This is a genomic window from Nonomuraea sp. SYSU D8015, from assembly GCF_008065375.1.
GTDB lineage: Bacteria > Actinomycetota > Actinomycetes > Streptosporangiales > Streptosporangiaceae > Nonomuraea.
The window spans coordinates 173,015-230,685 of sequence record NZ_VJYI01000003.1 but is presented as its reverse complement, the minus strand read 5'-3'; the positions used below and the strand labels follow the sequence as shown (position 1 = coordinate 230,685).

Annotated in this window: 52 protein-coding genes and 1 pseudogene (2 of these 53 running past the window's edge); 34 read left to right on the top strand and 19 right to left on the bottom strand. The window is 71.7% G+C overall.

The window, feature by feature from the left end:
* A protein-coding gene (locus tag ID574_RS16510) for a glycoside hydrolase family 43 protein (RefSeq protein WP_188189782.1) crosses the window boundary here: on the top strand, nt 1-866 show its 3' portion. 688 nt of this gene lie to the left of the window's left edge; the window shows 866 of its 1,554 coding nt (coding positions 689-1,554); its start codon lies off the left edge, out of view; the stop codon is at nt 864-866.
* A gap of 40 nt (nt 867-906) precedes the next feature.
* On the opposite strand, the gene ID574_RS16505 is transcribed toward ID574_RS16510, so the two are convergent.
* Together ID574_RS16505 and ID574_RS16500 are read right to left on the bottom strand one after the other, a co-directional pair.
* On the bottom strand, nt 907-1,926 hold the full coding sequence (locus ID574_RS16505) for a LacI family DNA-binding transcriptional regulator (protein ID WP_188189781.1): 1,020 nt from the start codon (nt 1,924-1,926) through the stop codon (nt 907-909).
* A 213-nt stretch (nt 1,927-2,139) separates the two neighbouring features.
* Nucleotides 2,140-3,153 carry a LacI family DNA-binding transcriptional regulator gene (locus ID574_RS16500; RefSeq protein ID WP_223166755.1) on the bottom strand — a complete coding sequence of 338 codons (1,014 nt, stop codon included), beginning with the start codon at nt 3,151-3,153 and terminating at the stop codon, nt 2,140-2,142.
* Nucleotides 3,154-3,412: 259 nt separating this feature from the next.
* On the opposite strand from ID574_RS16500, the gene ID574_RS16495 reads away from it, so the two are divergent.
* The 5 genes and pseudogenes from ID574_RS16495 to ID574_RS16475 all read left to right on the top strand — a co-directional run.
* Nucleotides 3,413-4,714, top strand: a complete 1,302-nt coding sequence (locus ID574_RS16495; RefSeq protein WP_188189779.1) for an ABC transporter substrate-binding protein — start codon at nt 3,413-3,415, stop codon at nt 4,712-4,714.
* Complete coding sequence (locus ID574_RS16490; RefSeq protein ID WP_223166754.1) at nt 4,708-5,649, top strand: carbohydrate ABC transporter permease; 942 nt, start codon at nt 4,708-4,710, stop codon at nt 5,647-5,649. The genes ID574_RS16495 and ID574_RS16490 overlap by 7 nt, the downstream gene beginning before the upstream one ends.
* Nucleotides 5,646-6,473, top strand: a complete 828-nt coding sequence (locus ID574_RS16485; RefSeq protein ID WP_188189778.1) for a carbohydrate ABC transporter permease — start codon at nt 5,646-5,648, stop codon at nt 6,471-6,473. The genes ID574_RS16490 and ID574_RS16485 overlap by 4 nt, the downstream gene beginning before the upstream one ends.
* Before the next feature lie 13 nt (nt 6,474-6,486).
* Complete coding sequence (locus ID574_RS16480) at nt 6,487-9,045, top strand: glycoside hydrolase family 78 protein (protein WP_223166753.1); 2,559 nt, start codon at nt 6,487-6,489, stop codon at nt 9,043-9,045.
* A gap of 109 nt (nt 9,046-9,154) precedes the next feature.
* A pseudogene (locus ID574_RS16475) lies at nt 9,155-9,496 on the top strand (cellulose binding domain-containing protein); the annotation flags it as partial.
* On the opposite strand, the gene ID574_RS16470 reads toward ID574_RS16475, so the two are convergent.
* Entirely contained in the window at nt 9,474-10,352 is an 879-nt protein-coding gene (locus ID574_RS16470) for an MBL fold metallo-hydrolase (protein ID WP_188189776.1), read from the bottom strand. The pseudogene ID574_RS16475 and the gene ID574_RS16470 overlap by 23 nt on opposite strands.
* Before the next feature lie 118 nt (nt 10,353-10,470).
* Between ID574_RS16470 and ID574_RS16465 the strand changes: the two genes are divergently transcribed.
* From ID574_RS16465 to ID574_RS16455, 3 genes are all read left to right on the top strand, one after another.
* Entirely contained in the window at nt 10,471-10,896 is a 426-nt protein-coding gene (locus ID574_RS16465) for a MarR family winged helix-turn-helix transcriptional regulator (RefSeq protein ID WP_188189775.1), read from the top strand.
* Nucleotides 10,897-11,019: 123 nt separating this feature from the next.
* A complete protein-coding gene (locus tag ID574_RS16460) occupies nt 11,020-11,340 on the top strand; it encodes a tetratricopeptide repeat protein (RefSeq protein ID WP_223166848.1) in 321 nt (106 codons plus the stop codon).
* Nucleotides 11,341-11,412: 72 nt separating this feature from the next.
* Nucleotides 11,413-13,428 (top strand): ligand-binding sensor domain-containing protein, encoded by a 2,016-nt coding sequence (locus tag ID574_RS16455; protein WP_188189773.1) that lies wholly within the window; start codon nt 11,413-11,415, stop codon nt 13,426-13,428.
* Here ID574_RS16455 and ID574_RS16450 read toward each other — a convergent pair.
* The gene (locus ID574_RS16450; RefSeq protein WP_188189772.1) at nt 13,413-15,371 is read right to left on the bottom strand and encodes a hypothetical protein; all 1,959 of its coding nucleotides are present in this window, start codon (nt 15,369-15,371) and stop codon (nt 13,413-13,415) included. The two genes, ID574_RS16455 and ID574_RS16450, sit on opposite strands and share 16 nt — an antisense overlap.
* Before the next feature lie 114 nt (nt 15,372-15,485).
* On the opposite strand from ID574_RS16450, the gene ID574_RS16445 reads away from it, so the two are divergent.
* Nucleotides 15,486-16,037, top strand: a complete 552-nt coding sequence (locus ID574_RS16445; protein ID WP_188189771.1) for a GNAT family N-acetyltransferase — start codon at nt 15,486-15,488, stop codon at nt 16,035-16,037.
* Between the two features lie 83 nt (nt 16,038-16,120).
* Here ID574_RS16445 and ID574_RS16440 read toward each other — a convergent pair whose 3' ends face one another.
* From ID574_RS16440 to ID574_RS16425, 4 genes are all read right to left on the bottom strand, one after another.
* Entirely contained in the window at nt 16,121-17,110 is a 990-nt protein-coding gene (locus ID574_RS16440) for a glycoside hydrolase family 11 protein (RefSeq protein ID WP_188189770.1), read from the bottom strand.
* A gap of 229 nt (nt 17,111-17,339) precedes the next feature.
* Nucleotides 17,340-17,828, bottom strand: a complete 489-nt coding sequence (locus ID574_RS16435) for a phospholipase D family protein (RefSeq protein ID WP_188189769.1) — start codon at nt 17,826-17,828, stop codon at nt 17,340-17,342.
* A gap of 149 nt (nt 17,829-17,977) precedes the next feature.
* Entirely contained in the window at nt 17,978-18,607 is a 630-nt protein-coding gene (locus tag ID574_RS16430) for a response regulator (protein ID WP_188189768.1), read from the bottom strand.
* Nucleotides 18,608-18,638: 31 nt separating this feature from the next.
* Nucleotides 18,639-19,274 carry a sensor histidine kinase gene (locus ID574_RS16425; RefSeq protein WP_188189767.1) on the bottom strand — a complete coding sequence of 212 codons (636 nt, stop codon included), beginning with the start codon at nt 19,272-19,274 and terminating at the stop codon, nt 18,639-18,641.
* A 54-nt stretch (nt 19,275-19,328) separates the two neighbouring features.
* Between ID574_RS16425 and ID574_RS16420 the strand changes: the two genes are divergently transcribed.
* A complete protein-coding gene (locus ID574_RS16420) occupies nt 19,329-19,505 on the top strand; it encodes a hypothetical protein (RefSeq protein ID WP_188189766.1) in 177 nt (58 codons plus the stop codon).
* 149 nt (nt 19,506-19,654) lie between these two features.
* Complete coding sequence (locus ID574_RS16415) at nt 19,655-20,788, top strand: hypothetical protein (RefSeq protein ID WP_188189765.1); 1,134 nt, start codon at nt 19,655-19,657, stop codon at nt 20,786-20,788.
* On the opposite strand, the gene ID574_RS16410 is transcribed toward ID574_RS16415, so the two are convergent.
* The 8 genes from ID574_RS16410 to ID574_RS16375 all read right to left on the bottom strand — a co-directional run bounded on the left by ID574_RS16410 (nt 20,753) and on the right by ID574_RS16375 (nt 28,676).
* A complete protein-coding gene (locus ID574_RS16410; RefSeq protein WP_188189764.1) occupies nt 20,753-22,084 on the bottom strand; it encodes an alkaline phosphatase family protein in 1,332 nt (443 codons plus the stop codon). The genes ID574_RS16415 and ID574_RS16410 overlap by 36 nt on opposite strands.
* Entirely contained in the window at nt 22,084-23,193 is a 1,110-nt protein-coding gene (gene eboE / locus ID574_RS16405) for a metabolite traffic protein EboE (RefSeq protein ID WP_188189763.1), read from the bottom strand. The genes ID574_RS16410 and eboE overlap by 1 nt, the downstream gene beginning before the upstream one ends.
* 2 nt (nt 23,194-23,195) lie before the next feature.
* On the bottom strand, nt 23,196-24,041 hold the full coding sequence (locus tag ID574_RS16400) for a TatD family hydrolase (RefSeq protein WP_188189762.1): 846 nt from the start codon (nt 24,039-24,041) through the stop codon (nt 23,196-23,198).
* The gene (locus ID574_RS16395) at nt 24,042-24,548 is read right to left on the bottom strand and encodes an EboA domain-containing protein (protein WP_188189761.1); all 507 of its coding nucleotides are present in this window, start codon (nt 24,546-24,548) and stop codon (nt 24,042-24,044) included.
* Entirely contained in the window at nt 24,493-25,359 is an 867-nt protein-coding gene (locus ID574_RS16390) for a sugar phosphate isomerase/epimerase family protein (protein ID WP_188189760.1), read from the bottom strand. The genes ID574_RS16395 and ID574_RS16390 overlap by 56 nt, the downstream gene beginning before the upstream one ends.
* Nucleotides 25,356-26,234, bottom strand: coding sequence for an SCO3242 family prenyltransferase (locus tag ID574_RS16385; protein WP_188189759.1), 879 nt, complete (start codon nt 26,232-26,234; stop codon nt 25,356-25,358). Before ID574_RS16385 ends, ID574_RS16390 begins: the two co-directional genes overlap by 4 nt.
* Entirely contained in the window at nt 26,231-27,364 is a 1,134-nt protein-coding gene (locus ID574_RS16380) for an inositol-3-phosphate synthase (RefSeq protein WP_188189758.1), read from the bottom strand. The genes ID574_RS16385 and ID574_RS16380 overlap by 4 nt, the downstream gene beginning before the upstream one ends.
* Before the next feature lie 121 nt (nt 27,365-27,485).
* Complete coding sequence (locus tag ID574_RS16375) at nt 27,486-28,676, bottom strand: ROK family protein (RefSeq protein WP_188190264.1); 1,191 nt, start codon at nt 28,674-28,676, stop codon at nt 27,486-27,488.
* A gap of 124 nt (nt 28,677-28,800) precedes the next feature.
* On the opposite strand from ID574_RS16375, the gene ID574_RS16370 reads away from it, so the two are divergent.
* The 7 genes from ID574_RS16370 (at nt 28,801) to ID574_RS16340 (ending at nt 40,181) form a co-directional block, all read left to right on the top strand.
* Entirely contained in the window at nt 28,801-29,895 is a 1,095-nt protein-coding gene (locus ID574_RS16370) for a Gfo/Idh/MocA family protein (RefSeq protein ID WP_188189757.1), read from the top strand.
* Between the two features lie 2 nt (nt 29,896-29,897).
* Nucleotides 29,898-31,331, top strand: a complete 1,434-nt coding sequence (locus ID574_RS16365; RefSeq protein ID WP_188190263.1) for a sugar ABC transporter ATP-binding protein — start codon at nt 29,898-29,900, stop codon at nt 31,329-31,331.
* A complete protein-coding gene (locus ID574_RS16360) occupies nt 31,332-32,345 on the top strand; it encodes an ABC transporter permease (protein ID WP_188189756.1) in 1,014 nt (337 codons plus the stop codon).
* A 10-nt stretch (nt 32,346-32,355) separates the two neighbouring features.
* Nucleotides 32,356-33,306: an ABC transporter permease gene (locus tag ID574_RS16355; protein WP_188189755.1), complete on the top strand. Its 951-nt coding sequence runs from the start codon at nt 32,356-32,358 to the stop codon at nt 33,304-33,306.
* Nucleotides 33,293-34,501, top strand: coding sequence for an ABC transporter substrate-binding protein (locus ID574_RS16350; protein ID WP_188189754.1), 1,209 nt, complete (start codon nt 33,293-33,295; stop codon nt 34,499-34,501). The genes ID574_RS16355 and ID574_RS16350 overlap by 14 nt, the downstream gene beginning before the upstream one ends.
* Before the next feature lie 38 nt (nt 34,502-34,539).
* Nucleotides 34,540-35,373: a sugar phosphate isomerase/epimerase family protein gene (locus ID574_RS16345; RefSeq protein WP_188189753.1), complete on the top strand. Its 834-nt coding sequence runs from the start codon at nt 34,540-34,542 to the stop codon at nt 35,371-35,373.
* A gap of 218 nt (nt 35,374-35,591) precedes the next feature.
* The gene (locus ID574_RS16340; protein WP_223166752.1) at nt 35,592-40,181 is read left to right on the top strand and encodes a ThuA domain-containing protein; all 4,590 of its coding nucleotides are present in this window, start codon (nt 35,592-35,594) and stop codon (nt 40,179-40,181) included.
* A 95-nt stretch (nt 40,182-40,276) separates the two neighbouring features.
* On the opposite strand, the gene ID574_RS16335 is transcribed toward ID574_RS16340, so the two are convergent.
* Complete coding sequence (locus tag ID574_RS16335) at nt 40,277-40,699, bottom strand: isocitrate lyase/phosphoenolpyruvate mutase family protein (protein WP_262496011.1); 423 nt, start codon at nt 40,697-40,699, stop codon at nt 40,277-40,279.
* Between the two features lie 181 nt (nt 40,700-40,880).
* Between ID574_RS16335 and ID574_RS16330 the strand changes: the two genes are divergently transcribed.
* Entirely contained in the window at nt 40,881-41,372 is a 492-nt protein-coding gene (locus ID574_RS16330; RefSeq protein ID WP_188189751.1) for a hypothetical protein, read from the top strand.
* Nucleotides 41,344-42,198 carry an alpha/beta fold hydrolase gene (locus ID574_RS16325; protein ID WP_223166751.1) on the top strand — a complete coding sequence of 285 codons (855 nt, stop codon included), beginning with the start codon at nt 41,344-41,346 and terminating at the stop codon, nt 42,196-42,198. The genes ID574_RS16330 and ID574_RS16325 overlap by 29 nt, the downstream gene beginning before the upstream one ends.
* Nucleotides 42,199-42,226: 28 nt before the next feature.
* On the opposite strand, the gene ID574_RS16320 is transcribed toward ID574_RS16325, so the two are convergent.
* Nucleotides 42,227-43,501, bottom strand: coding sequence for an RNA polymerase sigma factor (locus ID574_RS16320; protein WP_188189750.1), 1,275 nt, complete (start codon nt 43,499-43,501; stop codon nt 42,227-42,229).
* A 4-nt stretch (nt 43,502-43,505) separates the two neighbouring features.
* A complete protein-coding gene (locus ID574_RS16315) occupies nt 43,506-43,862 on the bottom strand; it encodes a YciI family protein (protein WP_223166750.1) in 357 nt (118 codons plus the stop codon).
* 177 nt (nt 43,863-44,039) lie between these two features.
* On the opposite strand from ID574_RS16315, the gene ID574_RS16310 reads away from it, so the two are divergent.
* From ID574_RS16310 to ID574_RS16250, 13 genes are all read left to right on the top strand, one after another.
* The gene (locus ID574_RS16310; RefSeq protein WP_188189748.1) at nt 44,040-45,557 is read left to right on the top strand and encodes a serine/threonine-protein kinase; all 1,518 of its coding nucleotides are present in this window, start codon (nt 44,040-44,042) and stop codon (nt 45,555-45,557) included.
* A gap of 180 nt (nt 45,558-45,737) precedes the next feature.
* Complete coding sequence (locus ID574_RS16305) at nt 45,738-46,790, top strand: TerC/Alx family metal homeostasis membrane protein (protein WP_188189747.1); 1,053 nt, start codon at nt 45,738-45,740, stop codon at nt 46,788-46,790.
* Between the two features lie 100 nt (nt 46,791-46,890).
* The gene (locus ID574_RS16300) at nt 46,891-48,687 is read left to right on the top strand and encodes a glycosyltransferase (protein WP_223166749.1); all 1,797 of its coding nucleotides are present in this window, start codon (nt 46,891-46,893) and stop codon (nt 48,685-48,687) included.
* Nucleotides 48,688-48,816: 129 nt separating this feature from the next.
* Nucleotides 48,817-49,638, top strand: coding sequence for a S1 family peptidase (locus ID574_RS16295; RefSeq protein WP_223166846.1), 822 nt, complete (start codon nt 48,817-48,819; stop codon nt 49,636-49,638).
* Nucleotides 49,639-49,743: 105 nt separating this feature from the next.
* Complete coding sequence (locus ID574_RS16290; protein ID WP_188189745.1) at nt 49,744-50,160, top strand: AAA family ATPase; 417 nt, start codon at nt 49,744-49,746, stop codon at nt 50,158-50,160.
* Nucleotides 50,161-50,358: 198 nt separating this feature from the next.
* On the top strand, nt 50,359-50,562 hold the full coding sequence (locus tag ID574_RS16285; RefSeq protein WP_188189744.1) for a hypothetical protein: 204 nt from the start codon (nt 50,359-50,361) through the stop codon (nt 50,560-50,562).
* A 450-nt stretch (nt 50,563-51,012) separates the two neighbouring features.
* Nucleotides 51,013-51,276 carry a phosphopantetheine-binding protein gene (locus ID574_RS16280; RefSeq protein ID WP_188189743.1) on the top strand — a complete coding sequence of 88 codons (264 nt, stop codon included), beginning with the start codon at nt 51,013-51,015 and terminating at the stop codon, nt 51,274-51,276.
* The gene (locus tag ID574_RS16275; protein WP_188189742.1) at nt 51,273-52,448 is read left to right on the top strand and encodes a glycosyltransferase; all 1,176 of its coding nucleotides are present in this window, start codon (nt 51,273-51,275) and stop codon (nt 52,446-52,448) included. The genes ID574_RS16280 and ID574_RS16275 overlap by 4 nt, the downstream gene beginning before the upstream one ends.
* A 29-nt stretch (nt 52,449-52,477) precedes the next feature.
* Nucleotides 52,478-53,950: an amino acid adenylation domain-containing protein gene (locus ID574_RS16270; RefSeq protein ID WP_188189741.1), complete on the top strand. Its 1,473-nt coding sequence runs from the start codon at nt 52,478-52,480 to the stop codon at nt 53,948-53,950.
* Entirely contained in the window at nt 53,947-54,126 is a 180-nt protein-coding gene (locus ID574_RS16265) for an MbtH family protein (protein WP_188189740.1), read from the top strand. The genes ID574_RS16270 and ID574_RS16265 overlap by 4 nt, the downstream gene beginning before the upstream one ends.
* A 6-nt stretch (nt 54,127-54,132) precedes the next feature.
* Nucleotides 54,133-55,428, top strand: coding sequence for an FAD-dependent oxidoreductase (locus ID574_RS16260; RefSeq protein ID WP_223166748.1), 1,296 nt, complete (start codon nt 54,133-54,135; stop codon nt 55,426-55,428).
* Nucleotides 55,425-56,075 (top strand): DUF6875 domain-containing protein, encoded by a 651-nt coding sequence (locus ID574_RS16255; protein ID WP_188189739.1) that lies wholly within the window; start codon nt 55,425-55,427, stop codon nt 56,073-56,075. The genes ID574_RS16260 and ID574_RS16255 overlap by 4 nt, the downstream gene beginning before the upstream one ends.
* Nucleotides 56,072-57,671, top strand: the 5' portion of a protein-coding gene (locus ID574_RS16250) for a non-ribosomal peptide synthetase (protein ID WP_188189738.1). It continues 2,645 nt past the right edge of the window; the window shows 1,600 of its 4,245 coding nt (coding positions 1-1,600); its start codon is at nt 56,072-56,074; the stop codon falls past the right edge of the window. Before ID574_RS16255 ends, ID574_RS16250 begins: the two co-directional genes overlap by 4 nt.

Below are 57,671 nucleotides of genomic sequence, written 5' to 3'. Positions count from 1 at the left end.
ACCGGCATCGCGGCCCCGACGAGCCGATCCACAATGTCGGCCACGCCGACCTGGTGGAGACCCCCGACGGGGAGACGTGGGCGGTGACGCTCGGCGTGCGGCCGATCGAGGGCACCCACACGCTCGGCAGGGAGGTCTTCCTGGTGCCCGTCGCCTGGGGCGCCCACGGGCCGGTGTTCGCCCCGGAATCGGGCGGCGTGCGGCTGTCGGAGCGGCTGCCCTCGATCGCGTCCGGCCGGCCGGAGGGCGACGACGTCGCGGCGGCGGGCCGGGTGCACTTCGACGAGCCGGTGCTGGGGCTGGAGTGGAACAGCCTGCGCGGCCCGGTCGACGACCGCGTCAGGCCCTCGGCGAACGGGGGAGGGCTCGAGCTCGACCTGGTGCCCGAGCCGCTCAGCTCCACCGGCGTACCGGCCTTCATCGGACGCCGCCAGCAACACGTCCGCTTCCGCGCGCAGACCCGGATCAGCTTCACCGCGGCCCGTCCGGAGGAAGAGGCCGGCGTGGCCGTCTTCCAGAACCAGGACCACTACGCCACGCTCGCCCTCACCGCGGACCTCGACGGACGGCCGCAGGCGGTGCTGACGACCCGGGAGGCGGGCACCGACGCCCCCCTGGCCACGGCGCCGCTGTCGGCGGGCGAGGCGCTGCTGGCCGTCGAAGGAGACGAGGCCGGCTACACCTTCCGCCTGCAGGAGCCCGGCGCCGGCCGGTGGATCACCCTGGTCACCGTCGAGCGGTCCTTCTTCAGCACCGAGCGCGCGGGCGGGTTCGTGGGGGTCTACCTGGGCCTTTACGCCACCGGCAACGGCCGCGCGGGCGACGGGCACGCGCACGTCCACTGGTTCGAGTACCAGCCGGGCTAGCGCCGGGGCGTGCCGGCGGCTCCGGTCCGTGACGGGGCGGCTAGCGCTGCGGCCGGGGCGGCGCGGTGCTGCGCCGGACCACGAGCTCGGGAGGGATCCGTTCGCACATGGCCGGCTCTCCGCGCATCATCCGCAGCAACTGCTCGATGGAGCGTTGTCCGAGACCGACGAAGTCCTGGCGGACCGTGGTCAGCGCGGGCACGAGGTAGGCGGTGCCGGCGATGTCGTCGAATCCGACGAGCGAGACGTCCGCCGGCACCTTGACGCCGAGCTCGGCGAAGGCGGCCAGCACCCCCATGGCCATCTGGTCGTTGCCGGCGAAGATCGCCGTCGGGAGCTCGCCGGTCTTGCGGGTGACGAGATAGTGGGCCAGCCGGTAGCCGCTGTTGCCGGTGAAGTCGCCCTCGATCTCCTCGCCGCGGGCCTCCGGCGTGTCTTTCAGCGCGGCTCGCCAGCCCTCCACACGGGCCCGCGCGTCGAAGGCGCGCAACGCCCCGGTCAGATGGACGATGCGGCGATGCCCCAGCTCCAGCAGGTGGCGCACGGCCAGCCGCGCGCCGAGCTCCTGATCGAGCTCGACGAAGCCGAGGTCGGGGTTGGGGACGTTGCCGGACATGACCACCGTCATCGGCACGCCGGTGACGATGTCGGCCAGGGCGTCCACCACCACGGGCCGGTCGGCGATGACGGCGATGGCCTCGACCGACTGATCGGTGAGCCGCTGCAGCGTCTCGGCCAGATCGAGAGTGCTGCCGCCCTGCCAGCTGGCCAGATTGACCCAGTAGCCGGCCAGCTGCGCGGCGGTCTGCACGCCCCGCAGGATCCTGGGCAGCTCGAACAGCTCGGCCCCGGCCAGCACCACGCCGATCGTGGAGGAGCGGCGGCTCTTGAGCGCCCGGGCGACGCTGTTGCGGCGATAACCGAGCTTTTCGATGGCCGCCTCGACCCGGGCCCGGGTCTCCGGCCGGACGGAGGGGTGGCCGTTGAGGACGCGGGAGACGGTGACGTGTGACACGCCGGCTTCGCGCGCCACATCCACCATGCCTGGTGCCCGGTTCATGTCCTTCGTTCCCACGCCACCACCGCCGCGCGGTGCTGCATCGATGGTGCCACATCCGCCACGTGCGACGGTTTGATCATATCCGGGCTCCGGTATGTGCCCTGTGACGGGTTCGATCCGATGCCGGTCGGGTCTCGCCGCCCTTCGCGGCGCAACGCGGACTCCGGGCTCGGGGCCGAAGACGATCTCCCACTGTCCGTCCACGGCCCGAGGTCACCCGGCCGGCGGCGGGGCGGTGGAGCGGCGGGGCACCAGGGTCGGGGTGACCGAGAAACGGACCGCTGACGTGCGGCCCTGAATGCGCTCGAGAAGGAGCCGGCCGGCCGTTTTGCCCATGATGGCGCCGTCCTGGTCGACGCTGGTCAGGGAGATGTGCGCCAGAGCGGCCGCCCGCGCATTGTCGTAGCCGACCACCGAAATGTCGCCGGGCACGGTGAGCCCGGCCTCGTGGACGGCCGCGAGCGCCCCGAAGGCGGCCTGGTCCATGCCGGCGAAGATGGCGGTGGGCCGGGGTGTGCGCGCCAGGAGCTCCCGTGTGCCCGCGTACCCGCCCTCCTCGGTGTAGGAGGTGGCGGCGATGGCGATGTGCTCGGTCAGGCCGTGCTCGGTCATCAGTCGCTCGTATGTCTTCGCCCTGACGTGTTGCGGCAGGGTCAGCGGCCCGGCCCGGCCGCCGGCCGGGTCGGTGATGTGCGCGATGCGGCGGTGACCGAGCGCGATGAGATGCTCGACGACCAGCTCCGTGCCGGCCTCGTCGTCGTCGAGCACCACGTCGTAGACCGCCGAGCGCTCATGGCGGCCGAGCACCACGGTCGGCGTGGTCTTGGCCGTCTCCTCCAGCTGCGTCCGGGCCGTGACCGGGGCGATCATGAGGATGCCGTCGGCCTGCCGGTCGACCAGGGCGTCGATCGCGGCGCGTTCCCTCCGCAGGTCGGGGCCGCCGCTCTGGACGATGACGGCCTGGTAGCCCGCGCCGGAGATCTCCTCGGTGAGGCCGTCGAGGATGTCGGCGAAGAACGGGTTCCTGATGTGCGGCAGCAGCACGCCGATGGTGAAGGTCTGCCCGCGCATCGCCCGGGCCGCCGCCTGCGGGCGGTAGCCGAGCTCGTCGATGGCGGCCTGCACCTTCAGGCGCATCGCCTCGCTGACGCCATAGGCGTTGCGCAGCACCTTGGACACGGCCGTCGTGGAGACCTGGGCATGGCTGGCCACGTCTGTGATCGTCACCCGACGCCGTCCCTCGCGCGTGGCCATGTGCCGCCCTTCTCCCGTCTCGACGCGACTCGATTCTAGGGCGGACGAGCACGTGGACGGTGATGGGTAATGTTACCCATCACCGCGCTCATCAACCGGAGGCATCCCCTTACTACCAGGGTCACATTAGGGGACCGTTCCTCAAAACACCCCTTGACGTAGCACGGTGTAACGCCTACGTTAACTCGCATCGGGGGTTGTTAAAACGTTTCAATCAACCCGGAGGGGCGTTGTGAAGACCTCTCACCGCGCGCGGGGAACGGCCCTGGCCGTTGTCGCGACGGCGGCCCTGACCTCCTGCGGCTCGAGTTCCGGGCCCGCCGCCGACGGCACCGTCACGCTGTCGTTCCTGGTGGACAACAGCCAGGCGACCGTGGACACGGCAAAGGCGCTCACGGACGCGTTCATGCAGGCCAACCCAAAGATCAAGATCGAGACCGAGACGCGGCCCGGTGGCAGCGAGGGCGACAACATCGTCAAGACGAGGCTCTCCACCGGCGAGATGTCGGACGTGCTCTGGTACAACTCCGGCTCGCTGCTCCAGGCACTCAATCCGGCCCAGTCCCTCGTCGACCTCACCGGCGACCCGGTGCTGGCCAACGTGCAGAAGGACTTCCTGCCGGTGGTGAGCCAGTCCGGCAAGGCGTACGGCGTGCCGGCCGGCACGGCCATGGGCGGCGGCATCCTCTACAACCGCAAGGTCTACGAGAAGCTCGGCCTGGAGGTCCCGAAGACCTGGGACGCGTTCATGGCCAACAACGAGAAGATCAAGGCGGCCGGGATCACGCCCGTGATCTCGACGTTCAAGGACACCTGGACCTCGCAGCTGTTCGTGCTGGGCGACTTCTACAACGTCCAGGCCGCGGCGCCCACGTTCGCGCAGGACTACACCGCGGGCAAGGCCAAGTTCGCCACCACCCCCGCCGCCCTCGCCGGTTTCCAGCACCTGGCCGACGTGCACGCCAAGGGCTACCTCAACGAGGGTTTCGGCTCGGCCATCGCCGACCAGGGCCTGAAGATGCTGGTCGAGGGCAAGGGCGCGCACTACCCCATGCTCAGCGCCATGCTGCCGCCGATGGTCGCCTCGACGCCGCAGGCCGCGACCGACGTCGGCTTCTTCGGCGTCCCCGGCACCGACCCGGCCAAGAACGGCGCCACGATCTGGGAGCCGGCGGGCCTCTACATCCCCAAGTCCACCAAGAACCTGGAGGCGGCCAAGAAGTTCCTGGCCTTCGTCGCCTCGCCGGCCGCCGCCGAGGCGGTCAACAAGGTCGTCCAGCCGGCCGGGCCGTACCGGATCCAGGGCGCCAAGCTGCCCGACGACGCCATCCAGGTGGCCAAGGACCTGCAGGCGTACGTCGACGAGGGCAGGACCGCGCCGGCGCTGGAGTTCCTCTCGCCCGTCAAGGGCCCGTCGCTGGAGCAGATCACCGTCGCGGTCGGCTCCGGGCTGACCCCGCCCGCCGAGGGCGCCGCCCAGTACGACAAGGACGTGGAGAAGCAGGCCAAGCAGTTGGGGCTCGCGGGGTGGTGACGAAGCAGGCCGCGGGGCTCCGCACCGGGCCCGGCCAAGCCGGGAAGCAGCAGGGGCACGCCCGCGCCTCGCGCAAGAGGCAGCGCGCGGCCTACCCGTACACGCTCTACTTGCCGGCCGCCGTCGTCTATCTGGTGATCTTCCTGGTGCCGACGGTGATGGCCTTCTACTTCGCGCTGACCCGCTGGACGCTGTTCGACAGCACCTTCGTCGGCCTGGACAACTTCCGCGACTTCTTCGCCGAGCAGAACCTGCGCATCGGCTTCGTCAACACCCTCTTCTACGCCGTGGTCACCAGCGGGCTGAAGGTGGTGCTGGGGCTGCTGCTGGGCGTGCTGCTCACCTCGAAGCTGCGGCTGCGCGGCTTCCTGCGCTCGGTGGTGTTCTTCCCGGTGCTGGTCTCCACCGTGGCCGTCGGCATCACCTTCAGTGCGCTGCTGCGGCCCGACACCGGGCTGGTCAACAGATCGCTCGCGCTGTTCGGGATCGACGGCCCGGACTGGCTGGGCGACGCGAACACGGCGCTGCTGTCGGTGGCGCTGGTGGACGTCTGGAAGGGCGTGGGCTTCGCGACCGTCATCTACATCGCCGGCATCCTGTCCATCCCGCGCGACTACTACCAGGCCGTGGCCGTGGACGGCGGCGGCGCCTGGCACCGCTTCCGTCACGTCACGCTGCCGCTGAGCTGGCCGGCCACCTACTCGGTGATCATCCTGTCGTTCATCGGCGGGCTGCGCTCGTTCGACCTGATCTGGACGATGACCCGCGGCGGTCCCGGCTTCACCAGCGACACCATCGCCTCGATCATCTACAAGCAGTACCAGGCCGGCTTCTTCGGCCTGTCCACGGCGGGCAACGTCATCCTGTTCGTCGTCGTCACCGCCATCGTCGTCCCGCTCAACTACTTCCTCGGCAAGAGGCAGGTGGCCGTATGAGAGCACTCAAGCGGGTGGGCGCGGAGGGGATCGCGCTCGTCCTCGCCACCGTGATCTTCCTGGTGCCGTTCTCGTTCATGCTGCTGACCGCGGTGAAGGACGAGGTCCAGGCCGAGGACCTCGACTTCGCCTGGCCCTCCGAATGGCCCGTCGTCCAGAACTTCACCGAGGTCATCGAGGCGCGCGACTACGTGCTGCTGCGGGCCTTCGTCAACTCCACCGTCCTCACCGTCGCCTCGGTGGCGCTGATCGTGGTCTTCGCCGCGATGGCCGCGTTCGTCCTGCAACGCCGGGCCGGCAAGGTGAGCAAGCTCGCCGACTTCCTGGTGTTGTCCGGGCTGATCATCCCGCCCGCGATCGTCCCCACGATCTGGCTGCTGAAGGGGCTCGGCCTGTTCAAGACCATGCCGGGGCTGATCCTGGTCGAGGTCGCCTTCGGGCTGTCGTACGCGGTGCTGCTGTTCCGGGCGTTCATCGCGGCCATCCCGCGGGAGCTGGACGAGGCCGCCATGATCGACGGCTGCACCGGGCTCACGCTCTTCTTCCGCGTGATCTTCCCGCTGCTGCGGCCGGTCACCATCACCGTCATCCTCACCACGTCGGTGACCGTCTTCAACGACTTCGTCAACCCGCTGTACTTCCTGCCCGGCGACGAGAACGCCACCGTCCAGCTGACCCTCTACAACTTCCAGAGCCAGTACAGCACGCAGTGGAACCTGCTGTTCATGGACATCGTGCTGATCACGATCCCGCCGCTGCTGCTGTTCGTCTTCTTCAACCGCAAGATCGTCGCCGGCATGACCGCCGGCGCCATCAAGGGATGACTTAAGGAGCATCTTGCTGCACGTCACAGCTCCCACCTTCGAACACCACCGCGACCCCCTCGGCATCGGCGAACCCACGCCCCGCCTGTCCTGGACCGTCGCCACCGACCTCCCCGGCTGGCGGCAGCAGGCGTACGAGATCGAGCTCGGCGACGGCACGGCCACCGGCCGCGTCGAGTCCGGCGAGTCGGTGCTCGTGCCCTGGCCGGGCGCGCCACTCGGCTCGCGCGAGCGGCGCGGCGCGCGGGTGCGCGTGTACGGCGCCGACGGCACGGCAGGGGACTGGAGCCCCTGGTCGTACGTGGAGGCCGGGCTGCTGGAGCCGGCCGACTGGCGGGCCGGGGCCGCCGCGCCGCCGCCGGAGCTGCTCGGCGTGCCCGACGGCCCCGCGCTGCTGCTGCGCCGCGACTTCACCGTACGCGGCCCCGTCCAGCGGGCCCGCCTGTACGTCACCGCGCACGGCACGTACGAGATCGAGCTCAACGGCCGGGTGGTCGGCGAGGACGTGCTCGCCCCCGGCTGGAGCAGCTACGGCCACCGCCTGCGCTACCGCACCCACGACGTCACGGATCTGCTGGCCGAGGGCGGCAACGCCATCGGCGCCACCCTGGCCGACGGCTGGTACCGCGGCCGGCTCGGCTTCCTCGGCGGCAAGACGAACATCTACGGCGACCGCACCGCCCTCATCGCCCAGCTGGAGATCACCTACGCCGACGGCACCACCGACGTCGTGACCACCGACGACCAGTGGCGCTGCGCCCCCGGCCCGGTCACCGCGGCCGGCCTCTACGACGGCGAGAAACACGACGCCCGCCTGTTGCCGGCCGGCTGGTCGCGGCCCGGCTTCGACGCCGCCTCCTGGCTGCCCGCCGACGTCCTGTCCCACGACCCCGCCCTGCTCGTCGCGCCCACCGGCCCGCCCGTGCGCCGGACCGAGACGCTGGCCCCCGTGGAGATCCTCACCAGCCCCTCGGGGAAGACCATCCTCGACTTCGGCCAGAACATCGCCGGCCGCCTGCGGATCCGCGTGCAGGGCCCGGCCGGGCACACGGTGACCCTGCGCCACGCCGAGGTGCTGGAGAACGGCGAACTGGCCCTGCGCCCGCTGCGCGAGGCCGCCGCACTCGACGAGTACACGTTGCGCGGCGATCCCGAGCCGGAGGAGTGGGAGCCCCGCTTCACCACCCACGGCTTCCGCTACGCCCAGATCGACGGCTGGCCCGGCGAGCTCGACCCCGCCGACGTGCGGGCCGTCGTCTGCCACACCGACCTGCGCCCCATCGGCGCCTTCTCCTGCTCCGACCCGCTGCTGAACCGCCTGCACGACAACGTCATATGGAGCATGCGCGGCAACTTCGTCGACCTGCCCACCGACTGCCCCCAACGCGACGAGCGGCTCGGCTGGACCGGCGACCTCCAGGTCTTCGCCCCGGCCGCCGCCTTCCTGTACGACTGCACCGGCGCGCTGGCCTCCTGGCTCGCCGACCTCGCCGCCGAGCAGGCCGAGCACGGCTCGGTCCCGCCGTACGTGCCGTGGGTGGAGCTCATGTTCCCGCCCGAGCCGGCGGCGGCCTGGGGGGACGCCGCGGTGCTCGTCCCGTGGGTGCTCTACCAGCGCTCCGGCGACCTCGGCCTGTTGCGCACCCAGTATCCGAGCATGACGGCGTGGGTGGACCAGGTCGCCGCGCTGGCCGGCGAGGACCACCTGTGGGACCAGGGCTTCCAGTTCGGCGACTGGCTGGACCCGGCGGCGCCCCCGGACGACCCCGGGCGGGCGCGGACCGATCACGCGCTGGTGGCGACCGCGTATCACGCCTGGACGGCCCGCGTCGTGGCCGATGCGGCGGCGCTGCTCGGCCACGACGCCGACGCCGCCCGCTACGCGGAGCTCGCCGAGGCGGTGCGCGCGGCCTTCCGCCGCGAATTCGTCACCTCGTCGGGGCGGCTGGCCTGCGACACCCAGACCGCCTACGCCCTCGCCCTGTGCCTGGACCTGCTGGACGGGCCTGAGCAGCGGGAACGGGCCGGACGCCGCCTGGTCGAGCTGGTCACCGCCGACCACCACCGCATCGGCACCGGCTTCGTCGGCACCCCGCTCGTCTGCGACGCGTTGTGCTCGGTGGGTGCGTACGACACCGCGTACGCGCTGCTCATGCAGCGGAACTGCCCCTCGTGGCTGTACCCGGTGACGATGGGCGCCACCACCATCTGGGAGCGGTGGGACAGCATGCTGCCCGACGGCACGGTCAACCCCGGCGAAATGACCTCCTTCAACCACTACGCCCTCGGCGCGGTGGCCGACTTCCTGCACCGCACGGTCGCCGGCCTCGCCCCGGCCGCCCCCGGCTACCGTCGCCTGCGCATCGCGCCGCGGCCGGGCGGCGACCTCACGCACGCGTCGGCGAGCCTCGACACCCCGTACGGCCCGGCCTCGGTCTCCTGGACCAGAAAGGGCGGCACGCTCACCGTCACCGCCACCGTCCCCCCGGGCACCCTCGCCGAGGTCGACCTCCAGGGGGCCGTCCCGCAGGAGGTGGGCGCCGGCACGCACACGTTCACCACCGTCATCTGACCGGCGCCCAGCCGGCCGCCGGAAGCGAACGGGCAACACCTCGCCGGTCCGGAACACCGCGGCGGTCACCACCCAGCCGGGCACGTCCACCGGGGTCTGCACGGCCGTCCCCACCGTGCAGACCAAGTGGGCCACCGGGTACGTCATCCAGCCGCTGACCATCACCGACACCGGCACCTCCACGATCATCGGATGGACGGTCACCTTCACGCTGCCGGCCGGGCACACGCTCACCGGCTCGGACCGCGCCGACCATGCCGGAGGCCGGCGCGCGCCGGCGGGCGGGGGCACGGGAGGCGATGAGCCGGGCGGCGGTCGGCTGGGCCAAGCTGCTGGCGAGCGCCGTGGGGACAGGCGCAGGTCGGCGGTGATGGGCGCGGCCATCGCCCCGACGGCGAACCGCGGTATCACGGTCAGGTGGCGGGCGGTCAGGCGACGGGGACCCAGGTGAACCGGCCGTCGGGGCGGGGCTCGGCCCGTCCGAAGACCACGTCGGCGAAGTGGACGCCGTAGCCGATCGTGTCGGGGCGGCTCAGCTCTTCGACCAGGCGCCGGCGGTGCTCGGCGGATTCGGCGGGGTCGTGGTCGATCCCGCAGGACCATTCGGGGTGGGTGACCTGGATCGGCGCGTGCAGGGCGTCGCCGAAGGCGATGAGCCGCCGGTCGCCGCCGGTGATGGTGTAGGCGGTGTGGCCGACGGTGTGTCCCGGCGCGAACGAGGCCCGGACGCCGGGGAAGATCTCCTCGTCGTCCTCGATCGTGCGGACCCGGGGTGCGAGGACGGCGAGCCGCGGCTCGGCGGCGAGGTCGCGCCCCTCCCACTCCGGCGCCGCGACCAGATGGGCGGCGTGCGCGAAGGGCGGTGCGTCCTCGCCGGGCGCGTCGCTCCACGTCCACCCCAGGTGGTCGACGTGCAGGTGGGTGATGGCGACGGCCTCGATCTGCCCCGGCGTACGGCCCAGTCGCCGCAGGCCGTCCAGCAGGTCACCGCCGTACAGGCGCCCCAGCAGCGGGTTGGCGGGGTCCTCGGGGTGGGACTCGGGTCCGAACCCGGCGTCGATGAGCAGCGCCCGGTCACCCCGCTCGACCAGCAGCCCGCCGATCCCGGCGACCAGGAAGCCGTCCTCGTCGAGGTGGTCGCGGTGGTCCGCCCAGTCGGCGTCGGTGGCGGCGGGCAACCAGCCGCGCGGCTTGAGCCGGACCACCCCGTCCGGGACATAAGTGATCGTCAGGTCACCCAGCTGGAGCGAGCGGACGCGCGGCGCGCGGCTCAGCCGGGCGCGGTCGAAAACGGTCGTCGTGGTCATGGATCCTGCCTCGTTCCTCGTTCGCTCGGGGAGACGCCGCCGGTCGGCGGCACGAGGAGGACGTTACAACTAGAACTATTCTAATTGCAATCATTCGAGTTGTAGTAGACTGCCCGCCGTGAGCGACGAGCGCGAGACCCGGGCCCAGGCCGACCGCGAGCTCTGCGGCCTGGTCAACGGCCTGGCCAAGCAGATCGAGGCGCACGTCAGGGTCCGCGCGGCCACCCTCGGCCTGACCGCCTCGCAGGGCGTCGCGCTGCGCGAGCTGACCGGTCCCATGACCCTGCGCGAGCTCGCCGAACGGATGAGCTGCGAGCCCTCCAACGCCACCTTCGTCGCCGACCGCCTCGAGGAGCAGGGCTACCTCGAGCGCCACCCGCACCCCGGCAACCGGCGCGCCAAGCAGCTCGTCCTGACGCCCGCGGGCGCCGAGCTCCGCGAGCGCCTCCTGGAGCTGCTCGCCGAGGACTCCCCGCTGGCCCCGCTGTCCCACGACGAGCAGGACGCCCTGCAGCGCCTGCTCGTCCGCGCCGTCGTCCGCTGATCCGCCCCCGCCATGCGGCGCGCGACGCGGGGAATGGCCGGCGCCCGTCGCATGTTCGGACGCAGTGTGATTTGAAGCTTCAACTACATGGGGCTGTTCCGGGGAGGAGGGACGTTGATCGACGTGACGCATGGGGGCCTGGCCGAGGAGTACCGGCGGGGGCGCCTGTTCTTCGACGCCAAGGACTACATCGGCGCCGCCGGGATCCTGGCGGGTGTCGTGGCCGAGGCGCCGGACAACCTGGCCGCCCGGTTGCTGCTGGCCCGTGCCTACTACCACTCCGCCCAGCTCGGGAAGGCCGAGAAGGAGCTCCGGCGGGTCCTGGACCACGCGCCGGACGAGGGGTACGCATACCTGCTGCTCGCGCGTACCCTGCAGCGCCAGAACAGGCCTGGGGAAGCCGAGCCGTACCTGCGCCTGCACGCCGCGATGACGGGGTCGTGACGGCACATCCATTAGTTCCTGGGCCGTAATTCGCTATTGACGCCTAGCCGAGGAAGTTTTTAAGTTCCGGTCATGGCCTTAATTAAGCGCATGCTGGCGTGCGGCATGGCGGCCGCTCTCGCCGTACTCGGCGCCGCGCCGGCGGTCGCGGCGGCGCCCCACGTGGAGGACCTCGGCGTCCCCCTGGAGGACGTGCTGCTGATCGGCGGCGTGGTGGCGCCGGGACCCGGCGGCCGGACCGTGTTGTGGGGTGCGTCCTCGGGCGCCCCCGCCCACCTCAATGCCGTCGATCCCGTCACCGGCGGCGAGGTGGCCCGCCACGACCTGCCGGGCGCGGGCGGCTCCTGGGCCGTGGACGCCGCCCTGGACGGGAGCGTGTACGCCGGCACGTACGGCGACGGCCGCCTCTACCGCTGGACGGACCAGGGCGGCGTCCAGGACCTCGGCAGGCCTCTGCCCTCGGAGAACTTCATCTGGTCCGTGGCCGCCGGGGAGGGCGCCACCGTCTACGGCGGCACCTCGCCGGGCGGCCGGCTGTTCGCCTACGACCCGGCGAGTGGCGTGCGCGACTACGGCAGGCTCTCGCCCGCCCACGCCTATGTCCGCAGCGTCTCCTACGCCGGCGGCAAGGTCTACGCGGGCACCGAGGCTCCCGCCGCCGTTTTCGAGATCGACGCCGCCTCGGGCGCGGTCAGGCGGCTCCCCACGCCGGACGGCCTCGACCCGGCGGGCAAATGGGCCTACGACGTGAACGCGGCGGGCGGCTTCCTCTACGTCCGCTACGGCGGCGCGAGCCCGGGGCCGCTCCACGTCTGGGACATCGCCGCCGGCCGGTGGACCGACATGCTCGACGCCGCGCACGGCCTGGACGTCTCGCCGCCGGACGACGCGGGCGCTGTCTATCTGGTCAAGGGCGGTGAGCTGGTCCGCTACGACCCCCGGACCAAGGCCACCACGCAGACCGGGGTGCCCGTCACGGGCCGCGTGGCCAACACGCGCGGGATCGGCTGGGCCGAGCTGGGTCTGCCGGACTATCCGGGCAAGAGCGTCGTCGGGCTGCTCTGGCGCGGGTTGATGTTCCGGTACAACCCGCAGACCGGCGCGAAGTCGTTCCTCCAGACGGCGGTCAAGGGCGAGCCCATCGACGTGACCGCGCTCGCCGAGGGCCCTGACGGCCGCATGTACGCCGGCGGCTTCCTCAACGGCGGTTTCGCCGCCCTGGACCCGAAGACCGGCAAGAGGGAGGAGTTCCACACGTTCTCCCAGAGCGAGGACATGACCGCCCACGACGGCAAGCTGTACATCGGCGCTTATCCGGAGGCCAGGGTCTACGCCTACGACCCGCGGCTGCCGTGGAACAGCACCGAGTACTCGCCCAGCCCCGAGCCCGGCCCGGCGGCCAACCCCGCCCGGCTGTTCGACCTCGCCGCGGACAAGCAGATCAGGCCGCGGGCGCTGGCGTCGGCGGGGCGATACCTCGCCGCCGGCACGATGCCCGACCTGGGCGAGCTCGGCGGGGTGCTGGCCGTGTGGGATCCGCGGACGGGCACGCTCAAGCACGCCCAGCGCAACGTGGTCGAGGATCAGAGCATCGTCTCGCTGGCCTACCGCGACGGCGTGCTCTACGGCGGCACGTCGATCTACAGCGGCCAGTCGGCCACGCCGCCCACGCAGCCGGAGGCCAAGCTGTTCGCCTGGTCGGTGAAGGAGAGCCGGTTGCTGTGGGAGATCGTTCCCGCCCCGGGCAAGCCCGCCGTCCCGGCGCTGGCGTTCGACGACCGGGGGCGGCTGTGGGGGATCGCCGGTGGGGAGGTGTTCGCGGTCAGCACTGCCGCCCGCAAGGTGATCGAGCGCGTCACGCTGTCGGGCAGCACGAACGCGAGCGGGCAGCTCGCCTTCAACCGCCGCGACCGCACCCTGTACGGCGCGCACGCCGGCCAGTACGTCTTCTCCCTCGACCCGCGGACCGGGCGGCACGCCGTGCTGCGGCAGGGGCCCGTGCACCAGCTCGCGGTGCACGGGTCCGGGGACGTCTACTTCGCCGAGGGATCGCGCCTGCTCCGGCTGACCCGTCAGCAGACGCGGTAGGTGTAGAAGTTCTCGAAGCGCGACAGGTAGAGGTGGCCGTCGGGGCCGAGGACCAGGTTGGAGATCGGGCGGGCGATGAGCGTGAGCGCCATCGTCCCCGGATCGATCCGGTACGCCTTGCCCTGCACCTTGCCCCACAGGAAGCCCTTGTGGAAGACGAGGTGGGTGTCCAGCCATACCTGCGTGGCGCTGGACCAGGGGTAGGTCTGGTGCTTGACGGCCCGGACGGTGCGCCCGGTGGCCGGGTCCAGCTCGAACAGGGTGTCCGGGGTCAGCCCCCACAGCCGCCCGGCGTCGTCGAAGGCGATCGAGCCGAGCGCCAGGTCGCCGGGGACGGGGGTGGTCTGCCAGAGGAGCGAGTCCGTGGCGACGTCGTAGGCGAACGCCACGGCCTCGCCGCGCGGCGTGCTGGTGCCGCCGAAGGCCGAGGTGGCGCCGTAGACGATCCCGTCGCGGTAGGCCAGCCCGATGACGCTGTGGCCCGGGACGATGTCCCGCTTGACCACTGTGCGCCCGGTGGCGGGATCGAGCAGGCCGAGCGCACCGCCGTGGGTGCCGGCCTTGGGCACGGTGCCGAACGCCAGCCGGTCGCCCGCGGAGATCATCGCGAAGGGCCGGTCCTGCTCCTGGGCGCCGAGGTCGAGCAGGAGCCTCGGGGCGGTCCCGTCGAACTCGTAGATCCTGGCGCCCGGGTAGACGCCGAGGTAGAGCTTGCCCTGGTGGGTGACGATGCCCTCGCTCTGGCCGACGTTCGGCCAGTAGGCGGCCTCACCGGTGGCGGGGTCGTAGGCGGCCAGGCCGCCGGTGAAGAAGCCGCCCGCGTAGACGCGGCCGTCGGGGCCCGCGCCGAGTGAGCGGATGCTGACGGGCTGGCCGGTCAGGGTGCCGTCGAGCAGCCGGCCCTGCCCGGTCTTGCGGTCGAAGTGCCAGATGCGGCCGGTGGAGTTGGTGCCGACGAGCGTGTGGCCGAGCCAGCCGAGCGGGCGGACGGCGCCTTCGCCGTACCCGGTGAAGCCCAGTTCGGTGATCTTTCCGGTCGTGAGGTCATATGTGACGAGCTCGTCGTGCTGCACCAGGTAGAGGTGGCGGCCGTGCCTGCCGCCGCCGACGGTGAGGTTGTCCACGTCCTCCACGACGTCCTTCCACGCGCGCTTGCCCAGGTCGTACACGCCCATGGGGTTGGCGCCCGTGGAGGTGACGAAGCGGACCAGCAGGTAGCGGCCTGCCACGTCGACGTCGTAGGCGTAGCCGCTGCCCTCGACGGGCGGGTCGATCAGCCGCTCGAGCGTGCCGCCGGGGGAGAGCACCGCGACCTTCATGCTGCGCGCGCCGACGCCGGCGTACAGGGTGCCGTCCTCGGCCACGGCCAGGTCCCTGACGTACTGGTCGCCCGGGACCGGGCTGCCGAGGTCGGTGAAGCCGCCGGTGGCGGTGTCGTAGCGGAAGAGCTTGCCCGTGGGTGACGTGCCGCCGTAGACGGCCGAGCCGTCGGGGGCGGCGGCGACGGTCCAGATGAAGGTCTCGGTCGCGATGGGGATGCCGAGCTGCGTCACCTGGTCGGTGGACGGGCTGTAGCGGAAGAGGCGGCCCATCGCCCCTGCGGTGGCGTTGTAGCTGCCGACGTACACGGAGTGGTCCGGGGCGACGGTGACGGCCCAGGAGCCGAGCGCGAGAGGGAGCGGCCGCTCGCCGATCAGGCGGCCGTCGCGGGCGTCCCTGATCCCGAGCAGCGCCGGGCCGGAGGCGCTGGAGGTGACGGAGTAGACGCGCGGGCCCTGCGGATGGCGGGCGTCCAGCGCTGTGCCGGCGGTGGTGGCGCCGGTCAGCGGGAGCGTGCCGAGGTTGTGGAAGCCGCATCCGGTCGGCGGGGCTGCTGCGGATTCGGCCGGGGCCGGAGCTGAGAGGGATGAGGCAACGAGGAGCGCTGTCACGAAGATACGCACGTACGACCTCCCATAGCTACATAACGGCCTTGACCGTAATTCGCAGGACGGGTCCGTGGCAAGGGCCCGGCGGCGTCCGGCCGGGGCTCTTCGCGGTGTGTGGGATCTTGGAGCATGGCCTATCGCGTCCATCAATACGACCAACCCGGCATCACGCCCATATCCCCGCACATCATCGAGCTGTACCGGCGGTGCTACGCCGCCCCGCCTTGGTCGGAAACCCCTGAACAGCTCGACGGCTACCCCGCCAAGCTCGCCGCGGCCACCAAGCGGCCCGGGTTCACCGCCCTGACGGCGCGTGATGACAGCGGCCGGTTGGCCGGTGTCTGCTACGGCTGGCCCACGCCCGCCGACCTGACCGGCAGCCACATCTACGACGCCCTCGTCAAGACCTTCGGCCCGGACGCCACCGCCGCCCTCACCCGCGACGCCTTCGAGGTCGCCGAACTCTTCGTCCACCCCGAGCACCAGGGGCGAGGCATCGGCCGGCGCCTGCTCGCCGAGGCCACCGGTCACTGGCCCGCGGCCTGGCTCATCACCGATCCCCAGGCCCCTGCTGCCGCCCTCTACCGCAAACTCGGCTGGCGGGAGTTCGGCGCCCTGCCGGCCGACTTCTACCCGCAGCTCAGGTTGTCGGTGTTCGCCCGGGCCGACATGACGGCGTGAGGCTCCGGAAGCCGGGCAGCAGTGTGGCGCGGCGGCCCACGGGGCGCCGCGCCACAGGTGCGGGGGTTCGGGCGGTGCGGAAGTCAGCCGGCGCTGCAGGAGACGGTCGGCCAGGTCCAGTTGCCGTTGTGCTGGATCGTCACACCCCAGTTGTTGCCGTTGCCGTTGGGTCTGGCGGTCAGCACCTGGGAGCTTGGGTAACTCGCGCTGATGTTCCAGGTGGCGATGATCTGCGCCGGGGACGGCACGTTCATCGTCACGGTCCAGTTGCTGGAGCCGCTGACCGCGACGTTGAGGTTGTAGCGGTCGCTCCACTGCTGACCCGCGGACAGCGTCGCGGTGCAGCCGCCACCGCCGCCACCGCCGCCACCGCCGCCGGAGGAGCCGCCCACCGTGATATTGGAGTTTCCGCTGCTCTGATATCCCTCCGTCGCGAGAATCATGTAGTCATGGCTGCCCAGGTTCATTCCATGACGGGCCCATGCGTCGAAGTGGTTGCCCGAGGTTATGGTGCCGCCCGTTCTCTTCGACTGCCGCACGCTCCAGTACTGATTGAACGTTCTGGTCCCCTCGATGGAGGGGGCGTTGTACCGCGTCGTCTGGTAGATGTCGTACGTGCCGCCATCGCTGGTGACGGTGCCCTTGTACGTTCCCGTGGGCCGGTAGGTGCCCCAGTTGTCGACGATGTAGTACTCCACGAGCGGATTTCTCGTCCACCCGTAGAGGGTCAGATAGGCGTTGCCGGACGGATTGAAGCTGCCTGAATACGTCACCGTCCTGCGCCCGCCGGGGTTCCAGCCCTTGCCGGCCACGAAATTCCCGGTGTTGCGCCATGAGGTGCTGTAATTGCCGCCGGATCCCAGCTCCATCGACACGGTCCCGGGACTGTCGGTCCAGAACGAATAGAAGTAGCCGTTGTTGGTGCCCGTCTGGTTCGAGGTTATGGGCGCTGCGTTGGCGGTGCCGGGCACCATGGTGGTGGCCGCGACCAGCGCTACGACGCAGGCACGGCCGATGAGCAGCCCGATGCGGCCGCGTCCGCGGCTCTTCGGGCGGGCGGGGGCGTCGTCCATGTGCGTGCTTCCTCCTCGTGGAGTCTGGTGGCCAGACAGCGAGTGACGAAACTATCGGCGCAGTGGCGAAAGTATCGGCGTGCCTCTGTGATGCTGTCAACGCCTGCTGAAGGGTCACCTGGCTCTTGAGGAAGACGTTTGCCTGATAGGCAGCCATTTGCGGCGGACGGGCCCCGAAGAGCCTGATGAAAATTTCAGATTCCGCCCGAAACTTGCTGTCGTCAGGTCGTCAGCCCTGGGCGGTGGTGGCGGCGGTGCGCATCCGGTCGAAGTTGGCTACGTACTGCCGGTAGATGTCCTTGTCGTTCAGCTTCAAGAGGGTCTGGTCGTTGCGTCGCAGCGACGTCTCGTTGTAGTTGTGGCTGCCGGTGATGACCCACCGGGCGTCGCGGTCGCCGTCGAGGACGACCCGCACCTTGACGCCCCGCCGGTGCGCCTTGATCAGCTCGTCGGCGAACTCCGTCCCGGCGGTGCCCGACATGACGAAGTGCGCCACCTGGATGGCCGACCCCGCGGGCGTCTGCCGGACCAGGCCGCACAGCTCCCGCACGATGGCCACCGGGTCGCCGCCCACCGGCTCGCTGAACACCGCTCCGGTCGCGACCGGCTCGACCGGGGCGTCGGCGCACGTGGACGCCTGAGCCGTGGCCGTGCCCGTCATCGTGGCGGCGGCGATGACGGCGCCCGTCGTCAGCAAGGACAGGGTGGTGCTCGGCATGCGGTACTCCTCGACGTTTGCGGGCGGGACTGATCGGGGTTATGGAGAGGCCCGATACAGATCTTGAAGTCGAGGGTGGCGTGTGGCGGGACGGTCCGCTGAAGGCGGGCGGAACGATCCGTGAACATCCCTGTGACAAAGCCCTGCGATCAGGGTTCGGCTCTTCCGGTGGCCCAGGCCCACGCGGCGATGGCGACCCGGTTCCTGGTTCCGGTCTTGTTCTGGATGGACGCGATGTGGTTCTTCACGGTGCCGGGGGAGAGGAAGAGCGCGGCGGCGATCTCGGCGTTGGTCATGCCCTGGGCCACCATGGCCACGATCTGGTCTTCTCTCTCGGTCAGGACGACGTTCGGCGGCCGATGCGGCAGGCCGCGCCCGCGCAGCAGCCGGACGGTGAGCTGTGGGCTGATGAGCATGTCGCCGTTCATCGCGGCCCGGATGGCCTCGATGAGCAGAGTGGGGCCGGAGCGTTTCAGGATGAACCCGGCCGCGCCGTGGCTCAGCGCGGCGTGGACGTACTCGTCGAGCCCGAACGTGGTGACGACCACGACGTGAATCCCGGTGCCCGCCAGCGCGCGGGTCACCTCGATGCCGTCGGCGCCGGGCATGCGGATGTCGGCGAGCACGACGTCGGGTCGGATCGTCTTGGCGGTGTCGATCGCGGTGCGGCCGTCGGCGGCCTCGGCCACGACGGTCATGTCGGGCTGGGCGTCGAGGATCATGCGGAAGGCGCTGCGGATGCCTTCCTGGTCGTCGGCGATGAGGATTCGGGTGGCCACTCCGGCGATTGTGCCAGCGGCAGGCGGGCCGTCAGCGACCACCCGTCCGGTACGGCCCGCGTGACCAGCTCGCCGCTCTGTTCCGCCCGAGCGCGGCCAGGCCGGGCAGGCCGGACCCGCCACGACGGCGGCTTCGCGTGCGGATCACCCCGTCGTTGGTCATCGTGACCTCCAGGACGCCGGGCGAGGCGCTGACGCGCAGGTCGACGCGCGTGGCTCGCGGAGCGTGCCGACGGACGTTGGTCAGCCCCTCGACCACGATCCGGTAGGCCAGGGCCGCGGCCTCCACCGGGACCGTCGCGGCCGGGTCCATGCTCAGGCGAACCTGCGCAGGGCCGGCGGCGGAGAACCGCTCGGCCGCCGCGGCTATGCCGCCCAGGTCCCCGACGGGGCTGAGAGGCGGGTCGTCATGCAGCATGTCGAGCGTGCGGTCGAGCATCGACAGGGCCCGCTGGCCCGCGGCCTCGACGCGTTCGAGAGCCTGCAGCGGATCGCCCGCGACCCTGCCCGCCTGGGCGTGTGCCACCATCTCGCTGATGTCGTGGGCGACGAAGTCGTGCAGGTCCCTCGCCAGCCGCAGCCGCAGGGCGGTGCGGGTGCCGGCCACCGCGCGCTCCTGCCGTGCATCGAGAAAGCGCAGGTAGGCGCCCACGGCGGCGGCCAGCACCGCGCCGAGCCCCCAGAACGCGCACGCGCCACCGCCTCCAGCGGCGAAGCGGGCGTGAAGACGCGCAGCAGCCAGCTGGCCGATGCCACAGCCGCCGCCGGCGCGGAAGGCGCGGCCTGCCGGAGCGGCGCGTACCGGACGACCAGCCCGGCCGACACCATCAGCGCCACGCTCTCGACCATCCCCAGCACGTCCGCACCCCGCGCAGGCTGCGCGAGGCCGATGACGTGAGCCAGCGTGACGGCCAGGGACACGCCCGCGGCCGGCAGGGTCAGCGCGGGCAGGCGCGGCCTGAGCCGAGGCCGGAACAACCCGGCCGCGGCCACCGCGACAGCGATCGACACCGACACCAGGGCCACAGCCGCCATCACAGTCACCCGATGACGATACGCGCATCCGGCGACGCGCCCGCGAGCGCCGAACGGCACCTCGGCCGGCCACAAGAGGTGCCGAACGGCATCTGGTTCGCCGGCCTGCCGGGCCGGGAGGCTGATCACATGACAACCTTCACCTCTGGCAGGTACGGGTATGCGGCGGCGCTGTGGGCGCTGGCCTACGGTGTGCTCGGCGCGGCCTGGGCGCTCGGGATGCCGGGCTTCCCCTGGGGGGCCACCGATCCCGACCCCGACGGGGCCCTGTCGATCCTGGCAGCCACGACGCCGCGCTTCGGCTGGTGGATCGCCGCCTTCTCGCTGCTCACCGCGGTGACGGCGCTGGCGCTGACCCGCGGGAGCCGCCAGCGTGCGCCGTTGTTCCTGGCCTGGCCGATCGCCGCGGTCCTGGTCCTGGCGATCCCCGACTCACGGCTGATGATGGGCGTCGCCTACACGCCGCTGCTGCTGGTCGCCCCCTTCTTCGGCTGGGGCCTGGGCGGCGCCGGCTTCGCCGACGCCTGGCCGTGGCCGGTCCTCAACCAGCTCGTGTGCGTGCTGGGCGGCCTGCTGCTGGCCGCCGCGGCGCTGGCCTACGGACGCGACCAGGGGCGCGGGAGCTGGTTCACTCCGGAGCGCGGGCGCATCGCGGTGTACGTGGCGGTCGCGGTGCCGCTGGTGTATTGCGCCACCCGCTGGGCGTGGGCGCTGGGCATCCCGCTCGGCGTGAGCGAGGAGTTCCTGGCCGCGGGCGAGGACGGCCTGTGGCTGGCGGGCGCGTACCTGGCGACCTTCGGCGCGTTCGGCGGCGTGCTCACCCTCGGGCTGACCCAGCGGTGGGGCGAGGTCTTCCCGCGCTGGATCCCCGGCCTGCGCGGCAGGCGGGTGCCACCGCTGCTGGCGGTCATCCCGGCCGGGTTCGTCTCGATCATCGTCACGGTGGCCGGGCTCACCTACATCCGCTGGACGATCGCCGGCCGGTTCGCTCTGTCCGAATGGGGAGCGTGGCTGCCGGAATGCTTCTGGCCGATCTGGGGCGCCGCGCTGGCCACCGCCGCCATCTCCTACCACCGGCGCCGCGCACCGGGGCGTAGTGCCGGTGCGCGGTCAGCGGCTTCTGCTCGCCAGGCCGGCCAGGAGTGACTTGACCTCGGTCGCCTCGTAGGAGTCGCGGTCGAAGGGGCCGATGATCAGCGGGCCGTCGCCGGGTTGATCGGGCAGGCGGCCGTGACTGCCCCGCACCGGTGCCGGGTCGAGCGGCACCACCGGCATCGTGTAGCGGAAGCCCAGCTTCTTCCTGGCCAGCGCCGCCGCGGCACGGAGCTTGACGAACGGGTCGCTCGGGTTCATGAACAGCTCGGCGGGGTCGTAGCCGGGTTTGCGGTGGATGTCCACGAGCCTGGCGAAGTCGGGGGCGCGGTCGTCGGAGAGCCAGTAATAGTAGGTGAACCAGGCGTCGGGCTCCGCCACCGCGACGAGCTCACCGGCGCGTTCGTGGTCGAGCCCGTACTTCGCCTTCCCCGCCTGGTCGAGCACCTCGTCCACGCCGGTCAGCTCGGCGACGACCGCGCGGGTGCGGTCGAGGTCGGCCGGGTCGCGCACGTACACGTGGGCCACCTGGTGGTCGGCGACGGCGAAGGCCCGGGACGTCCAGGGGTCGAGGTACTCCATCCCGGCCTGCGTGTAGACCTCCAGCAGCCCCGCGGTGCGCAGCGCCCGGTTGACGTCCACCGGGCGGGACGCCGGGGTGATCCCGTATTCCGAGAGCACGACCACCTGGGCGTCCTCGGCCAGGAGCGGAGCCAGCGCGGCGTCGACGGCGCGGGCCGCGGCGACCGCCTCGGGACCGGCGGGGCCGTACCGCTGGAGGTCGTAGTCCAGGTGGGGCACGTAGACCAGCAGCAGGTCCGGCCGTTCGCGGGCCAGGATGCGGCGGGCCGCGGCGATGATCCACTCGGAGGAGGCGATCCCCGCGTTGGGGCCCCAGTAGGTGAAGAGGGGGAACGGCCCCAGCGCGGCCTCGAGGTCGTCGTGGAGCGAGGGCGGGCGGGTGTAGCAGTCGGGCGACTTGCGGCCGTCGGCGTGATAGATGGGGCGCGGGGTGACGAGCAGGTCGGTCCGCGCGCCCATCGCGTACCACCAGCAGACGTTGGCGGTGCGCAGGCCGGGCACGGCGGTCCACAGCTGGTCGCCCTGGATGAGCGCGTTGTGCTGGCGCCACAGCAGCACCTCGCCGAGGTCGCGGAAATACCACCCGTTGCCGACGATGCCGTGGTCGCGGGGCATCGAGCCGGTCAGCAGGGTGGCCTGCATCGAGCAGGTGACGGCCGGGAGCACGGGCCGCAGCGCGGCCGCGGCCCCGACCTCGGCCACGTTCGGCATGTGCGCGAGCAGGCGCGGGGTGAGCCCGACGACATTGATCACGATGAGCGGTGCCATCACGTCTCCTTCAGCCCGAGGGCGGCGAGCTGCCCCCGCATCCAGTCGAGCTCGGCGGCGATGCCTTCGGCCAGGTCGGACGGCGCGCCGGGGAGCACGTTCCAGGTGTAGGTCTCCACCTCGACGTGCCTGGTCAGCGGTGACTCTCCGCCGAGGAGCACGTCCAGCAGGCCACGCAGGTAGGGGGCGCTGGTGGTGAGCGGAGGGGGCGGCGCGTCGTGCAGCGGGACGTGGAAGTGCACGCGCCAGCTCTCGTCCGCGGGCAGGCCGCCGGCCAGGGCTTCGCCCAGGTCGTCGGCGTACCCGGTGGCGGAGCGCGTCTGGTGGAGGAACCTGGCCTCGTCGAACGCCGCCAGCGTCCGCTGCGCCCCCGGCGGGGCCTCCAAGGCGCATGACGCCTGCAGCTTCACGATCGGCAGCCCGGTGCGGGCGCCCGCGCCGGGCTCCTCGAAGCCCACGGCCATGTGGCAGGCGTCCAGGCAGAGGCCGAGGTGGTCGTGGTCGACGTCGCTCAGCAGGGTCGCCTGGGGAGTCGTCTCGATGATGCAGCCCGGCTCCGGCTCGAAGCCGAGCCGGATCACCTTGCCGGTATGTCCGGCCAGCGCGCGCAGCCCCTCGGCGGCCGCGTCGAGATTGGCCATGACCGCCGCCGCCTTGTCCCCCGTCCACCCGGTCCGCCAGGCGAGGGGGAGCGTCGAGATCGTCCCCTCGGTGACGTCGTCCGGCAGCAGCGCGGCGAGGATCTCGGCGAGCCCGAGCGTGTAGCGCAGCCGCTCCGCGTCGGCCCAGTCAGGGGAGTAGACGCGGTACTTCACGATCTCGTCGTGGAAGCCGCGGTAGGGGAATCCGTTGAGGGTCACGACCTCCAGTCCGAGCGCGGTCAGCCGCTCGCGGAGCCGGGCGAGCTCGCCGGGATGGGCGAGCAGGTCCGCGGCGGCGTGCTGCGACAACCACAGGCCGAGGCCGAGCCGTTCGACGCCGAGCAGTCGCCTGACCCGCGCGGCGATGCCGGACAGCTGAGCGTGGATGCCGGGGAGATCCTCGGCGGGGTGGACGTTGGTGCAGTAGGAGAGGTGCACGGTCGAGCCGTCGGGATGGCGCAGCCGCATGGTCAGCCCCGCTTGATCGTGTTGCCGGCGTAGTCGGGGCCGGATTCCGAGCCGGTCTCGAGGACGAGCCGGCCGCTCTGCCCGTAGAAGGCGACCGGATTGCGCCAGAGCACCCGGTCGACGTCGTCCTCGCCGAAGCCGGCCGCGAGCATGGCGTCGGCGACCTCGCGCGTCTTCAGCGGGTCGCTCCGTCCCCAGTCGGCGGCGGAGTTCACCAGCATCCTGTCCGTGCCGTACTCCTTGAGCACGGCCACCATCCGGTCCGGGTCCATCTTGGTGTCGGGGTAGATCGAGAAGCCCATCCAGCAGCCCGAGTCCGCGACCATGCCGACGGTCATCTCGTTGAGGTGGTCGACGAGCACCTGCTCAGGGGGCATCCCGGCGGCCCTGACCACGTCGAGCGTCCGGCGGGTGCCCGTGGCCTTGTCCCGGTGCGGCGTGTGCACCAGGACGGGGAGATCGTTCTCCCGCGCCAGGACGAGCTGGGCCTCGAAGGCCCGCTCCTCGTCGGCCGTCATCGAGTCGTAGCCGACCTCGCCGACCGCGACGACGGAGTCCTTCAGCAGGTATCGCGGCAGCTCGGCCAGCACGCCCCTGCACCGGGGGTCGTTCGCCTCCTTTGGGTTGAGCGCGAGCGCGCAGTGGTGGCGGATGCCGTACTGCGCGGCGCGGTACGGCTCCCAGCCGAGCAGCGCGTCGAAGTAGTCGAGGAAGCTCCCCACGTTGGTACGGGGCTGGCCCAGCCAGAAGGCGGGCTCGACGACGGCCCGGACCCCCGCGGCGTGCATGCGCTGGTAGTCGTCGGTGGTCCGGGAGGTCATGTGGATGTGGGGGTCGAAGATGCGCATTCAGATCCTCTCCAGGACGTCGCGCGGGACGGGCCGACCGGCCGCCCGCAGCTCCGCCGCGTAGTCCGACAACATCCGGGCCAGTTCGGCGTCGAACCGGCGGTCCAGCTCGGCCACCGCCGCCAGGGGGATCGACATGAAGACGCACTTGAGCACCCCTTGACGGAAGGAGTGGTCGTCCAGCCACGCCGAGCCGTACGGGCCGAGGGCAGCGGCGACCAGCCGGGCGTCATTGGTGCGCAGCGCGTCCTCCACCAGGCCGACCGCCGTCCCGTCCAGGTCGAGCTCGTGCAGGGCGGTCAGGATCGCCAGCCGCTCGCCGCTGTCGCCGGCCTCGTACAGGCTGCGGATCACCGCGTGGTGGCCGTGCAGCGCGCCGAGCAGCGCGCGCCGGGCACCCGGGCCGCCCCGCCGCTCGGCCTGCGGGAAGAGCCGGTGGATCGCCTGCGGGTCAGCCTCGACCTGCCGGACGGCTTGTGCCAGCCACTCCTGTGCCGGCTCCTTCATGTGCCCTCCTCAAGAAGTCGATCGATCGGCGGGCGACCTGCGGGGCCGCGTGGCTGTGCCGGGCCAGCTCCACGGCCACCAGACCCGGGTAGCCGTGCAGCGCGGCGAGCACCGGCGCGAAGTCGATCTCACCCTCGCCGAACTCCAGGTGCTCGTGGACGCCCCGGCGCATGTCCTCGATCTGCACGTGCACGGTGTACGGCAGCGCCCGGCGGACACAGGTGGCCAGGTCCTCCCGCTCCACGCAGTGGCAGTGCCCGATGTCGAGGGTGAGGCCGAACCGGGGATGGGCGCCGAGCATCGCACGCAGCCGCTCGTAGCCGTCCAGGTCGGCGACGAGCATCCCGGGCTCGGGTTCGAATCCCAGCGTGACGCCCACCCGGTCGGCCTCGTCGAGCAGCCGTGCGCACTCGCAGGCCAGCCGCGTGTACGCCGCCGCCTCCGTCATGCCGTCGGGCAGGGCCCCGCTCCACAGATGCACCACGGGAGCGCCCAGGTCGGCGGCGACCCGCATCGCCGTGGTCAGGAACTCCACTCGGCGCTCGGCGCCGTCGCTGATGAGGGTCGGATGGTGCTTGCGGAGGGGATCGAGGGTGTAACGCCCGCCCGTCTCGACGACGGCGTCGAGGCCGAGGCGATCGAGGAGCGCGGCGATCCGGGACACCTCCGCGGCCAGGCCGGGGGAGTAGGGGTCGAGATGACCGTGGTCGAGCGTGATCGCCGCACCGGCGTATCCCAGGTCGGCCAGGACCTCGAGCGCCTCGCCGAGCCGGTGATCGGAGAAGCCGTTGGTGCAGTAGGCCCACTTCACGATGTCGCCAGCCGGGACGAGAGCCACCGTCCCACGGGCAGCGAGCACAGCAGCGCGCCGGCCGTCGCGGGCCGCCCGCCGCCGGCCACCGCCGCCGCCTGGAGCGGGATGAGGCCGAGGATGCTCAGCCGGACGGCCTGCCGGACGTTCTCGGGGTCGGGGCGGGTCCGTAACCCGGCCTGGACCGGGAGGGTGGAGGCGAGGTAGCCGGCGATGAGGACGCCCGCGCCGGCCCGGGCGGCGGCTCCGTTGCGCAGGCGGGAGGGGCCCGCGCCGGCCCGGTCACGCAGGCAGGAGGCCGCCGCGAGCCCGGCCGCCGCGGTGCTGGCCACGAGCGCGCGCTCGGCGGTCCCGGGCGTCGCGCCCGTCACCTCGGCGCGGCCCAGGACACTGATCCCGTAGGTGTGCGCGCCTATCGCCAGCGCCGCGGGCACGGCGGCTCGAGCCTGCTCGCCGGCGCCCAGGAGCACGTCCAGCACGCGGCACGCCGCCATCGACGCCGGTCCCGCCGCCGTCCGCTTGAGGCCCAGGTCGTAGGCCCACACCGCGCCGGCCAGCAGTCCCGCCACGGTGAGAGCGCGGCGGCCGCCGGCGACGGCGGCGGTGGCCAGGCCCGCGCCGGTCAGGGCGGCCGCGAGGCCGAGCGCGGCGCCCGGGCGGACCCTGCCTGACGGGATCGGGCGTTCCGGCCGCTCGACAGCGTCGGCCTCACGGTCCGCCCAGTCGTTGAGCGCCATTCCCGACCAGTACATGAGCACCGAGGCCAGGGCCAGGCCGGGCGCGGGACGACGCCCCGCGGCGGCGGCCCCCGCCATGGTGTCCCCGGGCACCGACAGGGCGGCCGGTGCGCGCACCAGCTCCAGGAGCGCCCTCATGACAGCTCCTCGGCGAAGGCGCGCAGCCGGGCGTACTGGACGGCCAGCGCGTGCTCGTCCGTCCCCAGCGGGCTCTTGAAGAAGTAGGCGAGCTCGGGCAGGACGCCGTGCCGCCCTTTCTCGTGCGCACGGGCGACCAGCCGGGCCAGGTCCAGGACGAGCGGGGCGGCCAGCGCCGAATCGCAGCCCTGCCAGGTGAACTGCATGGCCATCCGCACGCCGAGGAATCCCTCGAAGGTCACGTGATCCCAGGCGGTCTTCCAGTCTCCGAGGTCGGCGACGTAGTCGATGTGCGTCTGCCCTTCGACGGGCTCTCCCAGGACTCCGGCGACGACCTGGTCCTTGGAGAGCTGCTTGCTCGACCTGGCGGCCGGATCTGCGAGCGTCGCCCCGTCGCCGCCGCCGAGCAGGTTGAGCCCGGACCAGGAGCGGACCCGCAGCGCCCGGCCGGCGAACATGGGCGCCAGGGCGCTCTTGACCAGGGTCTCGCCGGTCTTGCCGTCGCGTCCGGCGTACGGCACGCCCCGCTGGGCGGCGAGTTCCGCCAGGGCGGGCAGGGTCGGCCCGGTGGAGGGGGTGAACTCCACATAACCGCACCCGGCGTGGAACGCCGCATAGGCGTACAGCGAGCTCGGCGGCAGGACGTCGTCCCCCGCCGCGAGCCGCTCCTCGAGGTCGGCCAGCCTTGTGAACTCCGGGCGCGAACCGGCCGGGGGCTCGGTCGACGACACGTTGATGACGACCACCCGGGCCAGCCCGTGCCGGGCGCGGAAGCCGGCGATGTCGCCGATCAGCCGGGCCGCGGCCCGCCCGCCGTCGCCGGGGACGTGACCCGGCCGGATCTCGGCGTCGGCGGCGTCCAGCTCGGAGGCGAGCAGCCCCGGCAGGTCCGGCGGTATCACCCCTGCCCTGGCCAGCTGCTCGGCCCGCTTGCGTAAGGACGTCTCGGTGATGTCGTGGCCGCCGAAGACCAGGTCGGCGATCGGAACCAGGTGCCCGGGAAAGCCGGGGGACTCGCTCACGCATCCTTGCGGGGAGGCCACTCCCGCCTTGATGGCCGCGGCGCCGACGGTCGCGGTGGTCGCCACGGATCCCCGTGCCCCGATGAGCCACACACCGAGCTTGTCCATGAAAGCTCCATCGTGTCGGGACTACCCCCGCATGCGGAAGGCATCCGGTATGTAAGTAACCGCGATGTTAAGAGCTACTTTTGTCGATGGTCAAGCATAAGGCGGGCCAGCGGCCGTCTTATCATCCTCCGCTTGCGGCCATCACCGCCTGGTCCACCGCCTCGGGCGCCAGCACGTGCTCGATCACCATCACCGCCGCGCCGGTGACGCCCGCGCGGTCGCCGAGCTCGCTGGTCAGGATGCCGAGGTGCTGCGTGGCCAGCGGCAGCGACCTGCTGTAGATCACCTCGCGGACGCCCGCGAGCAGGTGTTCGCCCGACTCCGCGATGTCGCCGCCGACGACGATGAGCGAGGGGTTGAAGAAGTTGACGACCGAGGCCAGGACCGTGCCGATCTCGCGGCCGGCCTGCCGGACGGCCTGGATCGCCGGGACGTTGCCCGCCCGCACCAGCTCGACGACGTCGCGGCTGACGGAGGTGTCCTCGCCCGCCGCGCGCAGGCGGGCGGCCAGCGCGCCGCCGCCCGCCACGGCCTCCAGGCACCCGGTGTTGCCGCAACGGCAGACGACGTCCTCGAACGACGGGACCCGGATGTGGCCGATGTCGCCGGCCGCTCCCTGGGCGCCGCGATGCAGGCGGCCCTCGCTGATGATGCCGCAGCCCACACCGGTGCCGATCTTGACGAAGATCATGTGCCTGACCTGCGATCTGACCGCCCAGTACTCGCCGAGCGCCATGATGTTCACGTCGTTGTCGACCAGCACCGGGGCGCCGAGCCGCGCGCTCAGCCACTCGGGCACCGCGAAGCGGTCCCACCCCGGCATGATCGGCGGGTTGACCGGCTTGCCGGTGTCGTGCTCCACCGGGCCGGGGAGGCCGACGCCGATGCCGCACACGTCGGCGATGCCGCGCCCGCACTCGCCGAGCAGCTCGTGGAAGCTCTCGACGAGCCAGGTCAGCACAGGCACCGGACCCCGGTCGATGGGCATCTCGGCGGTGCGCTCGGCGAGCACCGTGGTCGCGAGGTCGGTGACGGCGAGCCGGGCGTGCGTCACCCCGAGGTCCGCGGCCAGCACGACGCGCGCGCTCCGGTTGAAGGCGAACGTCGTCGCGGGACGCCCGCCGGAGTGGATCGCGTCGTCGGTCGGCGCCACCAGGCGTTGGTTGAGCAGGGCGTCCAGCCGCAGTGACAGCGTCGAGCGGGCCCATCCGGTGAGCTGGGCCAGCTCGGCGCGGGTGCGGGGCCGCCCGTCGCGCAGGATCGAGAGCAGGACCCCTGCGCCGGTGGCCGAGCCGCCGGTGTCGATCAGCATGCTCTCAGCCAACACCTGCTCCGTTCATCGGGGCGACATCTTTCGTGATCACCCTCTAATTATGCCGCATCGGCGGGAGCTTTTGCTTGACCGTCGACATAAGACGGTTCTAGCATCCCGCAACATGAGGGATATAAGCCCGAAACCACCCGATAGCCCTAGGGTTGGCATCATCGGGACGGGTTTCATGGGGCGGGTGCATGCCCGCGCCGCGCGGCTCGCCGGTGCGACCATCGCCGGAGTGGCCGGATCGCGACCCGAGAACGCGCAGCGGGCCGGCCTCGGCTCGGTGAAGGTCTTCTCCTCCGCCGACCAGCTCATCGAGTCCGGCGAGATCGATCTGGTGCACATCTGCACCCCCAACCACCTCCACGCCCCGTTCGCCCTCAAGGCCCTGTCCGCCGGACTGGCCGTGATCTGCGAGAAGCCGCTCGCCACGGACGCGCCGACCGCCGCGCTGATGGCGGGGCGGGCGGCCGAGGCCGGACTGGTCGCGACGGTCCCGTTCGTCTACCGCTTCCACGCCATGGTCAGGGAGGCCCGGCAGCGCGTCGCCCGCGGCGACGTCGGCCGGATCAGCCTCATTCAGGGGAGCTATCTGCAGGACTGGCTGCTGCGCCCGGACGACGACAACTGGCGGGTCGACCCGGAGCTGGGCGGGCCGAGCCGGACGTTCGCCGACATCGGATCCCACTGGTGCGACCTGGCGGAGTTCGTCACCGCGGACCGCATCGTCAGCGTCTGCGCGCAGACCGCCGTCGTGCAGCCGGCGCGTGCGAGCACGACCGCCGTGGTGACCGAGGACGTGGCCACCGTCCAGTTCCGCACCGCCTCCGGGGCCGTCGGCGCGCTCGTCACCAGTCAGGTCTCCCCGGGCCGTAAGAACCGGCTGTTCCTCGAGATCTCCGGCACCGAGGCGAGCCTCGCCTTCGACCAGGAGCAGCCGGAACTGCTCTGGCTGGGGGAGCGCGCCGGGTCGCGGGCCCTCGTGCGCGACCCGGAGACCCTGTCCGAGGCGGCCCTGCCCTACTCCCCGCTGCCCGCCGGGCACGCCCAGGGGTACCACGACTGCTTCGACGCCTTCGTCGCCGACACCTACGCCGTGCTCGGTGGCGAGCACCGCGACGGGTTGCCGGTGTTCGCGGACGGCGCCCGGGCCGCCGCGATCTGCGAGGCCGTCCTCGCCTCCGCCGATTCGGGGAGGTGGACCGAGTGCTGAGCATGCGCGGCATCGGCAAGAGCTTCTTAGGCGTGCGGGTGCTGTCCGGGGTGGACCTGGACGTGACGGCCGGTGAGGTCCACGCCGTCGTCGGCGAGAACGGCGCCGGCAAGTCGACCCTGATGAAGATCATCTGCGGGGTGCACGCGCCGGACGAGGGCTCGATCGAGATCGACGGCCGGCCGGTCTCCTTCGGCCACCCGCTCGACGCGCAGCGCTCCGGCATCGCGATCATCTATCAGGAGTTCAACCTGCTGCCCGAGCGCACCGTCGCCGAGAACGTCTTCCTCGGGCGCGAGCCCGTCAGACGCGGCTTGGTCGATCGTGCCGCCATGGAGGAGGCGACCGCGCGGCTCCTCGACGAGCTGGGCGAGGACTCCTTCGGCCCCCGCGACCCCGTCAAGCGCCTGTCGGTGGCCCAGCAGCAGGTCGTCGAGATCGTCAAGGCGCTGTCGATCGACGCGCGGCTGATCGTCATGGACGAGCCCAGCGCGGCGCTGGCCGAGCACGAGGTCGAGCTGCTCTACCGGCTGATCGGGCGGCTGCGGGAGCGCGGCGTCGCCGTCGTGTACATCTCCCACCGCTTACGCGAGGTGTTCGACCTCGCCGACAGGGTCACCGTGCTCAAGGACGGCTCGCGCGTCACCACGGTCCCGATCGGCGAGGTGTCCTCCGACGAGCTGATCCGCCTGATGGTGGGGCGCGACCTCGGCACCTACTTCCCGCCCCGCTCGGCGGGCGCCGGCGAGGTACGGCTCAGCCTGCGCGCAGCGGGCAACCACAAGCTCCGCGACATCGATCTGGAGCTGCGCGCCGGGGAGATCGTCGGCATCGCGGGCCTGCAGGGATCCGGCAGGTCGGAGCTCGCCAAAGCGATCTTCGGCGCGGAGCCGTTCACCGCCGGCGAGATGACCCCGTCGCGCCCCCGCTCGGTCCGGGAAGGCGTGGCCATGGGCATCGGGCTGGTGACCGAGGACCGCAAGGCCGAAGGGCTCGCGCTGCGCCAGTCGGTGCGCGACAACGCCCTGCTCGTCGCCCGCGCGGTAGGAGGCGCCAAGGGCCGCAACGGCGTCCGCGACCTGCTGGAGCGGGTCCGCCTCTCGCCTCCGCGCCAGGAGCAGGAGGTCCGCTACCTGTCCGGAGGCAACCAGCAGAAGGTCGTGCTCGCCAAGTGGATGACGATGGCGCCGCGGGTGCTGCTGTTCGACGAACCGACCCGCGGCGTGGACGTCGGGGCCAAGGCCGCCATCCACGACCTGATGCGCGAACTGGCCAATGACGGCATGGCGATCATGATGATCTCTTCCGAGCTGCCCGAGCTCATCGGCATGAGCGATCGCATCGTCGTCCTGCGGGACGGCCGCATCGCCGGCACGCTGCCGGCCGGACCCACGGAGGAGGCCATCATGCGCCTGGCCGCGGGAGAGGTGGCCTGAATGAACCAGCTCGTACGCGTCCGCCGTCCCGCCGGCCGCGGCGAGGCCCGGAGCGGCCTGGCGGCACGGCTGCGCGAGCCCACGCAGGTGGTGTTCCTCGCGCTGCTCGGGCTGATCGCGGTCGGCTGGGTGCTCGTCGCGTTCGACGGCGGCCAGTTCCTGACCATGGAGAGCGTCGTCGGGATCCAGCAGCGTTCGGCGGCCCTCGGCATCGTGGCGATCGGGCAGACGCTGGCGATCCTGGCCGGGTCGCTCGACCTGTCCGTGGCGTACCTGATCAGCCTGACCTCGCTGGTCGCGGCGGAGATCATGGCGGGCCAGGACGGGAACATCCTGCCCGCCATCGCCGCGGTGCTGGCCATCAGCGCGCTGGTGGGGCTGGTCAACGGGCTGGTCATCACCAGGCTCCAGGTCCACGCCTTCATCGCCACGCTCGGCGTCGCCCTCATCATCAAGGGCATCGTCGACCACCTTTACGACGGCCCGGCGGGCAAGGTGCCCGAGTCGTTCCAGCTGCTGGGCTACTCACGGATCGGGCCGATCCCCATCTCCGCCCTGCTCTGGGCGGGCGTGGCCGTCGTGGCCTGGTTCCTGCTGAGCAGGACCCGGCTGGGATACCGCATCTACGCGGTGGGCGGGAACGAGGAGGTCGCCCGGCTGTCCGGGATCCGCACGGGCCGGGTCATCGTGATCACTCACGTGCTCTGCTCCCTCTGCGCCGGCATCGCGGGTCTGCTGCTGGCCAGCAGGCTCGGGGCGGGCGCGCCCACGGTCGGCACCGACGGCGGCTACGACCTGGAGTCCATCGCCGCGGTCGTGCTCGGCGGGACGGCGCTGGCCGGAGGCAAGGGCGGGGTCGCCGGAACCGTGGGCGGGGTCCTGCTGCTGGCCGTCCTGGACACCATCTTCAACCAGCTCGAGGTCAACTCCTTCGTCAAGGACGTGGTCCGCGGCGTGGTCATCGTCATCGCGGTGGCCGTCTACGCCCGGCGCGGAATGAGGCGGTCACAATGAGGCGGGCGGCATGAAGCGGGCACTTCCCATCCTCGCGGTCCTCGTGGTGCTGCTGGCCGCGATCGCGGTCGCCAACCCCTTCTTCCTGGAGCCCGCCGGGTTCCTGGCGTTCCTCAAGCGAGCGGCGCCGCTGGTGATCCTGGCCGCGGGACAGTATTTCGTCATCGTCTCCGGCGAGTTCGACCTGTCGGTCGGCTCACTGGTGACGGCCGAAGTGGTGATCGCCGCGCGGCTCATCGACGGCGACGAGTCCGCCACCTGGCCGGTCATCGCCCTGCTGATCGTCATCGGGCTGCTCGTGGGTCTGGTCAACGGCGTGGTCACCACCAAGCTGAGGGTGCCGTCGTTCATCGTGACGCTCGGCATGCTGCTCATCCTGTCCGGGGCGGTCTTCCTGTGGACCGGCGGCGCGCCGCGTGGCGCGCTGTCGGAGGGCTTCCGCGTCTTCGGCCGCGGTGGCCTCGGACCCGTGCCGTGGTCGGTGCTGATCCTGCTCGCCGTGGGCGCGGCGGCGATCTGGCTCATGCGCGCCGACTTCGGCAAGACCCTGATGGCCACCGGCGACAACGAGCGCGCCGCGGCGCTGTCCGGGGTCCGCGTCGACCGGGCCAAGATCTTCGCCTTCATGCTGTCGGGCCTGGCCGCGGCCGTCGCGGCGATCCTGCTCGGCGGCTTCGCCGGGGTCTCGGCGCAGGTCGGCCAGGGGCTGGAGTTCTCCGCCATCACCGCGGTCGTCCTCGGCGGCGTGGTGCTCGGCGGCGGCCGCGGCTCCGTGCTCGCCGCCATGGCCGGGGCCTTCACGCTGGAGGCGCTGTTCACCCTGCTCAACCTGTACGGAATCTCGGGGGCGCTGGAGTTCACCGTGCAGGGCGTCATCATCATCGCCGCGGTCGCGGCGGGAGCCATCCGACTTCCCTGGAAGTTCACCCCCCGAAAAGGAGACGCACATGCCGCGTCATAAGGCCGCAGTCGCCGTGTTCAGCGCGCTCGTCCTCGCCGGCTGCACCACCGACAAGCCGACGACCGCCACCCAGCCCGCGGCGCCCGCCGCGAGCGCCAGCCAGAGTGCCCAGAGCGCGGGCACGGGCACGCAGTCGAAGTTCTTCGTGCAGGCGGACTTCGACGCCCAGCTGGCCATGCGCTCCCAGACGCCGGAGGGCCCGTCGGACAAGCCGTGGGAGCAGGCCATCGCCCCGCAGATGACCGACACCGCCAAGTACAAGAAGGACGGGCCGTACCACTTGTGCTTCTCCAACGCCGCGGTCAACAACCCCTGGCGCCAGGTCGGGTGGAAGACGATGCAGGCCGAGGTCGGCCTGCACAAGGAGATCGAGAAGTTCACCGCGCTGGATGCCGAGGGCAAGGACGACAAGCAGATCTCCGACATCGCCGAGCTGCAGGCCAAGGGCTGCGACGCGCTGATCATCTCGCCGAACACCACGGCCACGCTCACCCCCGCCGTGACGGCCGCCTGCGGGAAGGTGCCCGTCATCGTCTTCGACCGGGGCGTGGAGACCGACTGCCCGGTGACGTTCATCAAGCCCATCGGCGGCTACGCCTTCGGCGCCGACGCCGCCGAGTTCCTGGTCGAGAAGGTGCCCGCGGGCGGGAAGGTGCTGGCGCTGCGCATCCTGCCCGGCGTGGACGTGCTGGAGACCCGCTGGTCGGCGGCGAAGGTGGTCTTCGACAAGAGCAAGGTCCAGGTGGTGGGCGTGGAGTTCACCGACGGCGACGCGGCCAAGACCAAGAGCATCGTCAGCGACTACATCCAGCGGCACGGCAAGATCGACGGCGTCTGGATGGACGCGGGCGCCACGGCGGTGGCCGCGATCGAGGCGTTCGAGGACGCCGGCCTGCCGGTGCCGCCGATCAACGGCGAGGACCAGCAGGACTTCCTGCAGAAGTGGAAGGACGCCAATCTCACCGCCGTCGCGCCCACGTACCCGACCTACCAGTGGCGCACTCCGATCATCGCCGCGCTGAAGATCCTCAAGGGCGAGGAAGTGCCCAAGATGTGGAACCTGCCGCAGCCGAAGGTCACCAGCGAGAACCTGGCGACCTACCTCAAGCCGAACATGCCGCCGCTGCACTACGCGCTGTGCGGCTGTGAGGACCTGCCCGGGTTCCCGGAGACCTGGGGCGGGAAGAAGGGCTGATCGGCTCCTTCCGCGAACCGACGACGAAGAGGGACGCCATGTTCTCCATCGGAGTGAACACCTGGGTCTGGGTCTCGCCGCTGACCGACGACGATCTGGCGCGGCTCGCGCCCCGCGTCGCCGGGTGGGGCTTCGACGTCATCGAGCTGCCCGTCGAGCAGCCCGGCGACTGGAACCCGGACAAGGCCGCGGCGGTGCTGGCCGAGCAGGGGCTCGCCGCGTCCGTGGTGCTGGTCATGCCGCCGGGGCGGGAGCTCGTGGCCGCCTCACCGGAGACGATTCGCGACACCCAGGACTATCTGCGCCACTGCGTCGACGTGGCGGTGACCGTCGGCTCCCCGGTGATCGGGGGGCCGGCGTACGCCTCGGTCGGCCGTACGTGGCGGATGTCACCGGACGAGCGCCGCGCTGTCTACGCCGAGTTGCGTGAGCATCTGCGCCCCGTCCTGGGCTACGCGGCCGAGCGCGGGGTGAAGCTCGCGGTCGAGCCGCTCAACCGGTATGAGACCAGCCTCGTCAACACCGTCGAGCAGGCGCTCGAGGCGCTGCCCGAGGACTGTCACCTGGCGCTCGACACCTACCACATGAACATCGAGGAGAAAGACCCCGCCCAGGCGGTACGGGCCGCGGCGGATCGGATCGCGCACGTGCAGGTGTGCGGCACCGATCGCGGCACGCCGGGGGCCGACCGCTTCGACTGGCCCGGCTTCACCCGGGCCCTGAACGACGTCGGCTACGCAGGGCCGCTCGTCATCGAGTCCTTCACCGCGCACAACCAGACCATCGCCACCGCGGCCTCCATCTGGCGGCCGCTCGCCGAAAGCCAGGACGCGCTGGCCGTCGACGGCCTCGCCTACCTGCGCACCCTCTGAGACCCCTCACCGTCCGACTGCCGACTCACCTGTGCACCCTCTGACGCCTCCCACCGTCCGACTGCCGACTCACCTGCACACCCTCTGACGCCCGCCGGCGTGCGCCCCATCGGTGCACGCCTTCCCAGCAGCGTTCCTTCACGCCTCGTTCCGAGGTGTCCCCGCACCCCCGGAGATTCGCCATGCGACGATTTCTCGCTGCCCTCTTACTCCCAGCCTTGTTACTGACGCTGGCGTCGGCTCCCGCCCACGCGACCGGCACCGCCCTCCACGGCTTCCGCGCCCTGCTGTTCACCAAAGCAGTGGGATACGTGCACGCCTCCATCCCGGCCGGCATCCAGATGGTGAACGAGCTGGCCGCGGCCCACGACTTCGAAGTGGTGCAGAGCGCCGACTCCTCGGTGTTCAACGACACCGACCTGGCCACGTTCGACGTCCTGATCATGCTGCAGAACTCCGGCATGGTCTGGGAGAACGACGCCCAGCGGCAGGCGCTGCAGAAGTTCGTCCGGTCGGGCAAGGGCGTCGTGGCCATCCACAACGCGCTCGACATGGGCATCGAGAACGAGTTCCCCTGGTGGGACGAACTCGTCAACGGCGGGGCCCACATGCCGGCGCACTCGCCCGGCACCCTTCAGGGGCTGGCCAAGGTCGTCGACCGGGTCCACCCGTCCACCAAGAACCTGCCGGCCCGGTGGGAGCGCCCGGAGGAGTGGTACAACTTCCACCCCAACCCGCGCGGGAACGTGCACGTCCTGGTGACCGCGGACGAGACGACCTACAACCCCGGTTCGTCGGCGATGGGTCCTGACCACCCGATCTCCTGGTGCCGCCAGGCGGAGGGCGCCCGCGTGTGGGCCACCGCCATGGGACACGAGGCCGCCTCCTACAGCGAGCCCGAATTCCGCGAGCACGTCCTCGGCGGCGTCGAGTGGGCCGCCGGCGCCCAGCCGGGCGACTGCGGCGGCACCGTGTGGAGCAGCTTCGAGAAGGTCACCCTGGACGACAACACCAGCAACCCGATGGAGCTGGACGTCGCCCCCGACGGGCGGGTGTTCTACGTCCAGCGCCAGGGCGAGATCAAGATCCACAAGCCGGACACCCACATGACCGTCACCGCCGCCACCCTCAACGTCTACACCGGCGGTGAGGACGGCCTGGTCGGCATGGAGCTCGACCCGAACTTCGCCCAGAACGGGTGGATCTATGTCTACTGGTCGCCGGCCGACAGCGCCCAAGACGTCAACCGGCTGTCCCGGTTCACCGTGCAGGGCGACACCATCGACCTGAGCACCGAGAAGAAGATCATCGAGATCCCCGCCTACCGTGCCCGGACCTACCCCGAGCCCGGCCACACCGGCGGCGCGGTCGAGTTCGGCCCCGACGGCAGCCTCTACCTGAGTGTCGGCGACGACGTGCCGCCGAACCTCTCCGGTGACTGGCAGGGCTACGCGCCGCTCGACTGGCGGCCCGGCCAGCACATGCTGGACACCGCCCGCACCGCGGGCAACACCAACGACCTGCGCGGCAAGATCCTGCGGATCAAGCCGAAGGCCGACGGCGGCTACGACATCCCCGAGGGCAACCTCTTCCCGCCGGGCACCGAGAAGACCCGTCCCGAGATCTACGCCATGGGCTTCCGCAACCCCTTCCGGTTCACCGTCGACGCCAAGACGGGGTACCTGCACGTGGCCGACTACGGCCCGGACCGGGGCGGCCCCACCACCGACCGCGGGCCCGAGGGCCTGGTGGAATACAACGTCATCAAGAAGCCGGGCAACTTCGGCTGGCCGTTCTGCCACGGTGACAACCAGCCGTACGCGCCCTACAACCCGGACACCAAGGAGATCGGCGCCAAGTTCGACTGCGCCGCCCCCGTCAACGAGTCGCCGAACAACACCGGCCTCACCGAGCTGCCGCCGATCGAGAAGCCGGTCATGTGGTACGGCTACGGCACCTCCCCGACCTTCCCCGAGCTCGGCTCGGGCGGCTCGGCGCCGATGAGCGGCCCCGTCTACCGCTACGACGCGGACAACCCCTCGAAGACCAAGTTCCCGCCCTACTTCGACGGCGTGAACTTCTTCTACGAGTGGTCGCGCCACTACATCAAGGAGATCCACCTCGACGCCGGCGACCAGGTCTTCAAGATCAACAGCTTCCTGGGGACCACGCCGTTCCTCAAGCCGATGGACATGACCTTCGGCCCGGACGGCGCGATGTACCTGCTGGAGTGGGGCACCGACTTCGGCGGCGGCAACAACGACTCCGGGCTCTACCGGATCGACTACGCGGCCGGCGCCCGCTCGCCGGTGGCGAAGGCCACGTCCTCGCGGGTCGACGGCGTCACGCCGCTGACCGTCGAGTTCGACGCCTCCGGCAGCTACGACCCCGACGGCGACTCCCTCACCTACGCCTGGGACTTCGACGGCAACGGCACCGTCGACTCCACCCAGGTCAAGGCGACCCACGTGTACGAGACCATCGGCCGGTTCACCGCCCAGCTCAAGGTGACCGACAGCACCGGCAAGGAGGGCTTCGCCAACATCGAGATCACCGCCGGCAACAGCCGGCCCACGGTGACCATCGAGACCCCGCTGAACGGCACGCCGATCCAGTTCGGCCAGGACGTGCCGTACAAGATCAAGGTCACCGACCCCGAGGACGGCGAGATCGACTGCGCCAAGGTGTTCGTCAACCCGGCGCTCGGCCATGACGACCACGAGCACGAGACCGTGGAGCTCCCCGGGTGCGAGGGCGTCGTCAACACCGGCGACCTCGGCGGCCACCCCGACGGCGCCAACCTGTACTACGTGCTCAACGCCCACTACACCGACGGCTCGCAGGAGATGCCGCTCACCGGCCGCGCCAAGGCGATCCTGCAGCCGATGCGCAAGCAGGCCGAGTTCTTCAACGCCCAGGCCGGCGTGCGGGTCATCGACGAGCCCGGCGCCGAGAGCGGCAAGCGCATCGGCGACATCAGCAACAACGACTGGATCTCGTTCACCCCGATGAACCTGCACGCCGTCAAGGGCGTGAACTTCCGCCTGTCCAGTCCCACCGGCGGCGGGCTGATCGAGCTGCGTGCCGAGTCCCCCACCGGCCGGCTGCTGGCCAGCGCCGCCGTCCCGAGCACCGGGGGTTGGAACAACTACCAGCAGACCCAGACCGTCGCGGTGGCGGCGAACGCGACCACCTCGACGCTGTACGTGGTGTTCAAGAACTCCGCCGACAACGCCTTCGACCTCGACGCCGTCCAGTTCGTGAGCGAGGCTCCGCCCCCCGCGATCGAACCGGGCGTCTACACGATGACCGCCCAGCACAGCGGCAAGAACGTGACCACGGAGAACGCGTCCACCGCGGACAACGCCAAGCTCGTCCAGATGGGCGCCACCGAGGACCCCATCCAGCGGTGGGAAGTGGTGCCCGCGCCCGGCGGCTACCAGCTCAAGAACGTCGGCAGCGGCAAGTGCGCGGACATTCCGGGCGGCACGACCACACCCGGAACCCAGCTCGTCCAGTGGGCCTGCCATGCCGCCGGCAGCGCCGACGCACCCAACCAGTACTTCACCGTGGTCCCGACCGGCGGCGGCGAAGGCCTCTTCCAGATCGTCTCCGCCAAGACCGGGCTGTGCGTCGACATCAACGGCGTCTCCCAGGCCGACGGCGCCGCGGTGATCCAGTGGAACTGCTCGGCCGCGCCGAACCAGACGTTCCGCCTCACCAAGGTCGGCGGCGACCCCGCCGACGAGACGGCGCCGACCACCACGGCGAAGCAGAACCCGGCCGAGCCGAACGGCAAGGAGGGCTGGTACACCGCCGCTCCCGTCGAGGTCACCCTGACCGCGGTGGACGAGGCGAACGGCAGCGGCGTGGCCGCCACCGAGTACCGGATCGACGGCGGCGCCTGGACCGCGTACAGCATGCCGTTCACGGTCAGCGGTGACGGGGCGCACACCCTCGAGTACCGCTCACGGGACGGCGCGGGCAACGTCGAGCAGGCCCGCTCGCTCACGCTCAAGATCGACACGACCGCTCCGCAGACCACCGCCTCGTTCGCGCCGCCGAACGAGAACGGATGGAGCAAGGACTCGGTCCCGGTCGAGCTGGCCGCGCAGGACGCACACTCCGGCGTCAAGCTCATCGAGTACTCCCTCGACGGCGGCGGCTGGAAGGCCTACACCGGAACGCCCGTGGTGGTCGACGGCGACGGCGAGCACGAGCTGCGCTACCGCACGGCCGACGCGGCGGGCAACGTCGAGGAGGAGAAGGCGGCGGTGTTGAAGATCGACGCCACCAAGCCCATCCTGCTCGTGTCGGGCGTGGCCGACGGCGAGGTGTACGGGGACTCCCAGGACGTGGTGATCACCTGGGAGGCCGTGGACGCCACCTCGGGCGTCCGCAGCACGACCGGCACCCTCGACGGCGCCCCGCACACGCCGGGTTCGGTGCTGCCGCTGTTCACCCAGACGCTGGCGGCGCACACGATCGCGGTGACCTCGACCGACAACGCCGGCAACGCGGTGACCACGTCGGTGCGGTTCAGCGTCACCACCTCGCTGCGGGACATGCAGAACCTGCTCGACCGGTTCCGCGCCACGAGCTGGCTGTCGGAGGACGCCCACGACGACCTGACGGGGGAGCTGACCCGGGCCAGGAGGGCGGAGGCGTCCGGCAAGGACGACAGGGCGGTACGACAGCTGAACGACTTCAAGGAGCTCCTCACCGATCAGCAGCTGGTCCCGCGCGCCGAGGTGCGCCAGGTGCTCACCCGCGACGCCGACAAGATGATCGCCGTCATCAGAGGCTGACACACCCTCATGTGCCGCCGCCCCGCGGCACGCAGCGGAACTCCCCGTACGCGTCCGGCGTACGGGGAGTTCCGCTTTGCCTGCCGCAGCGGCCGTCACCGCCCGGCGAGCGCGGTGTTGAGCGCGCCGTAGTCCAGGCCGTCGGCGAGCGTGTCGTACGTGCCGCCGGCCAGCAGTTCGGCGGCCGCCCGCGCGGCGGCCGCGTACGCGGACTGGGCGATCGCCGAGCCGACGCTCACCCGCGCCACCCCCGCCGCCGCCAGCTCGGCCACCGGCGGCGCGCCCGGGCCCGCCATCACGTTCAGCGGCAGCGGGCCGCCGGCCAGGCGGGCGATGGCATCGAGGTCGGGCAGGCCCGGCACGAACAGCCCGTCCGCGCCCGCGTCGGCGTAGATCCGCGCCCGCTCCTCGACCTCGGCGAGCCGGTCGCCGGGGGCGCCGGACAGGTAGACGTCGGTGCGGGCGTCGACGAACAGGCCGACCCCGGCCGCGTCGGCGGCCTCCCGCGCCGCGGCGATACGCCGGGCCTGGTCCCGCGGCGGGTGCAGGGGCGCGCCGCCCGGCCCGGGGAGTCCTCCAGGTTGACGCCGACCGCCCGGACATCTACGTCGTGTCCTGATATGGCCCGACGGCTCGTGGGCGTCGCGGATGCCATGACTACTTGACAGTCATGAGCAAGTACTTGCTATTGTTCGTCAAGTGGACACGGCGCAACACGTGGAGCTGGCGCGCGAACTGACGCGCCTGGTCGAGACGCGGATCGTCGACCCGCTGGAGATCCTCCTGGACCCCGGCGACGAGGTGAGCGACGTACGGGATCGGCTGCGCGTGCAGGCCGAGGTCTGGGCCGCGCAACTCCTGGGCCCCGACGACCGGCTGGCCGTCATGGTCTCCGCGCGGCTCATCGCCGCGCTCTTCCCCGGCGACGGGCCGTTCGATCCTCCCGACGAGTGGTGGCGCACCGCCTTCGGGCGCGCCGTCGCACGGCGGGCGGGCCATCCGGGAGCGGAGGCGGTCGGCTTCGCCACTGCGGCGGCGATGCTCGGCATCACCCGCCAGGGTGTTCACGACCTGGTCAAACGCGCCAAGCTCGACCGGCACCCCAGCGGCGGGGTGACGACCGCGTCGATCCGCGCCCGGCTCACCATCCCCAAGGAGCAACGTGTCGCAGCAGGACGTGACCATCACTGACCACACGATCCCCCTCGCCGTGCGCGACCACGGCGGCGACGGTCCCCCCGTCTTGCTTCTGCACGGCCTGGGCGCCACCCTGGACGCCTGGCAGGAGGTGGCGCCGCCGCTGACGGGGGCGTACCGCGTGGTCGCCATGGACCTGCGCGGGCACGGCCTGTCGGGCGACGCCCCCTGGGAGTGGGACGCGGTCCTGGACGACATCGAGGCGGTGGCGGACCGCCTGGGGCTCGGCGCGCCGGCGATCGTCGGCCACTCGCTGGGCGGGATGCTGGCCACCGTGTGGGCCGCCCGCCATCCGGAGTGCCCGGCCGTCGTCAACCTCGACGGCCTGCGCTCGGCCGAGAACGAGCCCGCCAACTATCCCGGCATGGACCCGGCCCAGGTGGAAACGGAGCTGGCGCAGCTGAAGGCCGTGTTCGACGCACAGGAGGCCGCGATGGCCCGGCCACTGCCGCCCGAGCAGGCCGCCGCGCTTCCCCCGCGGGCCGTGGCCACCGTCGGCGGTGACCGCTACCTGCGGCCGGGCCCGCGGCTGCTGGCCGCCATACGCCATGCGCCCCTCTTCCGCGACGCCATCCCGTCGCTGCCGGCGATGCGCTGCCCCACCCTGGTGGTCGTGCCCACCCAGGACCCGCCGGGCATGCCCGGCAGCGAGCTCATGGCGGCCCTGCGCCGCGGGATACGCCGCGATCTGGCGCCCATCACCGAGGCGCACCCCCACATCCAGGTGGTGGAACTGGCCGCCAGCCACAACATGGTGCAGGAGAAGCCCGGCGACGTGGCCCAGGTGATCATTGAGTTCCTCGAGCGCCACCTACCGTGAGGCTCCGGCGGCCAGGCCGGGGGCGGGGTCAGGACAGGTGAGTGCGGACCTCTTCGAGCCGTCCGGTGAGGAAAACGCGTTCCACGTGGTTGTCGGTCATCGCCAGGGCCTCCTCGTACGCCGCGGTCGCCTCCTGCCACCGGCCCAGCCGGCGCAGGAAGTCGGCGCGGGCCGCGCTGAGGTAGCCGTACGTCGCCAACGCCGGTTCGTCGAGCAGCGGGGCCAGGGCGGCGAGGCCGGCCCGGGGGCCGTCGCGGAAGCCGATCGCGACGGCCCGGTTGAGCTCGACCACCGGGGACGGCCACAGGCGCCGCAGCACGTCGTACAGCCCGACGATCTCCGTCCAATCGGTGTCCTCCCAGGTCGCCGCCTCGGCGTGCACGGCGGCGATGGCGGCCTGCACGGAATACCTGGTCGGCGCCTGCCGCAGCGATTCGGCCAGCAGCGCGGTGCCCTCGGCGATCTGCCGGGTGTCCCACCGCGTCCGGTCCTGGTCGGGGAGCAGGACGAGCCGTCCGGCGCCGGACAAACGGGTGTCCCGGCGTGCGTCGGTGAGCAGCATCAGCGCGAGCAGGCCGGCGATCTGGCCGTCGCCCGGCAGCAGCCGGTACAGCGTGCGGGCGAGGTGGATGGCGCCGTCCACCAGGTCCTGGCGTACGAGCTCCGCGCCGACGGGCGCCGCATGGCCGGTGGTGAACACCAGGTGCACCACGTCCAGCACCGCGCTGACCCGCTCGGGGAGATCGGCACGCGCGGGAACCCGGTACGGGATCCGGGCGGTGCTGATCTTCTTCTTGGCCCGCGTGATCCGCGCCGCCATCGCGGACTCCTGGACCAGGAACGCCCGGGCCACCTCGGCCGTGGACAGGCCGCACACCAGCCTCAAGGTCAGCGCCACCTGCGCGTCGCGGGACAACGCCGGGTGGCAGCAGGTGAAGATGAGGCGTAGCCGGTCGTCGTCGACCACCGGCGGGTCGTCGCGGTCCTCCGGCCCGGCCACGACGTCGTCCACGACGAGCGACGGCAGCGCCGACCGCAGCACGGACTCCCGCCGCAGGAGGTCCTTCGCGCGGTTGCGCGCGACGGTGGTCAGCCAGGCGCCCGGCCGGGCGGGAACGCCACTGGCGGCCCAGGTGCGCAGCGCCTGCGCGTACGCGTCCTGCGCGCACTCCTCGGCGAGGTCGAGATCGCGGGCGACGCGCACCGTCGCGGCGAGCACCCTGGCCCACTCGCGACGGTGCGCCTGCGCGATCGCCTCGTTGACGTCGAGATCAGCGGATGGGTCGCGCTCGTGCCCGGACACGCGGTCAGCTCGCCTCTCGGATCGGCCGGATCTCGACCCCGCTGTGCGCCTCGGAGACCTCGGGCAGCTTCTCGGCGAGCGCGATCGCGGCGTCGAGGTCCGGCGCCTCGACCAGGTAGTAGCCGCCCAGCACCTCCTTGGTCTCCAGGAAGGTCCCGTCGGTCGGGGTGGGCCGGCCGCTCACGGTGCCGCGCAGGGTGGTCGCGGTGGTGGACGACTCCAGCTCGTGGCCGCCGAGGATCGCGTCACCGGCCGCCGCGGCGAAGGCGGCGTGGCCGGCGTGGAGGTCCTTGATCTCCTCCGGGGACCGCGCCTGCCAGAGCTGCTCGTTCCCGTAGATCAGGAGCAGGTATTTCGCCATGTCCGACATCCCATCGTTTCGAGGCCCGGTTGGCCCGACTACTCATACGACGAACGAGGCGGTCGCGAATCGATGCGCCCTCACCGTATCCGTTCGATGTCTCAGGTCGGCCGACCGGGCCGAGGGCAGGGGTGCGTAGAGTAAGCCCGCAGTGATCGAGAGTTGAGCTGATGGGACATGCCGGACGTGAAACCTGGAGTGATCGCCGGGCGCTACGAGCCGATCGAGTTGATCGGCCGGGGCGGCATGGGCGAGGTCTGGCGCGCACATGATCAGCGGCTGGACGTCCCCGTCGCGGTGAAGATCATGAATCCGCTGGCGGGTGGCATGGCGGCGGCGGAGCGGTTCGCCCGCGAGTCCAAGGCGGCGGCGCGGATCGTGCACCCCAACGTGGTGACGGTTCTGGACGTCGGGCAGGACGCGCAGCGGCACTATCTCGTCATGGAGCTGCTGACCGGCCGCAGCCTGGCCGCCGAGCTGGCCGCCCGCGGCCCGTTGCCGATCGCCGAGGCATGCCACCTGCTCAGTCACGCCGCCGCCGGCCTGGATGCCGCCCACCAGGTCGGCGTGGTCCATCGCGACGTCAAACCCGCCAACCTGCACCTGACCGGCGCCGGCATCCTGAAGGTCGTCGACTTCGGCCTGGCCCAGATGGCCGGCGACATGGCGAGGCTGACCGCGGTCGGCACCATTGTGGGCACGGCCGCCTATCTCGCCCCCGAGCAGATCGAGGGTTCCCGCGGGGAGGCCGCCACCGACCTGTACGCCCTGGGCTGCGTGGCGTACGAACTGCTGTGCGGCCGGCCACCGTTCACCGGTTCGCCGGCCGAGCTCGTCTACCGGCACGTTCACCAGCCGCCCGCCCCGCCCAGCAGCCACCGCCCGGACCTCCCGGCCGAGCTGGAGCGGCTCATCCTGGCCCTGCTCGCCAAGAACCCCGCCGACCGCCCGGCGAGCGCCGAGCAGGTACGCCAGGTCGTGGCCACGATCGCCCACGTCGCCCGTGACCGGAGGCGGCCCGCGCACCAGCCGGCGTGGGCGCCCATGCCCTCTCCCGGCGTGGCCCGGGCGGGCGACACCCGCCTCTTCGACGCACCGCCGTCCGGCACCGTGGCCGCCGGGCCGCGGCCGGGGCCGCCGGACGGGCGGCGCCTGCTCTTCCAGGTCGGCGCCGCCGTCGCGGCCATCACGGTCGTCACGTTGGGTGCGGTGATCGTGTTCTCCGGCTCCCAGGAGCCCACAGCGTCGCCGCAGCCGTCAGCGGCGCCTTCCGAGACCGCCCGCCCCTCACAACAGCCCCAGCCGTCGGCCACCCGGTCGACCGCCCGGCCCACCCCCTCGCCGACCGCCACGCGCACGCGGCCGGCGGCTCAGGACCCGCGAGCCTGGCTGGTCGCCCTCGACCAGGCCGTGAGCGACCAGCAGGCCCGAGGCGGCATCGACGACGATCTGGCCGACAAGGCGCATGAGAAGATCCGCGAAGCGGCCGAGAAGCTCGTCGAAGGCAAGCCCGGGGAAGCCCGGGAGAAGATCCGGGAGCTCGGTGAGGATCTGGCCGAGGCCAGGCGCGAGGGCGAGCTCGCCGACGGCCCGCTCACGCGATTCCTCACCCGTCACGGTCTGGTCCTCGCCGATGAGAACGCCGATGAGAACGCTGATGAGGACGCCGAAGAGTACGGTGACGACGACGACTGACGAGCCGGTGGACGGCACCGGGGGTGGAGCGCGATAGGGCTTTGCCCTACCCTGGGCGGTGGCGAGGGGAGTACTTCCCAAGCGTCGATCCGGTCAGTACGGGCGTACCGAGCGCCCCCGGACGGCCGCCCGCACCCCGGGTGAAGGAGACCTCGAACGGTTGACGTTCGAGGAGGTTCCATGTCCGTGGGGACATCTCTGGCTGCGCCCATTCAGGGCTCGATCGGCTCCGTCCAGCTGTGGTCGGTCGCCGTCGCCGTCCTGGTGGTGCTGCTCGCGGTGGACATCGTGCTGACCCGGCGCCCGCACGAGGTCCACATGCGCGAGGCCGTGGCCTGGTCGGTGTTCTACCTCGTCCTGCCGATCGCCTTCGGCGCCTACCTGTGGGGCGCCTTCGGCACGACCGTGGCGGTCGAGTTCTTCACCGGGTACGTGGTGGAGAAGTCGCTGTCGGTGGACAACCTGTTCGTGTTCATGTTGCTGCTGGCGGCTTTCGCGGTGCCGCCGGCGCTGGCCCAGCGGGTGCTCTTGTACGGGATCGTCGGGGCCCTGGTGCTCCGGGTGATCTTCATCGCGCTGGGCGAGGCCGCCCTGCAGTCGGGCACGTGGGCGTTCCTGCTGTTCGGGGCGATCCTCATCCTGACGGCGGGCAAGGTGTTGAAGGAGGCGCTGCGCGGCGGCGGGCAGGAGGTCGACATCGACGCCATGCGCAGCGTGCGGCTGCTGCGCCGTTTCGTTCCCGTCACCCGTGACTACCGCGGGTTCCGGCTGGTGGTGCGCGAGCAGGGCCGCCTGGCGATCACCCCGCTGGCCCTCACCACCGTCGCGGTCTTCGCCACGGACATCGTCTTCGCCGTCGACTCGGTGCCCGCCGTGTACGGGGTGACCGAGGACCCCTTCCTCGTCTTCGCCACCAACGCCTTCGCGCTGCTGGGCCTGCGAGCGCTGTACTTCGTGCTGCGGGGCGCGCTGACCAAGCTGCGGCATCTCAACCACGGCCTGGCCGTCATCCTGGCGCTCATCGGCGTCAAGCTGGTCCTGCACTGGGCGCACGGCATCTGGACGCAGGTCCCGGAGATCCCCACTCTGGCCTCGCTGGGCATCATCATCGCGGTCCTGGCCACGGTCACGCTCACCAGCCTGTACGCCGACCGGCGCGCCACGCCCCGCCCCGCCGATCCCCATGTGGAAGGACCGGCCGGGCACCGCTCGGACAGTCCCGCCCCGCACTGACCGCCGACGCCGATCGCGGGCCCTCGAGAAGCCGGCTCCCGCGTCGAGCGCCGCTCGAATCCTCATCAGGATCTCACGTGCCGTTCCCTACCGTGCCTCCATGCGGTCGAACACAGCGAGGTTCCATGTCCCGATCTCCGCCGCGCTCCTGGTTCTGGGGGTGGCGGTGGGGTTCGCCGCCCGCGCGCCCGCGTGGACCGCGGCGGACACGAGCGTGAGCGGGGCGGTGCAGTCGCTCCGCGGTCCGTGGCCGACAGCGGTGGCGCAGGTGCTCAACGTGGCCTTCGGCAACGTCGCGGGCGCGATCCTGGTCGCCGCTCTCGTCGCGGCGGCCGCCGTCGGGCGGTCGCGCGCCGTCCGGCGGGCGCTGGTGGTGATCGCCGCGGGGTGGGGCGTCAGCCTGGTGGTCAAGGTTTTGGTGGACCGGCCCAGGCCGGCGGCTTCGCACGCGCTGGTGCAGGGGCTCGGCCCGGACAGCTTCCCCAGCGGCCACGTGTGCCTCACCCTGTCCATCGCCGTCGCGGCCGCGCTGCTGACCAGGAAGACCCGCTGGCATCGGCCGGTCGTCGCGGCGGGTGGCCTGCTCGTGATCGGGCAGATGCTGGCGAGGGTCTACCTCGGCGCGCACTACCCCACGGACGTCCTCGGCTCGGTCGTCGTGACCCCGGCCGCCGTCCACCTGGCGACGAACGCCCGCAGGCTGGGCCCGTTCCTGCTCCGGGCGGCCGACCGCCGCAGGGCCCGCCGGGCCGGTCCGCCCAGCACGCGCCAGGTGACCATCCTGCTGCTGCACGCGTACGGCATGGGCGGCACCATCAGGACCGTCTTCAACCTCGCGAGCTCGCTCTCGGCCCACCACGACGTCGAGATCGTCAGCGTCGTCAGGGCCAAAGAACGGCCCTTCTTCCCGGTGCCGCCCGGCGTCCGCGTCACCTTCCTGGACCGACGGCCGCCCCGGCGCCGCGCGCCGCGGCTGCTGCGCAGCAGGCTCATCCCGCGGGAGGAGACGGCCTACGACAGGTTCGACCTGCGTACCGACCTCGTCCTCCTGCGCTTCCTGCGCGGACTGCGCACCGGCGTGCTGATCACCACGCGTCCCGGGCTCAATCTCGCCGCCGCCCTGCTGGCCCCGCCCGGCGTGATCACCATCGGGCAGGAGCACACCGGCTTCCGGTCGCACAAGCGCGCGGTCCAGAAAATGATCATTCGCAGGTACGGCAGGCTCGACGCGCTCGTCACCCTGACCGAGGCCGACCTCGGCGCCTACCGCGCGGCACTGGGCTCCCGCGCGCCCCGCCACCTGCTGCGCATTCCCAATGCCGCGCCGCCCGTCAGCGGCGGGCCTTCGCCCTTGACCGCCAAGACCGTCCTCGCCGTCGGCCGCCTCACCAAGGTCAAAGGGCACGACCTGCTCCTGCGGGCATGGGAGCAGGTCAGCGTCGCTCATCCCGGGTGGAGGCTGCGCATCGTCGGATCGGGAGCGGAGCGGACCCGCCTCCAGGCGCTGGCCGGCGAGCTCGGCCTCGACTCGGTCGAGCTGCCCGGCCCGTCGCGCGACGTCGGCGCCGAGCTCGACGAGGCCTCCCTCTTCGTGCTCAGCTCCCGCCGCGAGGGCTTCCCGATGGCGGTCCTGGAAGCGCTGAGCAAGGGCGTGCCCGTGGTCGCCTTCGACTGCCCGCACGGCCCCGGCGAGATCATCACCCACGGGCACGACGGCCTCCTCGTCCCGCCACGGGACGTCGGCGCCCTGGCCGCGGCGGTCGGCCTGCTCCTCGACGACGAGCACGAGCGCCACCGGATGGGGGAGGCGGCGCTGCGCACCTCCGGGCGGTACGACCGGGAGGCCATCGGGGGACGGTGGGCCGCGCTGCTGGCCGATCTGGAAGCGGGCCGCTGAGCACCGCCGGAAAAGCTGACAGGAGACTCTCAGGTCCCTGGGGTTGCTCTCTGTACCACCTCAGTGGCAGAAAGGCACAGATAACTGGAAAGGAGACCTACCACAATGCGATCATTAGCCCGTGTGACCATGGCGCTCTTCGCCGCCACCCTTGCCGTGCTCACCCTCGCCATGCCCGCTCAGGCCATCACAGGCGGTGAGCCCGACGGAGAGCGTCACCCGCATGTCGGATTGATCCTTTTCTATCAGCCTGACGGTCGCTTCCGATGCTCCGCGACGCTGGTCTCGCCCACCGTGCTCGTGACCGCCGCGCACTGTACCAAGGGGACGCTCGGCAAGACCTTGGTGACGTTCACGTCGGTCATCGCGAAGGAGCCCCCCGCGCCGTTCCCCGTGGCGGCCGACCCGAGCAAGGGCTACACCGCCGCCGAGATCACCCGCGCCGGCGCCCTGTCCGGCACGGCGTACTCGCACCCCGAGTACTCGGACTTCACCGACCTCGACAACTGGAACGACGTCGGCGTGATCGTCCTGGACAAGGCGGTCTCCGGGATCACCCCGGCCAAGATCGCTCCCTCCAGGTTCCTCGACGACTATCGTCCGCCGGCGCTGAGCAAGACGCTCTTCGAGTTCGTCGGGTACGGCACGGAGGTCCGCAAGCCGGTCACCGGCCCGCAGAAGCCGCAGCCGATGAGCTACCCGCTGCAGCGCCGCTACACCACCCAGCCCGGGCAGAAGCTCACCGAGCAGATCCTCCAGGCCAACGGGAACTACCACGACACCCGTGGCGGCGGGGGCACCTGCTTCGGCGACTCCGGCGGCCCCGTGTTCCTCAAGGGGCAGCTGGTCGCCGTGACCAGCTACGGCTACACGGAGAACTGCCGCTACCTCGGCGGTTACCAGCGCATCGACATCCCCGTCGTGCAGGACTGGCTGAACGGCTATCTGTAACCGTCCCAGCCGATGAGGGCCGGAGTCACGGATTCCGGCCCTCTGTCATGCGGAGGATGAGAACCCTGTCGCCGTGCGGGCCACCGGGCCTATTCTCGCCTTGTCATGGATCTTCTCGAGCGCTCGTCGCTGCTGGATGAGCGGAGCGGCGTCCTGGCGGAGGCCGCCGCGGCCGGCCACGTCGTCCTGGTCGCGGGTGAGGCTGGCATCGGCAAGTCGGCGCTGGTCAAGCGCTTCACCGAGCGGCATGCGCAGGACGCGCGCTTCCTGTTCGGAGCGTGCGATCCCCTGCTCACACCCCGGGCGCTCGGCCCGCTGCTCGCGCATCCCGGTCCGCGCGCGGCCCCGAGGCGCCGGCCGTTGCTGCTCCCCGAGCATGACCCGCAGCGACCCGCCCTTTCCTGTAATTTGCCGTACCTCTGGCGCTGCATTGAATGGCTCGGGGAAGCCCTCTCCGCCTTCTGGCGGCGGTGCAAATGTGAACGCGAAGAATCGCTGGAGTGTGGTGCCGTATTTCCCTGAGGCTGCGGGTAATTACGTATATGTGGTGCGCTCCCAGAAACGAGGATTTACCTCTGACCGGGAGATTCGGTCTGCCACGGCGATTAGTCTGAATGATGTTCAGCGCTGTATCGGCGTAATCCCGGGAGCCGGAAACCGAAGCTCATCATCCGGCCCCGTTCAATCGGGGTTCGGTCTCACTTCAGGGAGTGATCTCCGATGCTCAAGCGTTTCCTTCTCGCCGTCGCGCTGGCGGCGTCCACCCTCTTCGTCTCCGGATCCATCACCGCCGCGCAGGCCGACGCGAATGCCTGCGCACCGCCCCAGCAGTCCGGCTCCACCACCGCTCAGCGGTGTGAGTGGAGAGGCAACTGCTACTGGTGTTACTACGACGGAGACTGGCACCGCGAGTACTGCAGATAGGAGCGGCTCCGACGGCCGGCCGCTCCGGCTGCCGGCCTCGGCGCGACATCAGCGGCCCCGCGAGGCGCTCCGCCCCGCGGGGCCGCCCGTATGCGGCGGGCCATCGGTACACCGAGCCCGCCATCGCCGGGCCGATCGGCCAGTACCAAACACGCTGCCCGGCTCAGAAAACCGCAGATCAGACCCGGAATCGCATTGTCGTGAACCCTTTGGGAGCGCTCCCAACCGAGGCCCTAACAGAAGCGAAGATGACTCTGAAAAGGTTGACTCCTCCGCTGACGCGCACCTAGCGTTCCATTCGAGGACGATCCCATGACCTGGGAAGTCCGGCGCGCGCGATCCGCACCAGGGTGTTCAACCCCTTCGCAGGCGATGAGCGCCACCAGAGGCGCAAGGCCCTTCTCTCGCTTGGCGACGGGCGTCCTTTCTGCGCTACGAGGGGAATGTGTAATGGCGATGTTCGGCGTGCTCGAAACCGAGGTCATGCGGCTGTGGTCCGAGATTCTCGGTGTCGAGGTCACCTCTGCCGACCAGGACTTCTTCGAGTTGGGAGGTCAGTCCCTGGCAATGGTCCAGTTCCTGGCGATGGTGGAGGCCGAGTTCCGGATCGAGTTGCCGGTGGAGGTGCTCTTCGTCGAAGGACTGACGGTCGCACAGGCGGCGCGAGCGATCGAGGAGTCCCGGACCCCGGCCGCGACCGGGGAGCCCTCTTGACGACGATCATCATGGTCACCCACGGCACGCATGGCGATGTCCTGCCGTTCGTGGGCCTGGGGCGGATCCTGCGGGGGCGGGGGCACCGGGTGGAGATCCTCACGCATGCCCCCTTCGAGACGGTGGCCCGGCGGGAAGGGCTGGAGTTCACGGCCATCGACACCGAACACGACTACGAGCGCTACCTGGCAGACGCGCCGATGCTTCTCGGCACCGGGATGGACCGCTGGCGGCGCTTCTACGACGCCATCGGGCTGTTCGACCAGATCAGGTTCGAATGCGAGGTCCTCAAGGCCCGTCATGTGCCCGGGGAGACGGTATTCGTGGGGCGCCACACCACGGCGATCTCGACGCTCTTCGCCGGCGAGGCGCTGGAGGTGCCGACCGCGTGGGTGGCCGTGACGCCGGTGCAGTACATGTCCGAACGTCCTGCCGTGCACATGTACCGGGAGACCATGAGCGACCGGCTCGACGCCGTGCGCGCGGTGCTCGGTCTGGCGCCGGTCGACGACTGGGCCTCCTGGTTCACCTCGGCCCGGCTCCACCTGGGGTTGTGGCCGGAGTGGTTCGACCGGGCCGGGGTGGCCGCGCCGTCCCGTGCGCTCCTGACCGGGGCGCCCTACGGCGACGACGCCTTCCTGGAGCCGGTTCCGCCGGAGGCCGAGCGCCTGCTCGACCGCGGCGCGGTGATCGTGACCGGCGGGACGGGCCGCATGATCCACGAGCGGTTCTACGCGGCCGCCGTGGCGGCGTGTGCGGCGGCGGAGGTGCCCGCCCTGGTCGTGGCCAGGCATCGTGACCTGGTGCCCGACTGGCTGCCCGCGGGCGTCTCCTGGTTTCCGCGCCTGCCCTTCCACCAGGTCATGGCGCGTGCCGGGGCGGTGCTGCACCACGGCGGCATCGGCACCGTCGTCAGGGCTGTGGCCGCGGGGGTACCGCAGGTGCTGCTGGCGCATGGTTTCGATCGTTCCGACAACGGCATGCGCCTGGCCAGGCTCGGGCTCGGGTCCTGGCTGCCCGAGCGGCGGTGGACCCCGGAGGAGATCGTCCCCCTGCTGCGTGCCGCTCTGACCGCCGACGGCTACCGCGAGCGGGTGGCCATGTACGCGCAGGCCGCGCAGCCGGGGCTGCGGGCGGCCGCCGAGGCCATCGAAGATCTGCTGAGCGTCTGACTCGGCCGGACTCTTACCGGAGTTGAACCATGCCACTTTTGGGAGCGCTCCCAAGCGTCGTTGAATTATTCGAGCGCCAGGCGGCGAGCACACCGGACCGGATCGCCCTCGTCGCCGGCGACGAGCGCCTGACGTACGCCGCGCTGGAGGCGGCCGTGGACCGGCTGGCCGCCCGGCTCACCGCGGCCGGAGCGGGACCGGGCACCCTCGTGGGGATCTGCGCGGGCAAGTCGGCGGCCTCCGTGGCGGCGATGCTCGCCGTCCTGAGGACCGGCGCGGCCTACCTGCCGCTCGACCCCGCGCACCCGGCGGCCCGCATCGGGCTCGTGCTCGCCGACTCGGGCGCGCGGCTGCAGGTGACCGCGGGCGAGCCCGTCACGACCACGGTGCCGGCACTGCGGCTGGAGGAGGAGGTGCCGCCGCAGCGGCTTCCCGCCGGTACCGGAGACGCGGAGCCGCCTGCTGCGGCACGGGTCCCCACCGTGCCCCAGGACCCCGCGTCACCGGCGTACGTCATCTACACCTCGGGCTCGACCGGCCGCCCCAAGGGGGTGATGGTGTCGCACCGGGCGCTGGCCAACCTCCTCGCCGGCATGCGCGAGCTGGTGGCGTCGACGGCGGAGGACGTCTGGCTCTCGGCCGCCTCCCTCACCTTCGACATGTCCGTGCCCGAGATCTACCTGCCGCTCGTCACCGGAGGCCGGCTGGTCCTCCTCGATCCCAAGGCCGCGATCCTCGGGAAACGGCTCGCCGCGCTGATCGAGCGCGAGGGTGTGACCCACATGCAGGCCACCCCGTCGGGCTGGCGGGTCCTGCTGCACGCCGGGTTCCGCAATCCGCGGCTGACCGCGCTGATCGGCGGCGAGGCGCTGCCCGCGGCCCTGGCCAGGGACCTGCGCCCCCGGGTGGGACGGCTCGTCAACATGTACGGCCCGACCGAGGCGGCCGTCTGGGCCACCTCGTGGGAGGTGCCGCACGAGCCCGAGACGATCTCGATCGGCGACCCGCTGCCCGGCGCCACGATCCACGTCGTGGACGACCGGCTGAATCCGGTCAGCGAGGGCGAGCTCGCCATCGGCGGGGTGGGTGTGGCCAACGGCTACCTCGGCCGGCCGGCCCTGACCGCCGAGCGCTTCGTCCCCGACCCGTACGGCGAGCCCGGCGGCAGGTTGTACCTGACCGGCGACATCGTCCGGCGCACGGACGCGGGCCTGGAATTCCTGCGCCGAGCCGACACCCAGGTGAAGGTGCGCGGCCACCGGGTGGAGCTCGGCGAGGTGGAGGCCGCCATGGAGGAGCTTCCCGGGGTGCGGCAGGCCGTGGCGGCCGTGTCCCGCGACGCCCTGGTGGCGTTCGTCGTCGGCGACTGTCCCGGCCTGCGCACCCGGCTGACCGCGGTCCTGCCCGCGTACATGGTGCCGACCCGGGTGATCCCCCTGGACTCCCTGCCCCTCACCCCCAACGGAAAGATCGATCGGCGCGCTCTGGAGGAGAAGGCGTGAGCGACGTGCTGGTGGTTGTCAACGACGAAGAGCAGTACTCCGTCTGGCCCGCGGACCGGGAGTTGCCTCCCGGCTGGCGGACCACCGGCTTCGCCGGGACCCGTGAGGAATGCCTGGCGCACATCGAGACCGTGTGGACCGACATGCGTCCCCTGAGCATGCGCGGCGGGGGGTGAGGCGGCGTGGACTCCAACGTGGTCATCGTGGGAGCGGGCCTGGCAGGCCCCTTGCTGGCGAACCTGCTCGCGCGGCGGGGATACCGGGTCGACCTGGTCGAGCGCCGCCCCGACCCCCGCTCGGCCCGGCACGACGGCGGCCGGTCCATCAACCTGGGCATGTCGGCCCGGGCGATCGCGGCCCTGCGCGACGTGGGCCTGTGGCAGGAGGCCCAGCGGCTGTCCGTGCCCATGCGCGGCCGCATGGTGCACACCGCCGGCAGGCGGCCGGCGTTCTACCCCTACGGCAAGGATCCGTCGCAGATCCTGCACTCCATCAGGCGCGACGCGCTGGTCTGCCTGCTGGTCGAGCACGCGGAGAAGCAGCCCGGCGTGCGGCTGCGCTTCGAGACCCGGTGCGCGGCCGTCGACAGGGACGGCGCCGCCGTCACCCTGGAGGACGGCGAGGAGCTCGCCGCGGACTTCGTGGTCGGCGCCGACGGCGCGTCCTCGCTGGTCAGGACCGAGATGCAGCGTGGCCTGCCGGCCGACTTCAGCCGCGAGTACCTCGAATGGGGCTACAAGGAGGTCACCATCCGCGCCAGGCCCGGCGGCGGGCCCGCGGTGCCTTTGGAGGCCCTTCACATCTGGCCCGGCGAACGCGGTCTCGGGGTGGCCCATCCCAACATCGACAACAGCCTGACCTGCACGCTCTTCCTGCCGCGCGACGAGACGCCGGACCCGGTGTCCGAGGCCTTCCCCCACCTGGCGGAGCTGGTGCCCGACCTCGACGAGCAGGCGTCCGCCGCGCCGATGGGGCACCTCACGACCGTACGCACCGCGCCGTGGCGCCACCGGGACACGATGGTCCTCGTCGGCGACGCCGCCCACGCCGTCTACCCGTTCTACGGCCAGGGCATGAACGCCTCGTTCGAGGACTGCCTCGCCCTCGACCGCATGCTGGCCCGGCATCCGCTCGACCGGCAGGCCGCCTTCACGGCCTACGAACGCTCCCGCAAGCCGCACACCGACGTGCTGGCCGAGCTGTCGGCACAGAACTTCCTGGAGCTCCGCGACGGCATGCGCTCGCCGTTGCGCCTGGCCAGGAAGCGCCTCGACCTGCTGCTGCACAAGGCGTTGCCCGGCACCTGGGTGCCGCTGTACACGCTCGTCTCGCACACCACCGTGCCCTACGGCGACGCGCTGCGGCGCGCCCGGCGCCAGGACCGGGTGGCCGCCGCGCTGGCCGCGACCGGGATGGGCCTGGGCGTCGCCGGCCTGCTCACCGCGCTCGGACGACGCTCCGGGAGGACCCCCCGATGATCAGACATCCGCACGACGACTCCCTCGTCCTGTTCGACCCGGCCGACCTGGAGCCGGACCTCGCCCCCCACCCCCTGATCGGCGAGCACCAGGCCGACCTGCGGGCCGTCGTCGCATGGGCGCGTGCCTACCTGTGCCGGCCGCACGCGGAGCTGGGCCGGCGCGGGCCGGTGTGCCCGTACGCGCAGGCGTCGCTGGACCGCGGGGGTTTCCTGCTGGGCGTCCAGCCGGGCGGTGGCCACACCGTCGAATCCCTGAGCGCCCTGCTGGAGCCCTACCGCGACTGGTTCCTCGACCTCGCCCCGCGGGGCGGACCCGCCACGCAGGTGACGACCATCCTCGTCCTGCTGCCCGGCATGCGTGACGCGCGACAGGTGATCGACGCCGCGCAGCGCCGGCTCAAGGACGCCTACGTCGGCCGCGGACTGATGATCGGGGAGTTCCACGACGGGCCGCCGGACAAGGCCGGGTTGTGGAACCCCGGCTTCCGCCCGCTGCACAGCCCGGTCCCGATGCTGGTGATCAGGCACATGGTGCCGACCGACCTGCCCTTCCTGCTCTCCGACGAGACGCACCTGGCCGCCTATCACGACGTGTTCGGCGGGCAGGTGCCCGGGCACCTGCGGGATCTGGTGGCCAAGCCATGACGGCCACGAGCTTCCCGCTGACGCCCGCCCAGGAACGGCTGTGGTTCCTTCACCAGGCCGGGCAGGACCCGTCCGGCTACCAGGTCTGGGACGGGCACCGGCTACGCGGCCCCCTGGACCCCGGCCGGCTGGGCCTGGCGCTGAACCGCCTGGCCGCCAGGCACGAGGCGCTGCGCACGGGACTGGCCGACGAGGGGGACGGGCGTCCGGTCCAGATCGTGAGCGACGAGGTCCACGTGGACCTGGAGCTCGTGGAGGTCCCCGACGAGGCCGCGGCGCACGCGGTGTGCGACACGTTCGTGGGGCGGCCGTTCACGCTCGGCCGGGCACCGCTCATGCGGGCGCTGCTCGTCCGGCTCGCGCCGGACGACCACGTGCTCGTGTTGTGCCTCCACCACGCGGTCTGCGACGGGCGCTCGCTGCAGATCCTCTTCACCGAGCTGTACGGCCTGCTGGCCGGGACCTTCGAGCCCGCCGCGCCCGCCGTCCCGTTCTCCGAGTACGTCGCCTGGCTCGGCGGGGGCAGCCGGGAACGTGCTCGGGCCGCCCGCGACTACTGGCGTTCCCGGCTGGCCGGGGCACCCTCCCTGCTGGGCCTGCCGACCGACCGGCCCCGCCCCGCCGTACCGAGCGGGCGCGGCGCGCGGCATCGCTGGACCCTGCCCCCGCACCTGCGCGCCGGCCTGGTGGAGGGCGCGCGCAGGAACAGGACGACGCTGTTCGCCATGGTGCTGGCCGCCCTGGGCGTGACCCTGGGCAGGTGTGCCGACCAGGACGACGTCGTGATCGGATGCCCCGTGGAGGGCCGCACGGCGCGGGAGTTCGGGCAGACGGTCGGCATGTTCGCCAACACCGTCGCGCTGCGGCTGGATCTCGGCGGCGACCCGACCGTGGCGGATCTCCTCCGGCGGTGCAGGCGTACCGTGGCCGAGGCCCTCGCGTACGGGGGCACGCCGTTCGACGAGGTCGTGGAGCTGGCCGGAGGCCGCCGCGACCTCAGCCACAACCCGCTCTTCCAGGTCATGCTCGTCATGGATCACGTGGACGACCGCCCGCGGACGGCCGGTGACCTGCTGATCGAGCACTGGGAGCTGCCCGCCCCGGAGGCCCGCTTCGACCTCACCCTGTTCGTCACCGCGGGTGACGACGTCGAGCTGTACCTCGACTACGCCGCCGACCTGTTCGACACGGAGACCGCGGCGGCCCTGGCGGGTCACCTGACCACCGCCGTCGAGGCCCTCACCGGCGAACCGGACCTGCGGGTGAGCCGGATCTCCTTCGACGCCGCGGCGGGCCGCGCCGCACCGCCCGCGCCGCCGTCCGGGGTCTGGGACAGCGTGGCGGATCTGATCGTGCGGCAGGCCGAGCGGTCCCCGGACCGGCCCGCGGTCCTGGCCGAGGGGGAGTGCCTGTCGTACGGCGAGCTGGTGTCCCGGGCGCGTGAGATGGCGGCGCGGCTGAAGCCGCTCGCCGGGTCCGGTGACGGGCGTGCGGTGGTCGGCGTCTCGCTCCCCGCGGGGCCGGACGGGATCGCCGCCGTCGTCGGCGTCCTTCTCGCCGGAGCCGCGTACCTGCCGCTCGACCCCGGTCATCCGC

Excerpts from the sequence above, each read along its gene's own strand:
- ID574_RS16505 (WP_188189781.1), bottom strand. The coding sequence starts at position 1,926 with ATGAACCGGGCACCAGGCATGGTGGATGTGGCGCGCGAAGCCGGCGTG.
- ID574_RS16485 (WP_188189778.1), top strand. The coding sequence starts at position 5,646 with ATGAGAGCACTCAAGCGGGTGGGCGCGGAGGGGATCGCGCTCGTCCTC.
- ID574_RS16470 (WP_188189776.1), bottom strand. The coding sequence starts at position 10,352 with ATGACCACGACGACCGTTTTCGACCGCGCCCGGCTGAGCCGCGCGCCG.
- ID574_RS16455 (WP_188189773.1), top strand. The coding sequence starts at position 11,413 with ATGGCCTTAATTAAGCGCATGCTGGCGTGCGGCATGGCGGCCGCTCTC.
- ID574_RS16445 (WP_188189771.1), top strand. The coding sequence starts at position 15,486 with ATGGCCTATCGCGTCCATCAATACGACCAACCCGGCATCACGCCCATA.
- ID574_RS16440 (WP_188189770.1), bottom strand. The coding sequence starts at position 17,110 with ATGGACGACGCCCCCGCCCGCCCGAAGAGCCGCGGACGCGGCCGCATC.
- ID574_RS16435 (WP_188189769.1), bottom strand. The coding sequence starts at position 17,828 with ATGCCGAGCACCACCCTGTCCTTGCTGACGACGGGCGCCGTCATCGCC.
- ID574_RS16415 (WP_188189765.1), top strand. The coding sequence starts at position 19,655 with ATGACGATACGCGCATCCGGCGACGCGCCCGCGAGCGCCGAACGGCAC.
- ID574_RS16410 (WP_188189764.1), bottom strand. The coding sequence starts at position 22,084 with ATGGCACCGCTCATCGTGATCAATGTCGTCGGGCTCACCCCGCGCCTG.
- eboE (WP_188189763.1), bottom strand. The coding sequence starts at position 23,193 with ATGCGGCTGCGCCATCCCGACGGCTCGACCGTGCACCTCTCCTACTGC.
- ID574_RS16400 (WP_188189762.1), bottom strand. The coding sequence starts at position 24,041 with ATGCGCATCTTCGACCCCCACATCCACATGACCTCCCGGACCACCGAC.
- ID574_RS16395 (WP_188189761.1), bottom strand. The coding sequence starts at position 24,548 with ATGAAGGAGCCGGCACAGGAGTGGCTGGCACAAGCCGTCCGGCAGGTC.
- ID574_RS16385 (WP_188189759.1), bottom strand. The coding sequence starts at position 26,234 with ATGAGGGCGCTCCTGGAGCTGGTGCGCGCACCGGCCGCCCTGTCGGTG.
- ID574_RS16380 (WP_188189758.1), bottom strand. The coding sequence starts at position 27,364 with ATGGACAAGCTCGGTGTGTGGCTCATCGGGGCACGGGGATCCGTGGCG.
- ID574_RS16375 (WP_188190264.1), bottom strand. The coding sequence starts at position 28,676 with ATGCTGATCGACACCGGCGGCTCGGCCACCGGCGCAGGGGTCCTGCTC.
- ID574_RS16370 (WP_188189757.1), top strand. The coding sequence starts at position 28,801 with ATGAGGGATATAAGCCCGAAACCACCCGATAGCCCTAGGGTTGGCATC.
- ID574_RS16365 (WP_188190263.1), top strand. The coding sequence starts at position 29,898 with ATGCGCGGCATCGGCAAGAGCTTCTTAGGCGTGCGGGTGCTGTCCGGG.
- ID574_RS16360 (WP_188189756.1), top strand. The coding sequence starts at position 31,332 with ATGAACCAGCTCGTACGCGTCCGCCGTCCCGCCGGCCGCGGCGAGGCC.
- ID574_RS16355 (WP_188189755.1), top strand. The coding sequence starts at position 32,356 with ATGAAGCGGGCACTTCCCATCCTCGCGGTCCTCGTGGTGCTGCTGGCC.
- ID574_RS16350 (WP_188189754.1), top strand. The coding sequence starts at position 33,293 with ATGCCGCGTCATAAGGCCGCAGTCGCCGTGTTCAGCGCGCTCGTCCTC.
- ID574_RS16345 (WP_188189753.1), top strand. The coding sequence starts at position 34,540 with ATGTTCTCCATCGGAGTGAACACCTGGGTCTGGGTCTCGCCGCTGACC.
- ID574_RS16315 (WP_223166750.1), bottom strand. The coding sequence starts at position 43,862 with ATGGCGAAATACCTGCTCCTGATCTACGGGAACGAGCAGCTCTGGCAG.
- ID574_RS16310 (WP_188189748.1), top strand. The coding sequence starts at position 44,040 with ATGCCGGACGTGAAACCTGGAGTGATCGCCGGGCGCTACGAGCCGATC.
- ID574_RS16305 (WP_188189747.1), top strand. The coding sequence starts at position 45,738 with ATGTCCGTGGGGACATCTCTGGCTGCGCCCATTCAGGGCTCGATCGGC.
- ID574_RS16300 (WP_223166749.1), top strand. The coding sequence starts at position 46,891 with ATGCGGTCGAACACAGCGAGGTTCCATGTCCCGATCTCCGCCGCGCTC.
- ID574_RS16295 (WP_223166846.1), top strand. The coding sequence starts at position 48,817 with ATGGCGCTCTTCGCCGCCACCCTTGCCGTGCTCACCCTCGCCATGCCC.
- ID574_RS16290 (WP_188189745.1), top strand. The coding sequence starts at position 49,744 with ATGGATCTTCTCGAGCGCTCGTCGCTGCTGGATGAGCGGAGCGGCGTC.
- ID574_RS16285 (WP_188189744.1), top strand. The coding sequence starts at position 50,359 with ATGCTCAAGCGTTTCCTTCTCGCCGTCGCGCTGGCGGCGTCCACCCTC.
- ID574_RS16280 (WP_188189743.1), top strand. The coding sequence starts at position 51,013 with ATGGCGATGTTCGGCGTGCTCGAAACCGAGGTCATGCGGCTGTGGTCC.
- ID574_RS16270 (WP_188189741.1), top strand. The coding sequence starts at position 52,478 with ATGCCACTTTTGGGAGCGCTCCCAAGCGTCGTTGAATTATTCGAGCGC.
- ID574_RS16255 (WP_188189739.1), top strand. The coding sequence starts at position 55,425 with ATGATCAGACATCCGCACGACGACTCCCTCGTCCTGTTCGACCCGGCC.